The organism is Pseudomonas sp. B2M1-30, from assembly GCF_025447575.1.
GTDB lineage: Bacteria > Pseudomonadota > Gammaproteobacteria > Pseudomonadales > Pseudomonadaceae > Aquipseudomonas > Aquipseudomonas botevensis.
The window spans coordinates 1-54596 of the sequence record NZ_JAOEJT010000023.1 but is presented as its reverse complement, the minus strand read 5'-3'; the positions used below and the strand labels follow the sequence as shown (position 1 = coordinate 54596).

Genomic DNA, 54596 nt, shown 5'->3' with positions numbered 1-54596 from the left:
AAGCTTTTTCAGGATTACGGCAATTCGCGACTGGCGTAGAACGCGCTCAGCACTTTGACCAGATGCTTGAGGTCATGGCTGCCGCACAGTTCGCGGATCGAGTGCATGGCGAAGGTCGGCAGGCCGATGTCCACCGTGCGCACGCCCAGGTGGCTGGCGGTGATCGGGCCGATGGTCGAGCCGCAGCCCATGTCGCTGCGCACCACGAAACTTTGCACCGGCACTTCTTCGGCCATGCACAGGTGGCGGAAGAATCCGGCGGTTTCGCTGTTGGTGGCGTAGCGCTGGTTGCTGTTGACCTTGATCACCGGGCCGGCGTTGAGTTTCGGGCCGTGGTTGCCGTCGTGTTTCTCCGCGTAGTTCGGGTGTACGCCGTGGGCGTTGTCGGCCGAAACCAGCAGGGATTTCTGGATGGTGCGCACGAACTCGTCGCCTTCCGGCAGCACGCGGCGCAGGGTCTGTTCGAGCATCGGGCCGTCGGCGCCACAGGCCGAGCAGGAGCCGACCTCTTCGTGGTCGTTGCACACCAGCACGCAGGTTTCTTCGGTGTCGGCGGTCAGCAGGGCTTGCAGGCCGGCGTAGCACGACAGCAGGTTGTCGAGGCGCGCCCCGGCGATGAAATCACCGTTCATGCCCACGACTGCCGCGCTCTGGGTGTCGTAGAAACTCAGCTCGTAATCGAGCACCACATCGGCGTTGAGGCCGTGTTCGCGGGCCAGTTGATCGGTCAGGACCGCGCGGAAGTCGACACGCTCGTCACCGGCGAACTGCGCGAGAATCGGCGGCAGTTCGGTCTGGGCATTGATCGCCCAGCCCATGTTGGCTTCGCGGTTGAGGTGGATCGCCAGGTTCGGAATGATCGCGATGGGGGCCTTGAAATCGATCAACTGACTCTCGACCTTGCCGTCGCGGCGGAACGTGACGCGGCCGGCCAGCGACAGGTCGCGGTCGAACCACGGGGCCAGCAGTGCGCCGCCGTAGACTTCGACGCCGAGCTGCCAGAAGCCCTGGCGTTGCAGTTCCGGCTGCGGTTTGACCCGCAGGCACGGGCTGTCGGTGTGGGCGCCGACCAGACGGATGCCATCGTGCAACGGTGAGCTGCGGCCCATTTTGATCGCGACGATCGAGGAGTCGTTGCGGGTGACGTAGTAACGGCCGTTGGCTTCGATGTTCCACGGCTCGCGCTCGTCGAGGCGCACGAAACCGGCGGCCTCCAGACGTTGAACAAGGCTGGCGGTGGCGTGGAACGGGGTAGGGGAGGCCTTGAGGAAGTCGATCAGGCCTTGGTTCAACTCTTCGCGCATAAGAAGCTCCAGACAGCGATGGGCGGGAGTTTAACGCATCGGCCAGGGAATTGAATCTGAACCCCGAACCTTGTGGGAGCACGCTCGCTCCCACCTGTTTAATCCGGATTGAATGTCAGAACGGCGCCGGGCACTCGAAACGCAGGCGTTCGCCCGTTTGCGGATGGGTGAAGCTGAGCATGCTGGCGTGCAGGCACAGACGCGGCCACGCCGCCAGGGCCTGTTCGTGGGCATAGAGCCCGTCGCCGAGCAGCGGATGCCCGATGGACAGCATGTGTACGCGCAACTGGTGCGAGCGGCCGGTGATCGGCGTCAGCTCGACGCGACACCAGTCGCCACAGCGCTCCAGCACGCGCCAGAAAGTCAGGGCGTGTTTGCCGAATTCGTGGTCAACCACATGCCGGGGTTTGGTCGGCGGGTCGTAGCGCAGGGGCAGGTCGATGCTGCCGCTGTCCAGTTCCGGCTGGCCCCAGCACAGGGCGGTGTAGGCCTTTTCGGTTTCGCGGTCGTGAAACTGCCGCGACAGTTCGCGGTGTGTGTCGGCGTCGCGCGCCAGAAGGATGATGCCGGAGGTTTCCCAGTCCAGGCGATGGACGATTCGCGCTTCCGGGTAGCCGTTTTCCTGCAAACGGGTGATCAGGCAGTCCTTGTTGTCATCAGCCCGGCCGGGCACCGAGAGCAGCAGGGTCGGTTTGTCCACCACCAGTACGGCGGCGTCCTGATGGATGATGCGGATGTTGGACAACGGCATTAAAACAGCCTCGTAACAAATGCCAACGGCGGCTCAGGGCACTTCCGGTATCGGAAGGCCCTGAGCCGCCGTCGTTCCTGCCGGATCGACTCAGCGATCAGGCAGGGTGATGTTGAGTTCCAGAATCGAGCAGCTGCCCTGGCTTTCCAGCGCCACATGCACGTCGTCGTTGCCGATGTTGACGTATTTGCGGATCACTTCCACCAGTTCCTTTTGCAGGGACGGCAGGTAGTCAGGGGTGCTGCGTTGGCCGCGTTCGTGCGCCACGATGATCTGTAGACGCTCTTTCGCTACCGAGGCGGTACTTGGCTTTTTGTTGGCACGAAAGAAGTCAAAAAGGTTCATTACCTACCTCCAAACAGACGCTCGAAGAATCCCTTCTTCTCGACGCTCAGGAACCGGTGTTCTTTTTCCTTGCCCAGCAGGCGATCAACGGTATCGCTGTAGGCCTGGCCGGCGTCGCTCTGGTCATCGAGGATGACCGGTACGCCCTGGTTGGAGGCCTTGAGGACGGCCTGGGATTCCGGGATGACGCCCAGCAGTCGAACGGCGAGGATTTCCTTGACGTCTTCGACGCCGAGCATTTCGCCCTTCTCGACACGCTCCGGGTGGTAGCGGGTGATCAGCAGGTGTTCCTGGATCGGCTCTTCGCCTTTTTCGGCGCGGCGGGACTTGCTCGCCAGCAGACCGAGCATGCGGTCGGAGTCACGTACCGAGGACACTTCCGGGTTGGTCACGACGATCGCTTCGTCAGCGAAGTACATGGCCAGGTGGGCGCCTTTCTCGATGCCCGCCGGGGAGTCGCAAACCACGAATTCGAATTGGTCCTTGAGTTCCATCAGGACTTTTTCCACGCCTTCCTGGGTCAGCGCGTCTTTGTCGCGGGTTTGGCTGGCGGCCAGCACGTAGAGGTTTTCCAGGCGCTTGTCTTTGATCAGGGCCTGTTGCAGGTTGGCTTCGCCGTTGACCACGTTGACGAAGTCATACACCACGCGGCGCTCGCAACCCATGATCAGGTCGAGGTTACGCAAGCCCACGTCGAAGTCGACAATGACAGTTTTGTGGCCGCGCAGCGCGAGACCGGTACCGATAGCGGCGCTGGTGGTGGTCTTACCCACACCACCCTTGCCGGATGTAACCACGAGAATCTTGGCCAAGGTGTTTCACCCCTAAGGAAAAAGGACCGTTGAGTCCCTGAAAAACATCTCTTGAAAACTACTGCAGTCGGACAGCTTTGGCTGGAATCTGGCTTTTGGCCTTTTTCCTACGTCGTTTGAGCCGTTTTCGCTACGTTTTAGAGATGCTTGGAAAATGCGGCAGTATCCGTTAAAGCCGAATGATGTTCAACACGTCGCCCGACAGGCTGACCTGTACGCCCGAGCCCCACATCGGATCACGACGCAAGTCCTCGGAAACCTTGTAGTGGCCTGCGATGGAGATCAGTTCAGCGCTCAATTGCTGACAGAAAATCCGTGCCTTGGTGTCGCCTTTGACGCCCGCCAGGGCGCGACCGCGCATCGGGCCGTATACATGGATGTTGCCATCGGCGAGAAGTTCCGCCCCCGGGCTGACCGAGGAAACCACCACCAGATCGCCACCCTGGGCATATATCTGTTGGCCACCACGTACTGGCGTGGTGATGACGCGGGTCGGTTTGACGGTCGGCTCGGGCGGTTTTTCCGGCTTCTTCACCTGCGCCGGTTCCGGGGCTTCCAGCGGCCGCTCACGGGCGCCGGAGGGCGGCAGCACCGGGATGTCGATGGCGATGGCCGCGGCGATGTCTTCGATGCGGCTGGCGCGGATCGCCAGGGTGCGCAGGCCGTGCTGGCGGCAGACACGCATCAGCCCCGGCAGATCGACGGCGCCTTCGCTCGGCGGCAGTTTGTCCAGAGCCAGGACCAACGGCGCATTGCTGAAGAAGTTCGGTGCCTGGGCGACTTTGGCGGCCAGTTGCCGATCGAGGCTGTCGAGGTCGTTGCGCGACAGCTCCAGCACCGTAATGGCAAGCATGCTGCCCTTCAGCTGGAACACGGGATCTTGGTCTAGCGGTTCGGTTTGGCTCATGTCTGGCTACAACGGCTTGTCACTAAAAGTGCCGAGACTTATAACGAGAACGCCCGCCAGCCGCAAGCCGGGTCGAACGTTGTAGAATGCGCGGCCACTGTATTTACGGAAGCTTTAATGGATCGCCCGCGTTTTCGAAGAGCATTTCTTTCTCCACGCTTCTGGCCGCTCTGGTGCGGCCTGGGGCTGTTGTGGCTGATCGTGCAGCTGCCGTATCCGGCATTGCTGGCCATCGGTCGTTTTCTCGGTGCCTTGATGTATCGTCTGGCCGGCGATCGGCGGCGCATCGCCAAGCGCAATCTGGAGCTGTGTTTCCCGGAGAAATCCGCCGCCGAGCGTAAGCGCCTGCTCAAGGAAAACTTCGCGTCCACCGGCATCGCCTTCTTTGAAATGGCGATGAGCTGGTGGTGGTCACGCCAGCGCCTGGCGAAACTCGCCCACGTCGAAGGGCTGGAGCATCTGCAAAAAGCCCAGCGCGAAGGCAAGGGCGTGATTCTGATGGCGGTGCATTTCACCACTTTGGAAGTCGGTGCGGCGCTGCTCGGTCAGCAACACACCATCGACGGCATGTACCGCGAGCACAAGAATCCGTTGTTCGACTTCGTCCAGCGTCAGGGTCGCGAGCGGCATAACCTCGATTCGTTGGCGGTGGAGCGTGACGACGTGCGCGGCATGCTCAAACTGCTGCGCAACGGCCGGGCGATCTGGTACGCGCCGGATCAGGACTACGGCGCCAAGCAGAGCATTTTCGTGCCGCTGTTCGGCATTCAGGCGGCGACCGTCACGGCCACCACCAAGTTTGCGCGGCTGGGCAAGGCGCTGGTGGTGCCGTTCACCCAGGAGCGCCTGGCCGACGGCAGCGGTTACCGTTTGGTGATCCATCCGCCGCTGGAGGATTTCCCCGGCGAAACCGAAGAGGCCGATTGCATCCGCATCAACCAGTGGGTCGAAAGCGTGTTGCGTGAATGCCCCGAGCAATACCTGTGGGCGCACCGGCGCTTCAAGAGCCGTCCGCCCGGCGAGCCGAAGCTGTACGCCAAACGCGGTTGACTGACCCTTTCCCATAAGCACCACGGAGCGTTGCGATGAGCCCAGCTGAACCGGTTACAGGTTTGATTCTTTCCGGCGGCGGGGCTCGGGCGGCGTATCAGGTGGGGGTGCTGGCGGCGATTGCCGAATTGCTGCCATTGGGCGCGGACAATCCGTTTCCGGTGATCGTCGGCACCTCGGCCGGGGCGATCAACGCGGTCAGCCTGGCCAGCGGCGCCACCGACTTTCGCGCCGCCATCGAACGCCTGACGCACTTCTGGCAGGGCTTTCGCAGCCATCGTGTGCTGCGCAGCGACTGGCCGGGGGTGATCCGTCAGGCCAGCCGCTTTGTCAGCCACAGCCTGCTCGGTCTGGGCCGGCACATGCCGGTGGCGCTGCTCAACAGCTCGCCATTGCGTGAGTTGCTCAATGAAAAACTGCACATGCCGGGGATTGCCGAATCCATCGCGCGCAAGCAATTGCATGCGGTGGCGGTGACCGCGTTCGGCTACGAGTCCGGTCAGGCCGTGACGTTCTATCAGGGCGGCGGCAGCATCGATGCCTGGTTGCGTCATCGGCGCATCGGCGTGCCGACGGATCTGTCGGTGGAGCATCTGCTCGCCAGTTCGGCGATCCCGTTGCTGTTCGCGCCGGTGAAGATCGGTGAGGAGTACTTTGGCGATGGCGCGGTGCGGCAGTCGGCGCCGATCAGTCCGGCGCTGCACCTGGGCGCCAGTCGGGTGCTGGTGGTGGGTGTGAGTGGCAACCCGCGCGGGGTCGATCCGCAGCAGCCGCTGGAGCGCGCCTACACCGGGCAGCAACCGACTCTGGCGCAGATCGGCGGGCACATGCTCAACAGCACCTTCATTGACAGCCTGGAAAGCGACATCGAGCTGCTCCAGCGTCTGAATCAGTTCAGCCGCCTGATGCCCGACGGAACGCCGGTACGCGCCATGGGGGTGGCGCCGGTGGACGTGCTGGTGATTTCTCCGAGTCAACCGATCGACGAGATCGCGGCGCGGCATCGTCAGGAACTGCCGGCGGCGTTGCGCCTGTTCTTGCGCGGGCCGGGGGCGACCAAGACCAGCGGGGCAGGGGTGTTGAGCTATCTGCTGTTCGAGGCGGGGTATTGCAGCGAACTGATCGACCTGGGACGGCGCGATGCATTGGCCAAGCGCGAGGAGCTGTGCCGGTTTCTCGGGTTGCCCGAGCCTTTGGATGCCGTCTGAGGTCGGCGGCGCGGCCATTCGCGGGCAGGCCCGCTCCCACGGGGTCATGAGGGCGGGCCTGCTTGCGACGCTGCTACATCAGAAGTGGAACTTCACCAGGAAGCTGGTCACGTTCTGATTGGTGGTGAAGGCACGGGAGTCTTCGATCGCGTACTTGTCTTTCCAGTAGTCGTACTCGACACCGACGTACAACTGCTTCTCGCCGAAATTCAGCGCCTTGCCGAGGTCATATTTGATCTGAGGGTTGAAGTGCAGGTTGGCGTGGTAGGTGCCTTTGTTGTTGGTGTCGTTGTCGACCACCCAGTCCATGAAGCCGTCGATCAGGATGTTCGAGTCGCCGACCGGGATGGTGTAGGACCAGACCGGGGTGATCTGCCAGACGTTGTCACCCGGGCGCGAGCCTTCGGTGTGACGCTGGTAGAAGTTCAACTGGAAGTAGTCGAAGCCCGGGATCGCCAGGTCGAAGCCTGGACCGATCAGGTACGACTCGACGTCGCCTTCACCGAATTCGTACGTCATCGCCAGCAGCACGTCCTTGACCGGGCCGAACTCGATCTTCTGGTCGAGGATCTTGCCCAGCGACAGGCGCGGGCTGAACTCGCCGTAGTAGGTGTTGTTGCCGACACCGGCATCAGGCTTGCCGTTGTAGAAGATCTTGTCGACGAACAGGAAGTTATCCCCGTATTTCCAGGCGTCGGCGTGTTCGAAGGTCACGGTTTGCTGAATGGCCGGGTTGACCTTGAAGTCCTTGCCGTAGAGGTAGGTCAGGCTGTTGTTCTGCCACTGCAGCAGGCCTTCGGCCATGGCCTGGCCGCCACCCAACAAGGTTCCGGCAAGCATCAGGCTGGTGCACATACGTTTCATTCGGTTGCTCCCAAAGTAGGTTCCACGTTTATTTTTTTAAGGTCGGCGCTCTGGTGTGGCGCCTTTTTTCGTAACCGCAAAAAGTCATCCGATCGGTCAGCTCTCGTGCGTTGTCTGCAAGCGCTGAGCCAAGGCTTTCGAAAAGCAAAAAAATGCCCGTCCGGCTGCTGAAAAAACAGTCGAATGAGCGTGTTTTCGGGATGCCTCGGTACTGACCGTGGCCGGGATAAGTTGGCTCGACGGTCAGGAATTAAATCCGGGCTTTTTTTTAGACCGAATTCAGAAGGCCGCGGAGAATACTGACTCAACGGCCAGGCCTCAAGTGCCCCGCAACAGAGCACCGACGACAGGTAAGGGGCGCGGTTGCGGGCCATCTTAGAAGTGCACCTTCACCAGCAGGCTGGCGGTGTTCTGATGGGTGTCGAAATTGTGGCTGCTTTCGACACCGTATTTGTTTTTCCAGTAGCTGTATTCGGTGCCGACATACACCTGCTTTTCGCCCCAGCCCAGCGCTTTGCCCAGGTCGTATTTGATCTGTGGGTTGACGTGCAGGTTGGCGTGGTAGGTGCCGCGCGAGTTCTGGTCGTTGTCGACGACCCAGTCCAGGTAGCCGTCGATCAGCAGGTCGGAATTGCCCACGGGAATGCTGTACGACCAGCCGGGGGTGATCTGCCACACGCCGTCGCCGGGGCGCGGGCCTTCGGTCTGGCGGCGATAGAAGTTCAGGGTGAAGTAGTTGAAGCCCGGCACCTTCAGGTCGAAACCGGGCCCGATCAGATAGGCCTCGCTGTCGCCTTCGCCGTATTCGTAGGTCATCGCCAGCAGCACGTCCTTGATCGGGCCGAACTCCAGGCGCTTGTCGAAAATCTTGCCGAACGACAGACGCGGGCTGAACTCGCCGTAGAACGCATGCGGGCCTTTGTTACGGTCTTCCTGGCCGTTGTAGAAGATCTTGTCGACGAACAGGAAATTGTCGCCGTACTTCCACTTGTCGGCGTGCTCGAACGTCACCGTCTGCTGGATCGACGGGTTGATCGCGAAGTTCTTGCCGTACAGGTAGCTCAGGCTGTTGGTCTGCCAGAGCAATAAATCACCGGCCATGGCTTGGGACGCGGCGAGCAGGCCACCGCTCAACAACACGTTGGTTTGAGTCCGGATCATCTGTTGCTTCCTCTTGTTTTTATTGTTTGAGGCAAAGCTGTCGCGAGGGGGCAGGCTTGGGCGAGCCCCCTTTTTTACTCTTCGGATCAGTGCGGGTGTGCGTGGCAGTCGTTGATCGCGGCGCGTTCGGCGCCACCGAGGATGTTGAACAACAGGTTCAGCGTCAGCGCGCTGAGGGTCGCCATGGCGATGCCGCTGTGGGTGATCGGGCTCATCCACAGCGGCAGGTGGGCGAAGAACTCCGGACGCACCACCGGGATCAGGCCCATGCCGATGCTCACCGCCACCAGCAATTGATTGCGCCGGTCACCGATGTCGGCCTCTTGCAGGATCTTGATCCCGGTGGCCGCGACCATGCCGAACATCGCGATCGCCGCGCCACCGAGTACCGCCGGGGGAATCGATGCCACCAGAAACGCCGCTTTCGGCAACAGGCTCAGGACGATCAGCAGGCCACCGGCAACGATGGTCACCGAGCGGCAGCGCACGCCGGTCATCTGCACCAGGCCGATGTTCTGCGCGAAGGAGGAGTGGGTGAAGGTGTTGAAGAACCCGGCGAAAAACGACGCGCCGGCATCGCACAGCAGGCCGCGACGCAGCCGGCGCGGGCAGACTTCCTCACCGGTGATCTTGCCCAGCGCCAGGAACATCCCGGTGGACTCGACGAAAATGATTACCACCACCAGACACATCGACAGGATCGGCGCCAGTTCGAATTTCGGCATGCCAAAGTGCAGCGGCGTGACGAACTGCACCCATGGCGCGTTGGCCATGCCGCTCAGGTCGACCATGCCGATGGCGCCGCAGAGCACGTAGCCCAGGCACATGCCGATCAGTACGGAAATGTTGACCCAGAAACCGCGCATGAAGCGGTGGATCAGCAGAATGGTCGCCAGTACCAGTGCGGCGATGGCGAGGTAAATCGGCGAACCGAATTGGGTGGCGGCAGCGCCACCACCGGCCCAGTTCACGGCCACGGGGAACAGCGACAAGCCGATCGAGGTGATGACCGTGCCGGTCACCAGCGGCGGGAAGAAGCGCACGACCTTGGACATGAACGGTGCGATGAGCATGCCGAAGAACCCGGCGGCGATGGTCGCGCCGAAGATCCCTTGCAGGCCGATGCCCGGCATCCCGGCCATGGCGACCATGCTGCCGACAGCGGCAAAACTGGCGCCCATCATCACCGGCATGCGGATACCCATCGGACCTATCCCCAAGGATTGCACGATGGTGGCGATGCCGGCGACCAGCAGGTCGGCGTTGATCAGGAAGGCGATTTCTTCACGACTCAGGCCAGCGGCCTGTCCGATGATCAGCGGCACCGCGATGGCACCGCCGTACATCAGCAGAACATGTTGCAAACCGACCAGGATCAGTTGCAAAAGGGGCAAACGCTGAATGGCGGGTGCGTCGGGGATGCGCGCTTTGGACAGCTCGGACATGCAACACCTCGGATCTTTTTTATTCTTGTGATTGAACAGCTGTCGGGTTGCTGACAGCTGTTGCTTTGCATCAGGTAAACCGTGTTGCGGCTAATCGCAGGCAAGCCGACTCCCACAGGTCGTGTATCGACCTCTGTGGGAGCGGAGCTGCCCGCGACGCTTTTATGGCTTAGTTGGTCTGCGCTCCCTGGGCGATCCAGGCACCGATCAGGTCACGCTCCTGCTGGGTCATCTGCGTGATGTTGCCCAGTGGCATGATCTGCGTGGTGATGGCTTGCGCCTGGATTCGCGGGGCGTTCTGGCGGATCTGCTCGGGGGTGTCGAACATCACACCGGCCGGGGCCGCGCTGAACAGCGGGCTGGTCGGTTTCGCCGAGTGGCAGACCGCGCAACGCTCCTGGATCACGCTGTGCACCTTGTCGAAGCCGGGGCCGGCGTTGGACGCCTGAGCCGGTGCGGCCGCCGGTGCTGCGGGGGCTGCCGGTTGTGCGGCTTCAGCCGGTTTCGCACCACCACCCAGGGCCGTTTCCGGCAGCGGCTGGTACTCGATTTTCGCTGGAGCCTTGGCCACTTCAGGGGCGGTCGACATCGGCGCGGGGCCGGTGACGTAAGCCAGGCTGATCATGCCCACCGCTGCCACCGGCAGGGTCCAGGCAAACTTGTGGCTGTCATGACGGGTGTTGAAGTAGTGACGCACCAATACCGCCAGTACCGCGATCCCGGCCAGGATCAGCCAGTTGTACTGGCTGCCGTAAGTGCTCGGGAAGTGGTTGCTGATCATGATGAACAGCACCGGCAGGGTGAAGTAGTTGTTGTGACGCGAACGCAGCAGGCCCTTGGCCGGCAGCGCCGGGTCTGGCGTGCGGTTTTCGGCGATGGCCGCCACCAGTGCGCGCTGGGCGGGCATGATGATGCGGAACACGTTGCCGACCATGATGGTGCCGATGATCGCGCCGACGTGCAGGTACGCGCCACGGCCGCTGAACACTTTGCTGAAGCCGAACGCGGCAGCAATGATCAGCACGAACAGGATGAAGCCGAGCAGGGCGGGTTTCTTGCCCAGTGGCGAATCGCAGAGGAAGTCGTAGATGAACCAGCCGGCGATCAGCGAACCGATGCCGATGGCCACGCCCTCAGGGCCGGTCAGGCCGCTGCCGGGCGCCACGAGGTAGAGCACGGGGTTGGAGTAGAACACCACGCACAGCAGCGCGATCCCCGACATCCAGGTGAAGTAGGCTTCCCACTTGAACCAGTGCAGGTTCTCCGGCATCGCCGGCGGAGCCAGTTTGTATTTCTCCAGGTGATAGATACCGCCGCCGTGGATCGCCCACAGGTCACCGGCCAGGCCGGTTTTCGGGTTGACGCGGTTGAGGTTGTTCTCCAGCCAGACGAAGTAGAACGACGCGCCGATCCAGGCCACGCCAGTAATCATGTGAACCCAGCGCACGCTCAGGTTCAGCCATTCCAACAGATGTGCTTCCACAGTCTTTACCTCTCGCCTGTCACCCTTGTTGTCGGGTGATCAGACCTTCTCTTATTGGTGGGGGGCGAGGATCAAACGCTCATCCTCTTTGAAAAAATGCTCATCGCAGTTATTGCCTGTGCCACTGCGATCAACCACCAGGAAGTCATCCCGCTTTTCGATCGTCAGCACCGGGTGGTGCCAGACGCCGCGATGGTAATTGATGCCCTGCCTGCCGTTGGTGACGAAGGCGCGGACCAAGCCTGATACAGGTGCATCGCCAAGTGGCGCGACCACGATCAGAAAGGGGTTGCCGAGCAGCGGAATGAAAGCCTGGCTGCCCAGCGGATGGCGTTCCAGCATGCTGACGGTCAGCGGCATGTCCTGCGCGTCGGCGCGGAAGATGCTGATGATCGCGTTGTCCTCAGGCGTAGCGGTTTCGACCGTCGCCAGTTTGTGGAAGCGCATGGTCGAACCGTTGTTGATCATGAAGTGATCGCTGCCGTCGGTTTCGATCACGTCACCGAAAGGGGCGAAGGCTTCTTTGGTCAGCGGTTCAATCGTCAGTGTGCGCATGCTGTTCTTCTTTTCGTTGAGTTCGATGTAGTTGATTCTGGCGCCTTCGCGGGCAAGCCCGCTCCCACATTCGACTGCATTCCCATGTGGGGAGCGGGTTTGCCCGCGAAGGGCGCGCCGCTTATTTAGCGACCTTGCCCAGCACGCGCAGGCGGCTCACGCCACCGTCCGGGAACACGTTGAGGCGGATGTGGGTGATCGGGCCGAGTGCCTTGATCTGCTCGACGAAGGTGTGTTCGGCGTGCATTTCCAGCTTCTGGCTCGGCAGCAGTTCGCGCCAGAACAGCGATTGGGTTTCGATCTGGCTGTCGGTGCCGCCCTTCACGAAAGCGCCCTGGATCGAGCAGGTGTCCGGGTAGTTGCCCTTGAAGTGCAGGGTGTCGACGATGATCTTCTCGATCTCGCCCGGATGCCCCAGGGCGACGATCACCCAGTCATTGCCCGGCGTGCGACGACGCGCGGTTTCCCAGCCGTCGCCCATGTTGATGCCACGGCCCGGGTTGAGGATGTTGCTCATGCGGCCGAAGTGTTCATCGGAGCAAGCGAGGGCGCGACCACCGTTGAGAGCAGCGGCCAGGTCAACCTGTTCGTTGTCGCCAACCGCCGACCAGTCGCGGAACGGAATGCCGTACACGCGCAGACGGGCCACGCCGCCATCCGGGTAGATGTTGAAGCGCAGGTGGCTGAAGGCTTTGTCGTTGCTGATTTCGTGGTAGTGGTGGCTGTTGCCTTGCAGCTCGACGGCCGACAGCACTTCAGTCCACTGGGTATTTTCGTCCGGCTCGCCGGAGGCCAGGAAGCACGCTTCCAGAGAGGCCGAAGGCGGGAAGTTGCCGGTGAAGAATGAGGTGTCGATGTCCACGCCCTTGATCGAGCCCGGTACGCCCAGGCGGATCACCGCGCTGTCATAGCCTTCGAAGCGTTTGCGGCGCGATTCCCAGCCGTCCATCCACTTGCCGTTGTCATCGAACACGCCCTCTTTCCAGACGGCCGGGGTCGGTTGGAACAGACGATTGGCGTCTGCGAACCAGTCATCGGTGACCGAGATGATTTTGGTGCCCAGGCGGGCGTCGGCCAGGTTGACGAACTTCTCGAAAGGTACGGCGTAAGCTTTCATTCTTCTTGTCTGCCTTTAAATAGTTGGCTGGGGATGCTTGCAAGACCCTGGGTATTCTCCGCGTTTGACGTACTCGGGTCAGGCTTGCTTAAAGAGTCAGTAAACGGAACAGGGCAATCTTGTTGATCTGCGCCAGCGCGCATTTGAATTCGGTTTCCACCGAGTTGTGAATGCGCGTTTCGAACGCCGCGAGGATCTGATGCCGGTTGCTGCCTTTTACCGCCATGATGAAGGGAAACTTGAACTTGGCTTTATAGGCGTCGTTCAGCTCGGTGAAGCGCTGGAACTCTTCGGCCGTGCATTGGTGAATACCGGCGCCAGCCTGTTCATTGGTGCTGGCTTCGGTCAACTGGCCCTGAACGGCGGCTTTGCCGGCCAGGTCCGGGTGAGCGTTGATCAGCGCCAGTTGACTGGCGTGATCGGCGCTCAACAGGATGTCGCTCATGCGCTGGTGCAGGGTTTCGATCTCGTCGATCGACGCGTCCTGGCCCAGGTCGAAGGCCTTTTCGGCCACCCATGGCGAATGTTCGTAGATGTCGGCAAAGGCTTTGACGAAGGCGTCGCGGCTCAGGGTTGACGGTGTCAGGGTTTGAAAGGTGCTCATTTGGCAGCCCCTTGGTACGGGTGGGTTTCGTGCCAGTGGCGCGCGATGTCGACGCGACGGCTGAACCACACCTGTTCATGACTTTTAGCGTATTCGATAAAGCGCTTGAGCGAAGCCAGGCGTGCCGGACGGCCAACCAGGCGGCAGTGCAGGCCGATCGAGAGCATTTTCGGCGCTTCGGCACCTTCGGCGTAGAGCACGTCGAACGCGTCTTTCAGGTATTCAAAGAAGTCGTCGCCCTTGTTGAAACCCTGCACCTGGGTGAAACGCATGTCGTTGGTGTCGAGGGTGTAGGGAATCACCAGATGCGGCTTGCCGGTCGGGTTGTTCGGTTCCCAGTAGGGCAGGTCGTCGTCGTAGGTGTCGCAGTCGTAGAGGAAACCGCCTTCTTCCATCACCAGTCGGCGGGTGTTCGGACCGGTGCGGCCGGTGTACCAGCCCAGCGGACGTTCGCCGGTGATTTCGGTGAGGATGCGGATCGCTTCGAGCATGTGCTCGCGTTCCTGGGCTTCGTCCATGTATTGATAGTCGATCCAGCGATAGCCGTGGCTGCAGATTTCGTGGCCGGCGTCGACCATCGCGCGGATCACGTCCGGGTGGCGCTGGGCGGCCATGGCGACGGCGAAGATGGTCAGCGGGATGTCGAATTCCTTGAACAGTTTCAGAATCCGCCAGACGCCGGCGCGGCTGCCATACTCGTAGAGCGATTCCATGCTCATGTTGCGCGCGCCTTGCAGCGGCTGGGCGGCGACCATTTCCGAAAGGAAGGCTTCCGACTCTTTGTCGCCGTGCAGGATGTTGCGTTCGCCACCTTCTTCGTAATTGAGCACGAAGGACAGGGCGATCCGGGCATTGCCCGGCCAGTGTGGGTGAGGAGGGTTACTGCCGTAACCGATCAGGTCGCGTGGGTAGTCAGCGCTCACTGCAGTCTTCCTTCTTATTCGTTGACAGTTTGTGTGGCGCCCTGAGGTGAGGTGGCAGGCTGGCGTCACAGCGATGGGCTGATTGTATACAACTTTATTCGCACTTTGTAAGCCTGAATTTTCGCATTTTTCACCGGCTGTCATCTTTTCCTGTTAATCGCGTAAGCCTGCAAGAAATCTGCCTGAGCGGTCAGCTAATGGATTAAGGGTTCAATGAATGCATGGTTCGGCGGCAGATCAGCGGGAAATCGACGGATGACGGGGATGGCGGGAAAAATGTCGTTTTTATTGTGTACAATTTTTTTGAAAAGTGTCTTAATCAGTCGCTCGCCGCAGCTTTTCGTGCTCCGAAACGGTGCGGTCTCCTTTTTAACTGACTTCGGGAGGCGCGAGGTCTGACTGCTCCACGCAGGCAGGCGCGCAGAATCAATGGGACGTTTGACAACACACGTTTTGGACGCTGCACACGGTTGCCCGGGCAGCTCGATCAAGGTCGAGCTGTACCGCGTCGAGGGTTCGCACCTGGAATTGGTCGCCAGTGCGCTCACCAACAGCGATGGCCGCGTCGATGCGCCGCTGCTGCAAGGCGATGACTACCGGACCGGGGTCTATCAGGTCCAGTTCCACGCCGGCGATTACTACCGCGCCCGTGGCGTGCAGTTGCCGGAGCCGGCATTTCTGGACGTGGTCGTGCTGCGTTTCGGCATTTCCGCCGAGCAGGATCACTACCACGTACCCCTGCTGATCTCGCCTTACAGCTATTCCACCTACCGGGGCAGCTGACCCCCAAGCAGCAGCCCCCACCGGGAAGCGACTGCGCATATAGCTTCTTTGGTCTTTCGCCCGCCCACACTGCGGGCTTTTTTTCGTCCGCAGATCGGTGAAACGTCAGAACCTGGGGACGTTGTCGCGGATGATCACGAACGTATCGGGTTCGGTGGCGAGGGTTTGCGGGCCACCCCGAAGCCAGATGACCTTGCCGGCAGCATGGGCACTTTCAACCGCCTCGGCGGCCTGAAGCCCCACCTGGTCGCTGAGGCTGTAGTGCGAGCTTCTCGGGTCGTGTCTCGGCTCGAAGCGGATCTTGTTGCCTTTGATTCGCCGCAGGCTGAGGAAAAACAGGACGTCATGTTCCGGCCGCCTGAACACCACGGCGGCGAAGCGTTTGCCGGGGACCGGGTGAAAAACCCGATAGCCATGGCGCGTCAGCAGGGCCGACGTGAAGCGCTTCATTTCCAGGGCGGTATGGCTGGCCATGAACTCGCGCCATTCCCGTGGAAACAGCGCCGGGTCGAAATCCAGACGGCGCAGGGCGCCCTCGCTGCCCGGCACGGGCAAATCGATCAGGCGGTGACCTTCGCTGCTGGCCGGTTCCAGGGAACGCAGCATCAGCAGCGGATCGACCAGTTCCGGACGCGGGTTGCGGGTGCCGTTTCTCCAGTCGTTGAAGGCCTGGCGCAGCAGCGTCAAACCGGTGCCGGTGGCTTGATCTTCACCGTTGGCGAGGATGAATTGCTGGCGGGCAACATGCTGCCGTGTGTCGTATGACAGATCGGGAAAGTAACGGGCGAGCGTATCGGCCAGCCCTGCTTCGAACGGCAGCGACGGATCGATCTGCCAGTGATTGGCGGGAGGCACCCGAATCGCGCCGCGCGGTTGTTGCAGCATGTCGGTGCGCAGAACCCGCTCGAACAACGCGAAATCGTAGATCAGGTGCGTGGGGTTCTTGATGTAGACAATCGGATGATCCGGCGCGGGGCCTCGGGGGAGGGTCTTGTAGCGAACGCCTTCGATGTTCAGGTCGCCGGTTGACGCATGCTGCGGCAGGAGGTGCCAGCTGTTCCAGGGATCGCGTAACGAGTTTAGGGGATTGCGCTCGTGTTTTCCGTCATCCGTGATATGCCGGCGCTTTGGCGGTGGCGGCCGGGGATCGTCGTCGACCATAGGGTGGCGACTGACCAGCAGCTGCGAATCCTGCGGACTGTGTTGGCCGGGAGCAACCTGCCGCCACTGCAGGGTGCCCTCCACCCGTCGAAGCGGTGGACCGGAAGGCGTGAGTTCATTGGGTGACCTGGCGCGATAATGTTGCTGCGCATCTTTGCCGATCAGGACAGTGCCGCCGTCGACCAGATCGACATAGGTATGCGCGCCCGATGAACGCAGACCGGTCAGCAGGTCGGGTTGGGGCAGCCTGTCCGCCAGTCTGGGCGCGAGAAAGTAATGGCCGATCGGTTGTTCGGCGGCGGAATGGCTGAGGTGCGTATCAGCGGGAAGGTCGATGATTTCGATCATCGGTGGCGGCGATTCGAGGGGCGGTGTGCCTTGACCCGAAGAGGTGTCGGAAGCCTCGTCTCCGCTCACGCGGGCAATGTAGACACGCTGAGTGGCAGGTGTTTCAGGCGTGGTATCGCGAACCGTCGGGACGCCTTCTGCTGACGGCCTTGTAACGTTCGGGCGGGTGGGTTTTTTCGGACTCATGGATCGTCTGGCTCACTGAATACGGGCTACAGAAAGCTCGATCTTCGTTAAGCCGGCATGCTGGCGTGCGGTACATATATATATACCGGGGCGTGCGGTTTGATGCGGGGTGTGTCCGGAAATGCAATCGCCGCCACTTTCCTTGATTGGAAAGGGCGGCGATGTCAGCTCGAAATAAAATCGAATATCAATGGCTGCTCAGCAATGAGGCGGCCCCCGCGCCGCCGAACAACCCGGCGCTGATCCGGTTGAACCAGCTCTGACCCTTGCCGCTGCGCAGATAGCGCGCCGCGCCGTGGGCGCCGAGGCCGTAAGTGACTTTGCACAGTAGATCGAGCAGCGTCCAGGTCGCGATCATCACCAGTAGCTGCGGCAGGAACGGCTGTTCAGCGCTGAGAAACTGCGGCAGGAACGCGGCGAAAAACAGAATGTCCTTCGGGTTGCTGGCACCCAGCACAAACGCACGGCCGAACAATGCACGGAAGCGCGGCGTCGGCGCGGCCTGCGGCACTTCGGCTCCGACCGAAGGCTGGCGCGATTGCTGCCAGCTCTGCCAGGCGAGATAGAACAGATAGAGGGCGCCGACGATTTTCAGGGCGCTGAACAGTTTTTCCGACGCCAGCAGCAAAGCGCCAAGCCCCAGCGCCGAAGCGCTGAGCAGGCAGATCGAGGCGATCACGCCACCCAGAAACGCCGGGTACGAGCGGCGCAGGCCGTAGTTCAGGCTGTTGCTGATCATCAGCAACGACAGCGGTCCCGGAATAAGGATCACCACCAGTGCCGCGCCGCTGAACAGCAGCCAGGTTTCCAGACTCATCACTTTGCTCCTTTTGTTGTTATTCACGAATGTGCAAAAGCCCCACCCGTGAGGGTGAGGCTGGTTTGAAGCGCGTACCGCGTGCCGCTTACAAGAAGATGAACTTGGCGATGAAGATCGCGCAGAGCACCCACAGGCTGACGGAAATTTCCTTGTACTTGCCGGTGCCGGCCTTCAGCGCCACGTAGGTGATGAAGCCCAGCGCGATGCCGTCGGCGACCGAGAAGGTCAGCGGCATCATGATCGCGGTGACGATTGCCGGAATGCTGTCGGTGGCTTCGTCCCATTCGATGTGCGCCATGCCGCCCATCATCAGCATCGCTACGTAAATCAGTGCACCCGCGGTGGCATAGGCGGGAATCATGCCGGCCAGCGGGGCAAAAAACATCGCGGCTATAAATAGCACACCCACGGTCACTGCGGTAAGACCAGTCCGACCACCAGCGGCTACGCCAGAGGCACTTTCCACGTAACTGGTCACCGGCGGCACACCGACCACCGCGCCGAATACGCTGGAGGCGCTGTCGGCTTTCATTGCGCGGGAGAGGTTTTCGATCCGCCCGTCAGCCCCCACCAGATTGGCGCGCTGGGCGACGCCCATCAGGGTGCCGGCGGTGTCGAACATGTGGACGAAGAGGAACGCGAGCACCACGCTGATCATGCTGACGTTGAACACGCCAGCGACGTTCATGGCCATCCAGGTCGGTGCCAGGCTCGGTGGGGCCGACATGATTCCTTCGTAATGCACCAGGCCCAGACCCCAGCCCGCGAGGGTCACGGTGATGATGCTGATAAGAATGGCGCCGAAGACTTTGTGGTAGCTGAGGATCGCGATCATCAGGAAGCAAACGGCGGCGAGCAGCGGGCCGGGTTCGCGCAGGGAGCCGAGTTTGATCAGGGTGGCCGGGCTGTCGACGACGATGCCGGCGGTTTTCAGGCCGATCAGCCCGAGAAACAGACCGACACCCGCGCCCATGGCGAAGCGCAGGCTGACCGGGATGCTGTTGAGCAGCCATTCGCGGATCCGCGAGAAGGTCAGGATCATGAACAACACACCGGACACGAACACTGCACCGAGGGCGGTTTCCCAGTTGTAGCCCATGGTGCCGACCACGGTGTAGGTGAAAAACGCGTTGAGGCCCATGCCCGGCGCCAGGCCCACCGGCCAGTTGGCGTACAGGCCCATCAGCAGGCAGCCCAGCGCGGCGGCGATGCAGGTGGCGACGAACGCGGCGCCGTGGTCGATCCCGGCATCGGCCATGATGTTCGGGTTGACGAAGATGATGTAAGCCATGGTGATGAAGGTTGTCAGACCGGCAATCAGCTCGGTCTTCACCGTGGTGCCATGCAAGCTGAGTTTGAAGATGCGCTCAAGCAGACCATTGCGTAACGGCGGCGAGAGTTCCAGCGTCGATGCTTCGGATTTGCGGCTTTCCACAGCGAGTACTCCTCAAGAGTTTTATTGTTATTTCCAGGGCCGGACCCATTGAGGGGTGGCAGCGGCCCTTTGAGGCTTACGCGAATTTGTTGACCGATAGGTCAGGAACTCGCACGCAGTGGATTATGCTTTTGTGTACAAAGAAAGCAAATATTGTTTTTGATTTTGTCGACGAATGTTTTGGTGATAGGGGTATATGGGGGTGTGAGGGGGGGGCAGGGTTTCTTTGGTTTTGGGTGAATATCCGTTGTTTCGGGTGCGGCGGCTGGCGGTTTCGCCCTTACGGCGAGTCACCTTTTTCAGACGCCGGAATGCCGGCCCAGCAAAAAGGTAACCCAAAAGGCTTTGCCCCGGCGTACGGCCCCTCGCTTAGGCTCGGCGTCCCTTCGTTCCGGGATTCATCCGGGGGCATCGCCTACGGTTTGCTGCGCTGCACCTCCTCTCGATGTGTTTGGCTGCGCCAAACGGTCGCTACGCTCCCCCCCCGGATAAATCCCTCCACTCAGCCTGCCGAAGGGGCCGGCACGGCAAGATCAAAAGCGGTACTCAAGCTAGCGCTCATTGTGTTGAGTGGTGAAAGGCGGAGGTGGACGGCTTTTGCTTTTGTGGGAGTGGGCTTGCCCGCGAAGGCGGCCTGACAGCCGGCCTGAATCTGTCTGGCAACAACCACCTCGGTCAGTCCTTTCTCCCTCTGGGCGGTCCGGCGTTTCGGGAGGGGCAGGGTGAGGGCAAAAATCTAAAGTCTGCTAAAAAACCGCCTGAACCGACGAAGCCAACCAATCCCCATCAGGCTCACCACCACGCGCCACAACTATCAGTCAACACCTCCCTGATTGCCACCCAGCGCCAGATTCACCGCCAGCCAGCCATTCACCGCAGTCTCACCGGCCTCGGAAAACACCCGCTCCAGCAGTTTTACCTGCTCACGCCGCAAGGCCTGTTCGAGTTTCGCTCCCTCCGCCGTCAGCTCCAGCAAGCGTTTACGCTTGTCGGTTTGCGAGGCCACGCTGTCCACCAGATGCATCTCCTGCAACTGGCGCAATGGAATGTTCAGCGCCTGTTTGCTCACTCCCAGCAGCGTCAGCAATTCCTTGACGCTCAGGTTCGGGTAGCGGGCGATGAAGAACACGATGCGTTGGTGCACCCGGGACAGGCCTCGGCGCTCAAGCATTTCGTCAGCCTTGGCGGTGAACGCCTGATAACCGAAGAAAAACGCTTCCATGGCCTGTTGCTGGCTGTTGGGGTTTTTAAGGTCAAGCATATTGACGTATCCGTAACGGTTGTCGTAATTTCAGTCAATAAGTTTGACTCATTTCCCACATGCCTCGCTACCGGTGATCCCTATGGCTTTTTCCGAACGTGTCTCGCGCCTTAAAAGTTCTCTGATCCGTGAAATCCTCGCCGCTGCCCAGCGTCCGGAAGTGATGTCGTTCGCTGGCGGTCTGCCGGCCGAGGCCATGTTGCCGAAAGTCGAATGGGCCGAGATGCCGTTGTCCCTCGGCCAATACGGCATGAGCGAAGGCGAGCCGGCGTTGCGCGAAGCGCTGGCGGCGGAGGCGAGGGCGTTGGGGTTGGCCTGCGAGGCCAGTCAGGTGCTGGTGGTCAGCGGTTCGCAACAGACCCTTGATCTGGCGGCCAAGCTGTACATCGACAGGGGCACCGAAATCCTTCTCGAAGCACCGACCTATCTGGCGGCATTGCAGATTTTCCAGCTGTTCGGCGCCGACTGCCTGACCGTACCGCTGGAGGCCGATGGCCCGGATCTGACGCAACTGCGCCAGCGCCTGAAACTACATCGCCCGGCGTTCATCTACCTGATCCCGACTTTCCAGAACCCGTCGGCGGTGCGCTACAGCGAAGCCAAGCGCGAGGCTGTGGCGGCATTGCTGGACGAGTTCGGCGTGACCCTGATCGAAGACGAACCGTACCGCGAGCTGACCTTTGATGGTGGCAGCGCCAAACCGATTGCCGGGCGCCTGAAGAAATCCAGCTGGATCTACACCGGCACCGTGTCGAAAACCCTGCTGCCCGGTTTGCGTGTCGGCTACCTGATCGCCAGCCCGGACCTGTTTCCGCATCTGCTCAAGCTCAAGCAATCGGCGGATCTGCACACCAATCGCATCGGCCAGTGGCAGGCATTGCAGTGGATCGGCAGTGAGAAATATCAGCAGCATTTGTGTGAATTGCGCGACTTCTACCGTCAGCGTCGCGATGGCTTTCAAGCGGCGCTGGAAACGCACTTTGCCGATCTGGCCGACTGGAACGTGCCACAGGGAGGGCTGTTTTTCTGGCTGACGTTGAAGCAGCCGCTGGACACCCGGACCTTGCTCAACACCGCATTGGCCAACGATGTGGCGTTCATGCCGGGTGAGCCGTTCTTCCCGGATCCGGACAACAATCCCGGGCATTTGCGGTTGAACTTCAGCCACATCGACCCGGCGCGGCTGGACGAAGGGCTCAAGCGATTGGCGGCGGTGGTGCGTCAGGCGCAGGCGGCCAAGGCAGCCTGAGGGAGGGTAGAAACAAATAAACCGGCGCGGACGCCGGTTTATTTTTGTCTGGAGCCATTCGATCAGACGGCCGCGAAGCGCTTGTCCAGATAATCGATGATCACCTTGGATTCGTACATCCAGGTGGTCTGGCCGTTCTCTTCGATGCGCAGGCACGGCACCTTGATCTTGCCGCCCTGTTCCAGCAGGGTCTGACGATCCTGTTCGTTGTTCTTCGCATCGCGCAGCGCCACCGGCACATTCAGGCGACGCAGGGTGCGGCGGGTTTTCACGCAGAACGGGCAGGCGTGGAACTGATACAGGGTCAGGTCCCTGGCGGCGTTATCCACCTGGGCCTGGGCAGCGGCGGGGCGCTGTTTCTTGCCCGGACGGGTGAGGAAGTCGATGAAGATGATCAGTTGGCCGAGGCCGACACGAAGCGCTTTGACGAACACGTTACAAGCCTCACAGGGACATTGAAGAAGGCGCGCAGCTTACCCGATTTTTCACGGACGAAAAAAAACCGGCGATCAACGCCGGTTTTTTTGTGTGACGAATCACTTGATCAGGCTGAGAAACTCGCTGCGGGTCGCCGCGTTTTCGCGGAACTCACCGAGCATCACCGAAGTGATCATCGATGAATTCTGTTTCTCCACACCGCGCATCATCATGCACATGTGCTTGGCCTCGATCACCACCGCCACGCCCAGGGCGCCGGTGACTTGTTGCACCGCATCGGCGATCTGGCGGCTGAGGTTTTCCTGAATCTGCAGGCGGCGTGCGTACATGTCGACGATCCGCGCGACCTTCGACAGGCCCAGCACCTTGCCGCTCGGGATGTAGGCGACGTGCGCCTTGCCGATGAACGGCAGCAAGTGGTGTTCGCACAACGAGTAGAGCTCGATGTCCTTGACCAGCACCATTTCGCTGTTGTCGGAGCTGAACAGGGCACCGTTGGTGACCTCTTCGAGCGTCTGTTCGTAACCGCGGCAGAGGTACTGCATGGCTTTGGCCGCACGCTTTGGCGTGTCGAGCAGGCCCTCGCGGGAGACGTCCTCGCCCAGTTGGCCGAGAATCGCGGTGTAATTCTGTTCCAGGGACATGAAACTACCTGTGGGGATTTTCGCAAAGGGCAAGGGTACGGTGGCGGACACGACCCTGCAAGTTCGGTGTAACGCGATTATTCGTCGCGGCCATCCATCATGGTGCGTTTGAGCATCACATACACGGCGCCGGCGCCACCATGTCTGGCCTGGCAGGAGGCGAAGCCGAGCACTTGCGGATGCTGGCGCAGCCAGGTGTTGACGTGGCTTTTGATCATCGGCCGCTTGCCGTCCAGGCGCACGGCCTTGCCGTGGGTGACGCGCACGCAGCGGATTTCGAACTTGGTCGCTTCGGCGAGAAACGCCCAGAGGGTTTCCCGGGCCTTTTCGACGCTCATGCCGTGCAGGTCGAGGCTGCCTTCGAACGGAATCTGGCCGATCTTCAGCTTGCGCATCTGGCTTTCCTGAACCCCGTCGCGCGACCACATCAGCTCGTCTTCCGGGCCGACATCGATGACGAACTGATCTGACAGGCCATCAACGGTGGTGGCATCGGTGCGCACGGTGGCGGACTGGCGCAGCTTGGCGATCTGCGCGCGGTCAGCCTTGGGTTTGCCGGTGTCGGCGCGGTCGTGCTTGATCGGCTTGACGCCTTGGATCGCACTTTTGAACAGGGAAAAATCGTCGTCTTGCATGTCAGCCTCCGCGAAGGGCGGCCAGTTTACCCAAGTCGAAACAAAACGGCCCGGCAAAAAGCCAGGCCGTCGATTCAGTCGTGTTTTTTCATCAGGTGCGGGGACATGTTCAGTTCCCGCGATTGCCGTGCGCGACGTCGGCAACGACGCCACAGGGCCACGCCGAAATACAGGAACAACAGGCCGACCGCGAGAATGATCGCCGAGCCGAGGGGTGTTGCGTTCAAATCGCCGAGGGCCGGCGGGTGCCCCAGCAGGCTGGCGGCCCCGGCCATCGCCAGCAGCACGCCGAACGTCGCCAGAATGGCAGCGATCGCCGCGCCGAATCGAAATCGCCAGTTGCTTTGGCCTTTGGGCCGCAAGCGGCGAGCGTCAAATCCATCGGATAACTTCATTCCGACCTTCCTCAATGGGTATCGGCCCTTCGACCGGGAGTTGACCGGGTTGTTCCTGAGGCTAGGGTAATTGAAGCAAATGCGAGCTTTTTGCGGATGAGCGGCGGCATGGGCCGCTCATCGAGCGCTGATTCAGGCGAAATCCTGGGTTTTGGCGAGCGTGGCGAAGTTGTCGGCCATGATCGCCATTTCCGCTTCCTGCACCTGCTCGGCACTGAGCACGCGGCCCTTGAACGGCAGGTCGCGAGTGGCGCAGGCATCTTCGACGAGGGTGCAACGGAAGCCCAGGTTCTTCGCCGCACGCACGGTGGTGCTGACGCTGGAATGACTCATGAAGCCGCAGACGATCAGATCCAGCGAGCCGATGGTTTGCAGGTGATCGTAGAGTTCGGTGCCGTGGAACGCGCTCGGCAGCAGTTTGCCGATGACGGTTTCATCGCTCAGGGGTTCCAGCCCGGCGATGAACTCGCCGCGCTCGCCCTGCGGGTCGAACAGGCCGCCGACGGTGCCGAGGTGACGCACATGCACGATCGGTCGACCGGCCGCGCGGGCGGCGGTCACCAGTTGTTTGATGTTCGCGACAGCTGCGTCCATGCCGCTCAGGGCCAGCGGGCCACTGAGATATTCTTTCTGGGCATCGATGATGACCAGGGTGGCATGGCTCAACGTGGCCGCTGCGTAACCGCGACCGCTGAGTTGAAACATCGTTTTTGGAACGGACATTCTGGGGCTCCTTGGGGTGGGGCTTTTGCGACATTGTCCTCTGGCTGAGCGCTTCTGTGAATCGCTACCATCGTAGGCACCGTCGTTACTGGCCTGCAGCCTTGTCAAGTTACACGTTCTGTTCAATAGCTGAATAGAAAATCGGAAAAGTCCTACTGGTGACCCAGAGTTTTTCCTGCGTCGTCGTGGCGCGTTTTGGCTGCTAGAATCGCCAGTCGTTTTTTCTGGAGTTCTGCGCCGTGATCACTTCCCGCCTTCGTACCCTGCGTGACCATATCCGTTGGGCCGTCAGCCGCTTCCATGGGGAGGATCTGTTTTTCGGCCATGGCACCGACAACGCCTGGGACGAAGCCCGGCAACTGGTGCTGGGCGCGCTGCACCTGCCATGGGAAATCGCCGACGCCTACCTTGACTGCGCGCTGGAAGACGATGAACTGGTCAACCTGCAACGCTTGCTCAAGCGCCGCATCGAAGAGCGCATTCCGACCGCGTACCTGTTGGGTGAAGCCTGGTTCTGCGGCATGTCGTTCATCGTCGACGAGCGCGTGCTGATCCCGCGTTCGCCGATTGGCGAGCTGATCGAAAACCGCTTTGCGCCGTGGATCGGCACTGAGCCGGCGCGGATTCTCGACCTGTGCACCGGCTCCGGCTGCATCGGCATCGCCTGTGCCTACGAGTTCCAGGACGCCGAAGTGGTGCTGGCGGATCTGTCGTTCGAAGCGCTGGAAGTGGCCAATCAGAACATCGAGCGCCATGGCGTCGACGAGCGCGTGTTCACCGTTCAGGGCGATGGCTTCGATGGGTTGCCGGGGCAGCGTTTCGACTTGATCGTGTCGAACCCGCCTTATGTCGATGCGGAAGATTTCGCCGACATGCCGGGCGAGTACCAGCACGAACCGGAACTGGGCCTGGCCTGCGGTGACGACGGTCTGAACCTGGTGCGCCGGATGCTCGCCGAAGCGGCGGATCACCTGACCGAGAAAGGCTTGCTGATTGTTGAAGTCGGCAACAGCCAGGTGCATGTCGAAGCGTTGTACCCGGAAGTCGATTTCGCCTGGCTGGAGTTCCAGCGCGGCGGGCATGGCGTGTTCATGCTGACCGCCGAGCAGTGCCGCGACCATCAGGCGTTGTTCGCCTCGCGCATCTGACCGTTAAAAGCTTCGCGGGCAAGCCCGCTCCCACGGGTTCATGGCGATCCTTGTGGGAGCGGGCTTGTCCGCGAATGCGTTGCCTGGGTCTTGAATCTTACCGATGGGTAGCAATCCAGATCAGCAACCCGGCCTGAAACACCGCAAACGCCACCAGGCACGTAATGGTGAAGCGCAATCCGGCGTCTTCGCGCTTGAACTTGCTGACTTTCTCTTCCTGCTTTTTCAGCTTCACTTCCTGCTCGGCCAGGTTCTGCTCGGCCTGTTGCAGCATCTGCGCCGCTTCGAGAATCTCGACGATCTGCAGTTTTTCGCTGTTCCAGTCTGCGAGCAGGTCACCAACCTGAACCTCTTTGACACTGCCTTTGAGGTGCTGGGCGTCGGCGTAAGCGACGTCAAAACCGTGCACCCGCAGGAAATGATCGCGGCGCAGGCGGGTGTCTTCGTTCAGCGCGTCCTTGTTGTTCAAGTCCATGCCGTCGACGGTGTAGCCGGGCCAGCGCTTTTTCGCCCAGGTGATGCCCTGAGCCGCCATGAAACGGCCGATGCCGCGATTCAGCGGTTCGATCTGCAAACCGCTGTCCGGGCCGAAATGCACGCGTTTGGTCTTGTGGTCGACCCACACGTCGAGCTGGTTCTGTTCTTTACGCACGCGCTGAGCGGGTAGCTTGATCGCCATGCGCATCAGGCTGTGTTCCTTGCTGTTGCGCTCGGCGTAACCGAATTCGACAAAGCGCAGCGGCCGCCCGCCGGTGTTGCGATCGGTCTGCAACGGCGCCAGGCGGAGCATCTTGTGGTGCTCGACGTGGACATCCGCCCAAGGCAGCTCGACCGCTGGCGGTGCGTCTTTTTCAGCGGTGGTGTCGGGTGAAGTCTGGGTATCAGTCATAACGGCGAGATCCTGTCCAAGCTGCTTGTCGCCAGCCGGTACGCTGGCGACAAAGGCTTATCGGCCGCTTTTTGCAAGACTGGAGGGCAACGGCGCTTATCGGGTACGAAGTCCGTCAATAAACTCGAGGATCCGGCTGCCCAGTTCCGCCGCCAGCGGCAGATTCGGATCTTTATAGGACGCCAACTGGCGTTTGACGTCGTTGGGTACGATGCGCAAAACGTGGTTCATCCCTTCGATCAAGGCCAGTTGTGCGTCCGGTTTGGCAGCCTTGAGCCGCTTCGCGTCGTCGACCTGAACCTGAATGTCGTTGCTGCCCTGAACGATCAGCGCCGGCATTGTCAGTTTCGCGAAGGCTTTCGCCGGCTCCTGACGAAACAGCGAGATCAGGTACGGCTGCACGCTCGGACGGAAAATCACCTGCAACGGCGCCGGCACATTGTCGTCGGTGTGCCCGGCCTTGAGGCTGTCGAGCAATTGGTTGCTGCGCAGCATCAGCGGTGGCGGCAGGCGTTGGGCCAATTGCTGGCGCAGCACCTGATCGATCGGCCGGGCGCTGCCGGACAGGGAAATCACCCCGGCGGCATCCAGCTGTGGCGCGGCGAGTGTGGCAATCAGCGCGCCTTCGCTGTGGCCGAGCAGGATCAACGGGCCGAAGCGCGGATCGGCCTTGAGCTTGTTGCCCCAGGCCACCGCATCCGCCACGTAGGCATCGACCGTCAGATTACGCTCGTCCGGGGTCGCGGCCAGGCTCGCGGCGACGCCGCGCTTGTCGAAGCGCACGCTGGCGACATTGTGTTTGGCCAGCACCCAGGCCAGGCGCTTGAGGCTGTCGTTGCGTCCGCCGTCGGGGTTGTTTCCGTCACGATCTGTAGGACCCGAGCCTGAAAGAATCAGGACAACCGGCACCGGTTTGTCGGATTTGGGCAGCAACAGCGAGCCGAAAAGTTCGCCGCGACCGGTGTCCAAAGTCACCGGACGTTGCAGGACAGTCGCCTGGACGAAGCCAGTAAACAGGGTAAGGCTCAAGATCAAAACTCGCAGCATCATCACGCCATCATTTGCCAAGGTGCCGGTTGGACTCGCCAACACCACTAAGGTTCGAGGATGAACTAGTCGGTTAGGCTGCGTATACTGGCGCACATCACGAATTTGGGTTTGATTTCACGGAGCGTTCTGCATGTCCGGCAATACCTACGGCAAGTTGTTCACTGTCACCACCGCAGGCGAAAGCCATGGTCCGGCGTTGGTCGCCATTGTCGACGGCTGCCCGCCGGGCCTGGAGATTTCCCTAGAAGACCTGCAGCGCGACCTCGATCGCCGCAAGCCGGGCACCAGCCGCCACACCACCCAGCGCCAGGAAGCCGATGAAGTCGAAATCCTCTCCGGCGTGTTCGAGGGCCGCACCACCGGTTGCGCCATCGGCCTGCTGATCCGTAACACCGACCAGAAGTCCAAGGACTACTCGGCGATCAAGGATCTGTTCCGCCCGGCCCATGCCGACTACACCTACCACCACAAATACGGCGAGCGCGACTATCGCGGCGGCGGTCGCAGTTCGGCGCGGGAAACCGCCATGCGCGTGGCCGCTGGCGCTATCGCCAAGAAGTACCTGGCGACCCAGGGCATCGTCATTCGTGGCTACATGAGCCAGCTCGGGCCGATTGAAATCCCGTTCAAGACCTGGGATTCGGTAGAACAGAACGCGTTCTTCAGCCCGGACCCGGACAAGGTGCCGGAGCTGGAAGCCTACATGGACCAGTTGCGCCGCGACCAGGACTCGGTCGGGGCGAAGATCACCGTGGTGGCCGAAGGCGTGATGCCGGGCCTCGGCGAGCCGATCTTCGACCGTCTCGACGCCGAACTGGCGCACGCGCTGATGAGCATCAATGCCGTCAAAGGTGTGGAAATCGGCGCCGGTTTCGCCTCGGTCGCCCAGCGTGGCACCGAACACCGCGATGAACTGACCCCGGAAGGTTTCCTCAGCAACAACGCTGGCGGCATCCTCGGCGGTATCTCGTCCGGTCAGCCGATCGTTGCCCATCTGGCCTTGAAGCCGACATCGAGCATCACCACGCCGGGCCGTTCGATCGACATCCATGGCAACCCGGTCGAGGTCATCACCAAAGGTCGTCATGACCCCTGCGTCGGCATCCGCGCCACGCCGATTGCCGAAGCGATGATGGCGATCGTGCTGATGGACCACCTGCTGCGTCATCGCGGGCAGAACGCCGATGTGCGCGTGAGTACGCCGATCCTGGGTCAGCTTTGATGGGTGACTCTGTAGCCGCTGCGGTCTGACGGGCGTGGCGGCGCTCCCGTACTGGCGGCTGTCCAGTTTCTATCTGTTCTATTTCGCCTTGCTCGGCTCGACGGCGCCGTTTCTGGCGCTGTACTTCGATCACCTCGGATTCAGCGCCGCGCGCATCGGTGAGCTGGTGGCGATCCCGATGCTGATGCGCTGCGTCGCGCCGAACATCTGGGGCTGGCTCGGTGACTACACCGGCCGACGCCTGGCCATCGTGCGCTTTGGCGCGGTGTGTACGCTGCTGACCTTTTCGCTGATCTTCGTCAGCAAGAGCTACGCCTGGCTGGCGATGGTTATGGCCCTGCACGCCTTCTTCTGGCACGCGGTACTGCCGCAGTTCGAAGTCATCACCCTGGCGCATTTGCAGGGCCAGACCTCGCGCTACAGCCAGATTCGTCTCTGGGGTTCGATCGGCTTCATCATCACCGTGGTCGCGCTGGGCCGGTTGTTCGAATGGCTCAGCCTCGACATCTATCCGGCGGCGCTGGTGCTGATCATGGCCGGAATCGTGCTCAGCAGCCTGTGGGTGCCGAATGCGCAACCGGCCCAGGGCAACCGGCCGACCGGCGAGGGCTTTCTCAAGCAGTTGCGCAGTCCTGGCGTGCTGGCGTTTTATGGCTGCGTTGCGCTGATGCAGATGAGCCACGGGCCGTATTACACGTTTCTGACGTTGCACCTTGAGCGACTGGGCTACAGCCGCGGCGTGATCGGCATGCTCTGGGCGGTCGGCGTGGTCGCCGAAGTGCTGATGTTCATGGCGATGAGCCGGATCCTCGCGCGTTTTTCGTTGCGCCGGGTGTTGATGGCGAGTTTCCTGCTGGCGGCACTGCGCTGGGTGCTGCTCGGAGCGTTCGCCGAATTCCTCGGGGTACTGCTGTTCGCGCAGGTGCTGCACGCGGCGACCTTCGGCAGCTTTCACGCCGCTGCCATCCAGTTCGTGCAACGTAGTTTCGGCGCACGTCAGCAAGGCCAGGGCCAAGCGTTGTACGCCGCGCTGGCCGGCACCGGTGGTGCGCTCGGCGCGCTGTATGCCGGTTACAGCTGGAATGCCCTGGGCGCCACATTGACCTTTAGTATTGCCAGTCTCGCGGCGCTCGCTGCTGCCGTTATCATTGCCACACGTATGCAAGAGGACAGGCCATGAGCCTTACGCGTGAACAGCTCGCCCAGCAAATCATCGATGCCGGGCAGTTTCTTTATGGTCGCGGCTGGTCGCCGGCTACCAGCAGCAATTACTCGACACGGCTGTCGCCGAGCGAAGCGCTGCTGACCGTCTCCGGCAAACACAAGGGCCAACTGGGCCTGGACGACGTGCTGGCAACGGACCTTGACGGCAACAGCCTGGAGCCGGGCAAGAAACCGTCCGCCGAAACTCTGCTGCACACCCAGCTCTATCGCTGGCGCGAGGAAATCGGTGCGGTATTGCACACCCATTCGGTGAACGCCACCGTGCTGTCGCGCCTGACCCCGGAAGACTTCATCGAGTTCGAAGACTACGAACTGCAAAAAGCCTTCAGCGGCATTTCCACCCACGAATCCCGGGTGCGCGTGCCGATCTTCGACAACGATCAGGACATTGCGCGCCTCGCCGCCAAGGTGCAGCCTTGGCTCGACGCCCATCCCGATTGCGTGGGTTATCTGATCCGTGGCCACGGCCTCTACACCTGGGGTGCGCGCATGAGCGACGCACTGCGGCAGATCGAGGCTTTCGAATTCCTGTTTGAATGCGAGTTGAAAACCCGCAGCGTACTCAACCGTTAACGGCCAGACTGCGCCACAGTCGCCGACCGCCTGATGCAGCGCCACGCCTGACCGGTGTCCACAAACCGGACGGCGTCGCCGATACCGAGGAATTGCCCCATGAGCAGCCTGTCTGTCTACCACGTTTCCAGCCCCGAGATTCCCAACAAGGTGCTGACCCATTTCGAAGACATCGCGTCGACCCTGGCCGAGCAGGGCGTGCGTTTCGACCGCTGGCAAGCTGTCGCGAAGATCCAGCCCGGCGCCAGCCAGGAAGAGGTGATCGGCGCCTACCGGGAGCAGATCGACAAACTGATGACCGAGCGCGGTTACATCACCGTCGATGTGGTCAGCCTCAACAGCGATCATCCGCAAAAAGCCGAACTGCGCGCCAAGTTCCTCGAAGAACACCGCCATGGCGAGGACGAAGTACGATTTTTCGTTGCCGGTCGTGGCCTGTTTACTCTGCACATCGACGATTACGTCTACGCCGTGCTCTGCGAAAAGAACGATCTGATTTCGGTGCCGGCCGGCACCAAACACTGGTTCGACATGGGCGAGCATCCACATTTCGTGGCGATCCGCCTGTTCAACAACCCGGAAGGCTGGGTCGCCAACTTCACCGGCGAAGACATCGCCGGCCGTTTCCCGCGTCTGGAGGATTGAGCCGATGTCGATCAAGGTCATCCTCACCGACATCGAAGGCACCACCAGCGCGGTGAGCTTCGTGTTCGACGTGCTGTTCCCGTATGCGGCCAGACATCTGCCGGATTTTGTCCGCCAGAATGCCGAGCGGGCGGATGTCGCCGGGCAACTGAACGCCGTGCGCCGTGACAGCAATGAACCGCAGGCTGACGTCGAGCGTGTGGTCGAGATTCTGCTGGGCTGGATCGCCGAAGACCGCAAGGCCACGCCGCTCAAGGCGTTGCAAGGCATGGTCTGGGAGCAGGGCTATCAGGCCGGGCAATTGAAGGGGCACGTCTACCCGGATGCGGTCGAAGCGCTGAAGCGTTGGCATCAGGCCGGTTATCAACTGTTTGTGTATTCGTCCGGTTCGATCCAGGCGCAGAAGCTGATTTTCGGCTGTTCCGAGGCCGGGGATCTGACGCCGCTGTTCAGCGGCTACTTCGACACTACGTCGGGGCCGAAGCGTGAAGTGCAGTCCTACCGCACGATTCAACAGGCGACCGGCGTCGAGGCGGAGCAGATTCTGTTTCTGTCGGACATCGTCGAAGAACTCGACGCGGCTCAGGCTGCCGGCCTGCAGACCTGCGGCCTGGCCCGTGAGGGCGGTGAGCTGGCGGGGCATGTGACCGTTGACAGCTTTACCGGGATCGAGCCGGAAGCGTTCTGAGTCCAATCGATTCGTGCATAAACAAAACAGGCCGTGAAGCCATGCTTCACGGCCTGTTTTGTTTAAAGGGGTCCGTTACGCCGAGTGATAGGTCGGCAGGGCAAAGCGCTGCTGGCTCTGCAGCATCGTAATCTGCGGCAGCTCGCTGGCCTGTTCGGCCAGGTCACGACGGATGGCGCTGATCGCCCACGACAATTGATCGCCGGCATGCAGTTGCTGATAGGACAGCGCACGTTTGAACACCTTGCCGTCGCTGCTGCGCAATGTCAGCAGGATCCCGCCATCGGGGCGCGGGGCGGTGGTGACGTCGAAGTTGGAGAACAGGGAGGTAAATTTTTCCTGGATCAGGTTCATGTCTTTCAGCTCCGTATGCACATGAATGGCAAGCATGTGCAGGGAGTTGCAGCGATTGTGCCAGCAGCGAATATTTTAAAATTCTATATAAATCAATGATTTATAAATTTTGATAGTTCGGGCTGTCGTGCAATCTGCATGAATGGCCATCGTGCATCCTGCATTTTGCGGGATCGTTGTCGCGCCGGTGGAACCAAATCGCCCCGTAGCGTTCGCCATCGCCAGGCCTGTTGTGGCGGATACAAAACATTGCAAAAACCGCGTGTACATCCTCGAAAGCGCTGACGTATTTTCGGCCTCGACCCTCGCCCGAAAGCGCCGGTTGCCGCACTTGATTGCCCGACAATAAAAAACCGGCCTGCACGCCAGGGCCGAACGGGAGCTGCCATGAGCCACGCGTCAAGCGACACGATTACCTGGAGCATGATGCTCCGCAAACTGCCGACCATCGCCAAAGCCATCCCCCGGGTGGTGAAAGGCATGAAAGTGGCGAACGTCAAGGATCCGACCCAAACCTGTGGCCTGGGCTGGACGTTCGAGCAGGCAACCCTGCACAACCCCCATGGCCCGGCGTTGCTGCACGGCGATGTGGTGCTGACGTATACCGAGGTCAACCAGTGGGCCAACCGCATCGCTCACTACCTGAGCGGGCAGGGCGTCGGCAAGGGCGATGTGGTCGCGGTGTTCATCGAAAACCGCCCGGAACTGCTGGTGACGATTCTGGCTCTGGCCAAGGTTGGCGCCGTCAGCGCGCTGCTCAATACCTCGCAGACCCGCGACACCCTGATCCACAGCATCAACCTGGTGGCCCCGGTGGCGATCGTGGTGGGCGAGGAATTGCTCCCGGCCTTCGCGGCGGTGCGCGAACAAGTGTCGATCCCGGCGCTGCGCACCTGGTATGTCGCCGATCGCGACACCTTCAGCCATCCGGGCAGCGCGCCCGAGGGTTTTATCAACCTGATCGGGGCCAGTGCCGATGCCTCGGTGGATAACCCGGCCAGCAGCCGGCAGATCTTCTTCGATGACCCGTGTTTCTACATCTACACCTCCGGCACCACCGGTCTGCCCAAGGCCGGGGTGTTCAAGCATGGCCGCTGGATGCGCAGCTCGGCCAGCTTCGGCATGATCGCCCTGAACATGCAGCCGGACGATGTCGTCTATTGCACTTTGCCGCTGTATCACGCCACCGGCCTGTGCGTGTGCTGGGGGGCGGCGATCAACGGCGCTTCGGGCTTTGCCATTCGCCGCAAGTTCAGCGCCAGCCAGTTCTGGAGTGACGTGCGCCGCTATCGGGCGACGACCCTCGGTTACGTCGGCGAGTTGTGCCGTTATCTGGTGGATCAGCCGGCCAGCGCCGATGACAGCCGCCACGACGTGCGCAAGATGATCGGTAACGGTCTGCGCCCCGGCGCGTGGGCCGAGTTCAAGACGCGCTTCGCGGTCGACCATATCTGTGAGCTGTATGCTGCCAGCGACGGCAATATCGGTTTCACCAACATCCTCAATTTCGACAACACCATCGGTTTTTCGCTGATGGCCTGGGAGCTGGTGGCCTACGATCACGACAGCGGCGAACCGCTGCGTGGCGACAATGGTTTCATGCGCAAGGTCGGCAAGGGCGAACAGGGCCTGCTGCTGGCGCGGATCGACGACAAGGCGCCGCTCGACGGCTACACCGATCCGCAGAAAACCGCCAAGGTCGTGTTGCAGGATGTGTTCACCAAGGGCGACCGCTTTTTCAACACCGGCGACCTGCTGCGCAACATCGGTTTTGGCCACGCGCAGTTTGTCGACCGCCTGGGCGACACCTATCGCTGGAAGGGCGAAAACGTCTCGACCACCGAAGTCGAGAACCTGTTGCTGCAACATCCGATGATTTCCGAAGCCGTGGCCTATGGCGTGGAAATCCCCAATACCAACGGCCGCGCGGGCATGGCGGCAATCACCCCGGCCGAATCCCTGGCGACCCTGGATTTCGCCGAACTGCTGGCGTTCGCCCGTCAGCGCATGCCGGCCTATGCGGTGCCGCTGTTCCTGCGGGTCAAGGTGAAAATGGAAACCACCGGCACCTTCAAGTACCAGAAAACCCGGCTGAAGAACGAAGGTTTCGATCCCGGCCAGACGGGCGATGATCCGATCTACGCCTGGTTGCCCGGCAGCCAGACCTACGTGCAGGTCACCGAGCAAGTATTGGCCGACATCCGTCAGGGCAGATACCGTTATTGAAATTGGCTATGGGCGGGCTTGGAAAAAAGGGGGTGACAGCTATCGTCGCGCTCGGGAAACTGTCGGCTTTCCGATTGACCGAAAATGGAGTTGCCCCATGTCCGACCAAAGCCGCCAGATGACCCCTGAAGAAGCTGCCGAATTCACCGAGCAGGTATTCAACAAGGCGCGCGACGGCGACGCGGTGATGCTGGATCGCCTGATCAGCGCCGGTTTGCCGGTGAACCTGAAAAACGGCAAGGGTGACACCCTGCTGATGCTGGCCAGCTACTACGGCCATGTCGACGCGGTGTTGGTGCTGCTCAAGCACAAGGCAGACCCGGAACAGCGCAACGGCAACGGCCAGAGTCCGATCGCCGGCGCGGCGTTCAAGGGTGACCTGGCGGTGGTCAGGGCTCTGGTCGAGGGTGGGGCGCAGATCGAAGGTGCGTCCTTCGACGGGCGTACCGCGCTGATGATGGCGGCGATGTTCAACCGGGTCGAAATCGTCGACTACCTGATCAGCCAGGGCGCCGACCCGCGAGCCAAGGACGCCAACGGCGTGACCGCGCTGGACGCGGCCCGCACCATGGGCGCGGTCGACACCACGAAGCAGCTGGAAAAACTGCTGGGCTAAAGCCGACGACGATCCTGTGGCGAAGCCGCCTGAGGGCGACGGAATGCGGTATCCTTCGCGCCCTCGAATTTCCCCTTCTTCACAGGATCCGCCCCATGAAAGCCGCACTGGTCGAACTCATCAGCAAAATCAGCTCCGGTTGCATGGGCGAGGACGAGATCCTGAAGGTCGCCGATGAAGCGGCGCAGGCCTACGCCGATACCGACGCTTTTCTGACCGCCAATCCGGACATCAACTACGACGACAGCTTCCCGATCCCGCTGGGCGAGTGGGTGGTGGTCGGCAGCCTGCCGGACACCGTGCTGTTCCAGGCCGACACCTACGCCGATCTGTTCGCGCAGATCGTTGCCTCGTTCGGTCCGGGCGTGGATTTCAACCTCAAGCCAAAACAACTGGCCAAGACCGAAGCGTTGACCGCGCTCAACCGCATTCAGGTGCAGATGAGCAGCCTGAACAAGGAAAACGGCGGCTACACGCTGATGAATTTCAGCCAGTTGCTCGACGACGAACTGCAAGTGGTGCTGGTCTACGGCAACGATGTGGCGCGGGTGCAGGCGCTGTGCGCCGAGGTCGGCATTGCCGCCGCACCGTCGCTGGAAGCCTTGAAGGTCGCTGTGCACGTCTGAGCAATAAAAGGGAACCCTGCGCCCGTCGGTCTATCCTAAAAGTGCATGCCACTATTCTGGAGTGACACCATGGGTTCCACGTTCAATGGTCTGATCGGCCTGATCATTCTCGCGCTCGACATCTGGGCGATCATCAACGTATTGAAAAGCAGCGCCGAGACCGGGATGAAAATCCTCTGGGTGCTGCTGATCATCCTCCTGCCGGTGCTGGGCCTGATTATCTGGGCGATTGCCGGGCCACGGGGGAATGTGCGGATCTGACAGCTTTTCCAGGAACCTGAAATCCACCTGCGGGAGCAAGCCTGCTCCCGCAACGGGCGATTGTGGTCAGCCGATCAACAGAGGTTCGACCTGTCATCTTCGGCAACGTAGAATGCGCGCCTTTCCCGGGCAATCGTCCCCACGACCGCGCCCGCGCATTTCATCGGAGCACTTGACCATGACCGTCACCAAGACCAGCGAATACCTGGAAACCCTCTACGAAGGCTACGGCCAGCGTTTCCGCATGGAAAAACTGCTGCACGAAGTGCGCACCGAACACCAGCATCTGGTGATTTTCCAGAACCCGCGCATGGGCCGGGTGATGGCGCTGGACGGCGTGATCCAGACCACCGAAGCCGACGAGTTCATCTACCACGAGATGCTCACTCACGTACCGATCCTGGCCCACGGCACCGCCAAGCGCGTGCTGATCATCGGCGGCGGCGACGGCGGCATGCTGCGCGAAGTGACCAAACACGCCAGCGTCGAGCACATCACCATGGTCGAGATCGACGGCACCGTGGTCGACATGTGCAAGGAGTTCCTGCCGGAGCATTCCAAGGGCGCCTATGACGACCCACGCCTGAATCTGGTGATCGACGACGGCATGCGTTTCGTCGCCACCACCACTGAAAAGTTCGACGTGATCATTTCCGACTCCACCGACCCGATCGGTCCGGGTGAAGTGCTGTTCTCGGAGAACTTCTACCAGGCCTGCCACCGTTGCCTGAACGAGGGCGGCATCCTCGTGACCCAGAACGGCACGCCGTTCATGCAGATCGACGAAGTCAAAACCACCGCCGGCCGCCTGCGCAGCCTGTTTCCGGACTGGCACTTCTATCAAGCGGCGGTTCCGACCTACATCGGCGGTTCGATGACCTTCGCCTGGGGCTCGACCAATCCGGCCTACCGCAAGCTGAGCCGCGAAACCCTGCAACAGCGCTTCATCGGCAGCGGCATCGTGACCCGTTACTACAACCCGGAAATCCACATCGGCGCCTTCGCCTTGCCGCAATACGTGCTGCAAGCGGTGAACAAGCCAAGCAACGACTGAACATCCGTTTCAGTCTGTTCTTCCTGCGGGAGCGAGCAAGTTCGCTCCCGCAGGTGCATTGATCGGAATTAATTTTTTTTCATGTGGGTCGCCGCGATCCGTTGGAACGATCATTCCTGAGACAAGTCGAGATAGGTGTAAGCCCATTCGCGGGTTTTATCCAGGAGGCTCCGATGTCAAAGTGGAACGTCACTTTCGTGGATGATCACGGGGAATTGATCAACGAAGTCTTTGAGTGTGAGGAATGCCCGAACCACGAGCAGGCCGCCAGACTCATCAAGGAACGCTACCTTCCTGTCGCCGCCGAGCTGGATCTGAACGATCTGGAAGGGCGCACCGCCGACGCCGGCGTCAAAAGCCTGAAAACCCAGCACAGCATTGAAATCCGCAGCATCACGCCGATCTGAAACCTTCCTGTCACATACGAAACCAGGCCTTGGCAGCGCCTCTGTCTTGGGGCTACTCTGCAAGCGAGATCAGCGAACGGATCGCTAAGGTCTGGTCTTGTCAGCTACATGCTTGTTTCCCGCCGGCAACGCGGTTGCCGAATCGCCCGGTCGACAGACCCGGTGCGGGAATACGGAAAGTCTATCCATCTATGCGAGGGGGACGATTCATGAGCACAGCCTATCAAGAAGACATCAGCAGCAGCGTGCTGCGCCGCATGAAAGAAGGCGGTTTCGACTTTTCACGATTCCATCCCATCGAGTTCTACGCCATTTTCCCGGACGAGGAGCGGGCGCGCAGGGCGGCAGGCAAGTTTCGCGGTGAATCCATCAATGCCCAGGTCAGCGTGCGCGACGACGGCGCGTGGTCTCTGGAATTGAGCAAGGTGATGCACGCCACCTACGACGACATTGGCGATTTCGAGCAGGGCTTCTCGGCGGTGGTCGAACCCTTGGGTGGCATCATCGAGGGATGGGGCGTCAAACAGGAGGTGCGCAGCCGCCATCGGTTGAATTGATCAGTGACTGGCACATCGAACAACGGCTGACCCTCGGGTCGGCCGTTGTCGTTTCTGGGGCACCTTTTGCTTTCAAAACGTTTCAGGCAGGCAAAAAAAAGCCACCTGAAAAGGTGGCTAAAGGGAAGACCGATAAGGAGAGGGAACCGGTCAGGGCTACGGCCTGGCGGACTGCGACGTCAATCCGGATCCATTGAGCTGAACACTTCACCGGGGGCAAGTCTTGCAGCGGATGCGCGGATTATCCGCAGCCCGCGCCGGGCGGTGAAATCAACTCTGACTATGCTGGTGATAGCGACGCCATTGCGTCGCAATGAGGCGGGGGCAATCCGGATGGGGCATTTGTTGCACAGGAATGGTGCGACGCTTGTGGCGTGAATATCCAACCGATTGAAATCAAAGCGTTTATGCCGATGGCACGGGCCTTGCGATGGTCCGTATGTCCGGGTGACAAGGAGTACGGCATGATCCGCACCTATTTTGATGAAATGTACGATGCCGGCGGCGCTGTCCGTCCGCATTACCGGGAGTTTGCCCGTTGGCTGGCCGACACGCCTGATGAGCTGCTGGCGCAACGCCGACGTGAGGCCGATCTGCTGTTTCACCGGGCCGGGATCACCTTCACGCTCTATGGGGACGAGCAGGGCACCGAACGCCTGATTCCTTTCGACACCATCCCGCGCAGCATTCCCGCCAGCGAGTGGCGGGTCGTCGAACGCGGCTGTATCCAGCGGGTCAAGGCGTTGAACATGTTTCTCGCCGACCTTTACCACGAGCAACGGATCATCAAGGCCGGGATCATTCCCGCCGAACAGGTGCTCGCCAACGAGCAGTACCAGTTGGCGATGCAGGGCCTGGATCTGCACCGCGACATCTATTCGCACATCTCCGGTGTCGATCTGGTTCGCGATGGCGACGGCACCTATTACGTCCTCGAGGACAACCTGCGCACTCCCAGCGGCGTGAGCTACATGCTCGAAGACCGCAAGATGATGATGCGGCTGTTTCCCGAACTGTTCGCCGCCCAGCGCATCGCGCCGATCGATCATTACCCGAACCTGCTGCTCGACACTCTGAAAAGCTCCAGCCCCATCGACGACCCGAGCGTGGTGGTGCTGACGCCGGGGCGTTTCAACAGCGCATTTTTCGAGCACGCGTTCCTGGCGCGGGAAATGGGCGTCGAGCTGGTGGAGGGGGCCGATCTGTTCGTGCGCGATGACAAGGTATACATGCGCACCACCGACGGTCCGAAAGCGGTGGATGTGATCTACCGCCGTCTCGACGACGCGTTCCTCGATCCGCTGGCGTTCCGTCCGGATTCGATGCTGGGCGTGCCGGGGCTGTTGTCGGCCTACCGCTCGGGCAACGTGGTGCTGGCCAATGCCATCGGCACCGGCGTGGCCGATGACAAGTCGGTGTACCCGTTTGTCACCGAGATGATCCGTTTCTACCTCGACGAAGAACCGATCCTGAAGAACGTGCCGACCTGGCAGTGCCGCAATCCGTCCGAGCTGTCCCACGTGCTGGCCAATCTGCCGGACCTGGTGGTCAAGGAAACCCAGGGCTCCGGCGGCTACGGAATGCTGGTGGGACCGGCGGCGACCACGGCGGAAATCGATGCGTTCCGCGAACGGATCAAGGCCAAGCCACACGCGTACATCGCCCAACCGACGCTGTCGCTGTCGACCTGTCCGACCTTTGTCGAAAACGGCATCGCGCCGCGCCACATCGACCTGCGTCCGTTTGTCCTGTCCGGTCGCGAAACCCGGGTGGTGCCCGGCGGCCTGACCCGTGTCGCCCTGCGCGAAGGCTCTCTGGTGGTGAATTCCTCCCAGGGCGGCGGAACCAAGGACACTTGGGTGGTCGAGGATTGAAGGAAGCTTGCCATGTTAAGTAGAACTGCCTCGGATCTGTATTGGATGTCGCGTTACCTGGAGCGGGCGGAAAACCTCGCACGGATGCTCGACATCAGTTATTCGCTGTCGCTGATGCCGCAGGACGGCCGTGGCGATGGCCTGCACGAACTCGCCATGCCGCTGCTGATCACCGGCACCCTGGACGATTACCTGGAGCGCCACGGCGAGTTGCATGCCGAACGGCTGCTGCATTTCTTTGCCCTCGATGCGGCCAACCCGGCGAGCATCTACAGCTGCCTCGGCGCGGCGCGGGCCAGTGCCCATGCGGTGCGCGGGCGGATCACCGCCGATATGTGGGAAAACATCAACGCCACCTGGCTGGAGATTCGCGGAATCGCCGAGCAGGGCCTCGGACGTTATGGCATGAGCCGTTTCTGTGAGTGGATCAAGGAGCGCTCGCACCTGTTCCGGGGCGCGTCCTACGGCACCATCATGCGTAACGATGCGTTTCGTTTCATCCGCCTGGGGACGTTCATCGAGCGGGCGGACAACACTTTGCGCCTGCTCGATGCACGCTACGAAATGGCCGGCGATCAGGCCGAAGCGGTCAGCGACGGCACCGCCCACGCCTACTACCAGTGGAGTGCATTGTTGCGCGCCTTGTCCTCGTTCGAGGCTTACACCGAGATCTACCGCGACGCGCCCGGCGCCCGGCATGTTGCCGAACTGCTGCTGTTGCGCGCCGACGTGCCGCGCTCGCTGCGGGCGTGTACCGAGGAGATCGACCAGATCCTCGCGCAGCTGCCCGGCGCCAACGGCCGTCCGGCGCAGCGCTTGGCAGCGGAAATGGACGCGCGCCTGCGCTACACCGGCATCAGCGAAATCCTCGAAGAAGGCCTGCACGCCTGGCTCAACGAATTCATCCCGCTGGTGCGCCAGTTGGGCAACGCCATTCACAGTTCCTACCTGGAGGCTGCATGAGACTTTCCATTAGCCACGAGACCACCTATCACTACGAAGATCAGGTGCGGGCGAGCATCCAGTATCTGCGACTGACACCTCATGACAGCGAGCGCCAGCATGTGCTGAGCTGGCAGCTCGACCTGCCGCGTCCGGTGCGCGCGCAGCTCGATCCGTTCGGCAACATCCTGCATGTGCTGACCATGGACGAGCCTCACGAGGCAATCATCATCGGCGCCCGTGGGCAGGTCGATATCGATGAGTTGCGCGAGGCGGAACATGAGAGCCAGTCGGCGCTGCCGTTTCTGCGTTTCACCCGTCTGACCGAAGCGGATGAAGCGCTGCGGGCGTTCGCGGAAAACGCCTGCAAGCAACGTCGTGATCGCACCGCACTGATCGACTTGATGCACGGCCTGAATCAACACATGACGTACACGCCGGGCTCCACCGAAGTCGACACCAGCGCCGCCCAGGCTTTCGCCGGGCGCGCGGGCGTTTGCCAGGACCATACCCACGCGTTTCTAGCCTGCGCGCGCAGTCTCGGGGTGCCGTCGCGTTATGTGTCGGGTTATTTGTACAGCGAGGATTGCGAGCATCTGGCCAGCCACGCCTGGGCTGAAGCCTGGCTGGATGACGCCTGGTACAGCTTCGACGTGACCAATCAACTGGCGCGGCCGGAGCGACACCTGAAACTGGCGGTGGGCCTGGATTACCTCGACGCCTGTCCGGTGCGCGGCATGCGTCGCGGCGGCGGGGGCGAGCAGATGCATGCCAAGGTGCTGGTGGCGTCGACGCCGGTGATCTCGGTTCAGCAGCAGTAGGAGCCGGAATACCGCTTCGCGAGCAGGCCCGCTCCCACATTGGAACTGTTAATACCCAGTCAATGTGGGAGCCGGGCTTGCCCGCGAAGAGACCGGCAAGCACACCCCCGCAATCAAGGCTTAACCTTGCGCCCCGCCATATGCTTCAAATACTCCACCAGCATCTGCAAATCCCCATCCGGCAATACCTGCGCCGAAAACCCCGGCATCTTCGCCTGCGGCCATTGGCGCAAACTCTGTGGATCGCGGATATAGCGCTTGAGGAAATCCCCGCCGAAGTACTCGGTCGGGTTGTAGGGGATGTTCAGGTCCGGCCCGAACTGCGCATCGCCCGCGCCATTTAGCCGATGGCACGCCAGACAATTCTTCTGGAACAGCGCAAACCCCTGATTCACCGGATCATCGGCCTTGAGCGCGGGATCCGGCAGCAGGGCAGGGAAGCGTTCGGCCACCGGGGCCATGCGCTTGATGCTGGCGACCTCGAACGGCCACTGCTCCGGGCTGATGTTGCCGGCCTGCGGATCGGTCCACACCAGATAGAACGGCCCGGCGCTGTGCTTGCCCTCCGATAGCGGCGGCCAGGGTTGCGCCGGATCTTCGATCGCCAGCCAGGCCTTGGCGCCCTTTGTATTGAGCAAGGGCGCGGCCGCCAGTTCAGCGGCAAAACCGTCCAGGGCCACCGCTTGCAGGTGATCGGCCGGTTTGATGCCGGTCAGCAGCGCCGCCATGGGCACGGCGCGATAGGTCATGTCCTTCTTGTAGGAGACATCGTTCTTGATGGTCAGGGTTTGTACCTGAGGATGCTTGAGCAATTCCTCGGTCTGCCAGGTGCGGCTGTCCGCGCCCAGCTCGAGATTCAGTTGTGCGGCGTACACGGGCATGCCCAATAACAAGGCCCCGGACAATATGAGTGCTTTCAACGGATCGCCATCCATGTCGTGGAAATGCGCAGAGCTTGGCACAGCCACGCTGGCCCGGGTAGCGGGCCAGTTATGGAGTGTGTGGCATGAGAGATACCTGCCGCTTGATCAGCCCAGCACCTTGGTCAGGTTCGGCAAGATCAACAACAGCGTCGTGGCGAAAAGAATGAGTCCTGCTTGACGGAACTTCGGTTTTTTGAACATGGCTTGACCGCCTTTTTTGTTATTTCCTGAGGCCTGCCGGCATATCCATGATGGCAAGCGATGCACTTCCTGTAGCGAACGTGAGCCTCGGCAAAACCCGACGACAACGACGTACCCCTTCACATTAGGGCCGGCGTCACACTTGGCTTAGATCCATTTCATATGTGTCTGTAGTGATTTGCGATTAAAAAGGCATGAGGCCCATTGCCAGCTTCTTTGCCGCCCTTTTGCTAGACAGCTCGCTGACCTGAACCGGTTAATCAGCCTGCCGATGACCGTCCGTCTGAGCGTCGCCGTCAACCTCATTGAGCACTGCGGTCATTGAATCCACGACCGCCCGGGCTAACAGTGAGAGTACGAAAATAACGCACCGCACAGGTTCGAGGACGTCATGACCCAAGCTTTGATTTTCGACGCGTTACGCACCCCTCGTGGCAAAGGCAAGGCCGACGGCGCGCTGCACAGCGTCAAACCGGTCAATCTGGTGGCCGGTCTGCTGACTGCCCTGCACGCGCGCACGTCGCTCGACACCAGCCAGGTCGATGACGTGGTGCTCGGCTGCGTCACGCCGATTGGCGACCAAGGCTCGGACATCGCCAAGACCGCCGTGCAGGTCGCCGATTGGGATGTCAGCGTGGCCGGCGTGCAGATCAACCGCTTCTGCGCCTCGGGGCTGGAAGCGGTGAACCTCGGCGCGATGAAAGTGCGCTCCGGTTTCGAAGACCTGGTGGTGGTCGGTGGTGTCGAGTCCATGTCGCGGGTGCCGATGGGCAGCGACGGCGGAGCCTGGGCGCTGGATCCGCAAACCAACCTGCACAGCCATTTCACCCCGCAAGGCGTGGGCGCCGACCTGATTGCCACGCTTGAAGGCTTCAGCCGCGAGGACGTCGATGCCTACGCGCTGCACTCGCAACAGAAAGCCGCGCGGGCCCGGGCCGACGGTTCGTTCAACAAATCGCTGGTGCCGGTGCAGGACCAGAACGGCATTATCCTGCTCGATCACGATGAGTTCATCCGCGCCGAATCGACCCTGGAAGGCCTGGGCAAACTCAAGCCGAGTTTCGAAATGATCGGCCAGATGGGTTTCGATGCCACGGCGCTGCGGGTCTACAGCCACGTCGAACGGATCAACCATGTCCACACACCGGGCAACAGCTCCGGCATCGTCGACGGTGCGGCGCTCATGCTGATCGGCTCCGAGGCCAAGGGCCGCGCGCTCGGCCTGCAACCCCGGGCGCGGATCGTCGCCACGGCGGTCACCAGCACCGACCCGACCATCATGCTCACCGGCCCGGCGCCGGCCACGCGCAAGGCGTTGGCGAAGGCCGGGCTGCGGGTCGAGGACATCGACCTCTTCGAGGTCAACGAAGCGTTTGCTTCGGTGGTTCTCAAATTCATCAAGGACATGGCTGTCGATCCGGGGAAGGTCAACGTCAACGGCGGCTCGATCGCCATGGGCCATCCGCTGGGCGCCACTGGCTGCGCAATCCTCGGCACCTTGCTCGATGAACTGGAAGCCCGCCGTCTGCGCTATGGACTGGCGACGTTGTGTGTCGGCGGCGGCATGGGCATCGCCACCATCATCGAACGCCTCTGAGCAGCGGACTTTAAGGAAAACTGACATGACCCAAGCCATTCGTTACGAAAAAGGCCAGGACGGCATCGTCCTTCTGACCATCGACATGCCGGGCCAGAGCGCCAACACCATGAACGCGGTGTACCGCGAAGCCATGGCCGCCTGCGTCGCACGTTTGCAGGCGGACAAGGAGGCGATTGCCGGCGTCATCATTACCTCGGCGAAAAAAACCTTCTTTGCCGGCGGTGACCTCAATGAGCTGATCAAGGTCGGCAAACCCGAAGCCAAAGCCTTCTACGACAGGGTACTGATCCTCAAGGGTCAATTGCGCACCCTGGAAACCCTCGGCAAACCGGTGGTCGCCGCGATCAATGGCGCGGCGCTCGGCGGTGGTTGGGAAATCTGCCTGGCCTGCCACCATCGCGTGGCGCTGGACGATGCCTCGGTGCAACTTGGCTTGCCGGAAGTGACCCTCGGCCTGCTGCCGGGCGGCGGCGGAGTGGTGCGCATGGTGCGCATGCTGGGTATTGAAAAGGCCTTGCCGTACTTGCTCGAAGGCAAGAAAGTCCGCCCGCAACAGGCGTTGCAGGCCGGTTTGATCGATGAACTGGCAGTGGATCGTGACGAGTTGCTGGCGAAGGCGCGAGCCTGGATTCTCGCCAATTCCGGCGCCGTGCAGCGTTGGGACGTGAAGGGCTATCAGATTCCCGGTGGTACGCCGTCCCATCCAAAAGTCGCGCAGATGCTGGCGATTGCCCCGTCGATCCTGCGCAGCAAGACTCAGGGCACTCTGCCTGCGCCGGAGAAAATCCTCTGCGCGGCGGTGGAAGGGGCGCAGGTGGATTTCGACACCGCGCACCTGATCGAAACCCGCTATTTCACTGAACTGACCACCGGTCAAGTCTCGAAAAACATGATCGGCACTTTCTGGTTCCAGCTCAACGAGATCAATGCCGGCGGATCGCGGCCGCAAGGTTTTGCCCCTTATGTGACGCGGCGGGTGGGCGTGCTCGGAGCCGGGATGATGGGCGCCGGCATCGCTTATGTCAGCGCCTCGGCCGGGATCGACGTGGTGCTCAAGGACATCAACCTCGCGGCGGCCGAGAAGGGCAAGGCGCACTCGGCGGCGTTGCTCGACAAGAAAGTCGCTCGCGGCCAGTTATCCCCGCAACAGCGGGATGCGGTGCTGGCGCGAATCCACGCAAGTGAAAGTGATGCCGATCTGGCGGGTTGCGACCTGATTATCGAAGCGGTGTTCGAAGACCGCGAACTCAAGGCCAAAGTCTCGGCGGCGGCCCGGCAAGTCGTCGGCGCCGATGCGGTGATTGCCTCCAATACCTCGACGTTGCCGATCACCGGACTGGCCACCGCCGTGCCGGATCCGAGCAAATTCATCGGCCTGCATTTCTTCAGTCCGGTGGAAAAAATGCCGCTGGTGGAGATCATCAAAGGCGCGCAGACCAGCGACGAAACCCTGGCCCGTGGCTTTGATTTCGTCCTGCAAATCAAGAAGACCCCGATTGTCGTCAACGACAGTCGCGGCTTCTTTACCTCGCGGGTGTTCGGCACCTTCACCAATGAAGGCATCGCCATGCTCGGCGAGGGCATCAGTGCGCCAATGATCGAAACCGAAGCGCGCAAGGCCGGGATGCCCATCGGACCACTGGCGATCTCTGACGAAGTTTCCCTCAGCCTGATGAGCCATATCCGTCAGCAAACGGCCAAAGACCTGCAAGCGGAAGGGAAACCGCTGATAGATCACCCGGCATTTGCCGTGATTGACTTGCTGCTCAACGAATTCAAGCGTCCGGGCAAGGCGGCGGGCGGCGGTTTCTACGATTACCCGGCGGGAGGGCAGAAACACCTGTGGCCGGAGTTGAAAAGCCGTTTCGAGAAGGCTGACGGGCAGATTTCGCCCAAGGATGTGCGGGATCGATTGCTGTTCGTGCAGGCCATTGAAACCGTGCGGTGCGTGGAGGAGGGCGTGCTGACGTCGACGGCGGATGCCAACGTCGGTTCGATCTTCGGCATCGGGTTCGCGGCCTGGACCGGCGGCGCGCTGCAATTCATCAATCAGTACGGGGTGAAGGATTTTGTCGCCCGTGCCCAGTACCTGGCCGAGCAGTACGGCGAACGATTCACACCGCCGGCCCTGTTGCTGGAAAAGGCTGCGAAGGGCGAGTTGTTCTAACGGGTCGGGGAGCATCTCGGGGCTTGCCTTGCCGGGGTATTTCGAGGCAGGCTCTGGGGTGTTCATTATTCCCATCATGTGTCAGGTATTTTTTATGTCGCTACGCATCTGCATTCTGGAAACCGACATCCTGCGTCCGGAACTGGTCGATCAATATCAGGGTTACGGGCAGATGTTCCAGCGCCTGTTCTCGCAACAGCCGATCGCCGCCGAGTTCACGGTGTACAACGTGATGCAGGGTGAATACCCGAGCGATGACCTGACTTTCGATGCGTATCTGATCACCGGCAGCAAGGCCGACTCGTTCGGCACCGATCCGTGGATCCAGACTCTCAAGCAATACCTGCTGACCCGCTATGAGCGTGGCGACAAACTGCTGGGCGTGTGCTTCGGCCATCAGTTGCTGGCGCTGCTGCTGGGCGGCAAGAGCGAGCGTGCGACCCAGGGCTGGGGCGTCGGCACCCACAATTACAAGCTCGCGGCGAAGGCGCCGTGGATGAGTCCGGTGCGGGAAGAACTGACGTTGCTCATCAGTCACCAGGATCAGGTCACTGCGCTGCCGGAAAACGCCACGGTGATTGCCTCCAGCGATTTCTGCCCGTTTGCGGCGTACCACATCAACGACCAGGTGCTGTGCTTCCAGGGGCATCCAGAGTTCATCCACGATTACTCGCGGGCGCTGCTGGACTTGCGTCAGGAAGCGTTGGGCGCACAGATCTACAGCAAAGGCGTGGCCAGCCTGGAGCAAGAGCACCATGGCGCGACCGTCGCGGAATGGATGATGCGGTTTGTGGCGCACAAGCCGGAAACGGTTTGACGCTTTGCGAGCAGGCTGATTTCCCTGGAGGATTGGCCTGCTCGCGACTTCTGCGGACGTCTCGGCGTGGAACTACAACCACCCCGATTTCTTGAAACTCGCCCACAACCCCGTACAGCCCACCGCGATAAATCCCAGCACGGCAAAATAGCCGTAGTGCCAGCTCAGTTCCGGCATGTTCTGGAAGTTCATCCCGTAGATCCCCGCCACCGCCGTGGGAAACGCCAGAATCGCCGCCCACGCAGCAAACTTGCGTTGCACCACGCTTTGGCGTGACGCCTCCAGCAATACACCGACTTCGATGGTCTGGCTGGCGATTTCCGCCAGCGTCGTCAGGTCTTCCATCTGCCGCGTCACGTGGATCTGCACATCGCGAAAGTACGGACGCATGTTCTTGTCGATGAAGGGGAAGTTGAGTTTTTGCAGCTCCTCGCCGATTTCCACCATCGGTGCCGCGTACCGGCGCAGGCGCACAACGTCCCGGCGCAGACCGTGCAGTTTCTGAATGTCATGTTCATTCAGGGCGCTGCACAATACGTTGCGTTCCAGTTCATCGATTTCGGCATGAATCGCTTCGCCCACCGGTTGGTAGTTTTCGATCACGAAATCCAGCAGGGCATACAGTACGAAGTCTTCCCCGTGTTCCAGCAACAGCGGACGCGCCTCACAGCGTTGACGGACATGGGCGTAGGACGCCGAGTGCCCGTTGCGCGCGGTGATGATGTAGCCCTTGCCGGCGAAAATATGGGTTTCGATAAACTGCAGGACGCCGTGCTCGCGCACGGGTGAGTAAGTGACGATGAACAAGGCGTCGCCGAAGGTTTCCAGCTTCGGGCGACTGTGTTTTTCCAGGGCGTCCTCAATCGCCAGTTCATGCAGGTTGAACTGACGTTGCAGGTTGTTCAGTTCCTGGGCATTCGGCTCTTCCAGGCCGATCCAGACGAAATGGCCGGTCTTGGCGGCCCAGGCGGCGCCTTCGTCGAGGGAAATATTGGTGACCTTTTTACCGGCGCTGTAAACCGCAGCAGCAACAACTCGACCCATGGTGGTGATTCACTTCTTCTTGGCAGATGGCAGGGGATACAAGGCTTCAGCTTAGCCGTGTCGCTGCTTGAGAGTCAGTGAAATCTGCGCAGTTCACCCGGTAAAAGAAAACCCGCACAAGGCGGGTTTGATTTTCATGCAGCCTGTAGCTGCTGATCCATCGCGGCGATGCATTCGCGCATCTGCTCGCGGCATTGAGTGATGAGCATGGGCATGTCGTCCATGGTCAATCCGGCGGTAGGAATCGCCGGCAGCGAACGTATGAGAATTTTCCCGCTGCGCCAGCGGTTCAGACGCATGTGCTTGATGTAGCTGCTGACACACACCGGTACGATCGGCACACCAGCGGCGATGGCCATCTGGAACGCTCCTTTCTTGAACGGCAGCAGTTCTTCGCCAAGGTTGCGTGTGCCTTCCGGGAACACCCAGATCGAGGTGTCTTCGTGTTGCAAGGTCTGCGTGGTGGTGAGCATCGACTGGCGCGCCTTGTGTGCGTTCCCACGATCGATCAACACATTGCCGGCCAGCCAGAACAACTGGCCGAACAACGGCACCCACTTCAGGCTCTTCTTGCCGATGCACACGGTACGGCGGGGCACGACGTTGCCGAACACGAACAGATCGTAGTTGGACTGATGGTTGGCGATGATCACGCAGCTATCGGGCTTGTTCATCAGCGGACCGACATCGGCTTTCACGCGCAAACGCAGGATGCACATGGCCGGCAACGCATACAGACGCGCGCACAGTCGGCTGTTGTCCGGATTGAAGGGGCGGCAGATTCCGAGGATCACGCCCAGCACGCCAGCCAGAATAAAGTGCAGGCCCATCAACAACATACGAAACACGAACAGCATTTTTTCAGGCCCACCGGGACAAAAGGTGGCGCAGTGTACGGATGTGCACTGTTTTCGGCAATTGGCACTATAGAGCCGGGAGATGGCCGATGTTTAAGCACATGTTTCCGACTGGATGGTCAGACGCAGCCTAGAGCTGTTGCGGAGTTTTAAACCACACACGCGCAAGAAAAAGCCCGACGCGAGGGTCGGGCTTTTCTTTAGCTGAGGTGGGCAATGGTTAACCCAGATGCTCCTGATCCTGGACGATGGCATTGTCCAGGGTTTCCAGCAGTGCTTTGCGCACTTTCAGCTTGGTGTTCTTGTGGGCGGTCATGTTGATCTTTTTCAACTGACGCGCCATGGCGAGAGCGGCGCCTTGCAGCTCTTCGGCAGCGACCACTTTGTCGAGGAAGCCTGCATCCACCGCGCTTTGTGGATCGAACATCTCGCCGTTGATTACCGAACGGTGAAACGCCGAGCGACGCAGGCGATCACGGGCCAGCTCGATGCCGGCATGGTGCATGGTCATGCCGATCTGCACTTCATTCAGACCGATGCTGAACGGGCCATCGACACCGATGCGATAGTCAGCGGACAACAGAATGAAGGCACCTTTGGCCACGGCATGCCCCGGGCACGCCACAATCACCGGGAACGGGTGCGACAGCAGGCGGCGGGCAAGGGTCGAACCGGCAGTTACCAGGGACACGGCTTCTTTAGGGCCGGCAGTCATCACCTTCAAGTCATAACCGCCCGAGAGAATGCCCGGCTGGCCGGTGATGATCACAATGGCACGATCCGCCACCGCCTGATCCAGCGCCGAGTTGAATGCCGCAATCACATCCGGGGAAATGGCATTGACCTTGCCGTTGCTCAGAGTCAGGGTCGCGATACCGTCTTCGAGGTGGTAGGAAATCAACTCGCTCATGACGCTATTCCTTGTAAGAAAGATGGAGCAGACGTTACCCATCGACGCAGGTCAGGTAAAGCGCCATGACTGACCCACCAGTCACCCTTTACCGGCCTCTCCAGCGCAGCGCTCCACGGGGCTGACACTTTCCCTTCTATAGTGAAGGCTCGCGCCTACCGAAGATTGGCCGGTTTGCCATGGCCGAGCCTCAGAGAAACCTTTTTGCTTTAACCGCATGAAAATTCTGAAAAAAAGTTTGCCATCGGAAAAGCTTTCGACTACATTAGCGCGCCTCGACAGACAGAACATGTTTGAAGAGATACGGTGAAGTGTCCGAGTGGCTTAAGGAGCACGCCTGGAAAGTGTGTATACAGGAAACTGTATCGAGAGTTCGAATCTCTCCTTCACCGCCAAATTTGATTACCAGAAACCCCTGATTTCGAGAGAATCAGGGGTTTTTGCGTTTAAGGCAGGATTTTTTCAGATCGGTATCACTGATCCGCGCTAAAGGCTTGTGCCTTACAATCGCGGCTTTTCTGCCTCTATAAAGGAATGCGTCCATGATTATCTCGACCACTCATGCCATCGAAGGCCGGCAGATTACGGCTTATCTGGATATTGTAAGTGCTGAATCGGTGCAGGGCGTCAACGTGATCCGTGACATGTTTGCTGGTATGCGCGACTTTTTCGGTGGGCGGTCGCAGACGTTGGAGCGGGCGCTGAAGGAAGCGCGGGTCCAGGCGACGGATGAGATCAAGGAAAGAGCCCGCGCGTTGCAGGCGGATGCAGTCGTTGGAGTCGATTTCGAGATCAGCATGCCTGCCGGCAAGGGCGGCATGGTTGTGGTGTTTGCGACCGGCACCGCAGTCAAATTGCGTTGAAGGCGTGTGAGCCCGCTCAGGTGAGTGGGCTCAGTACTGTCGATCAGCCTTGCGGTTTAAGCAGGACAGTGCCTCTCGAGTCGTAGGTCAAAGGCGTGTCTATGGCAACCAGAGGGGGCGTATCGCTGGGTTGGTCCGGTTGGGCGGGCTGGCTCGGATGGTAGATGACGCCCGGTTGCAGCACGGGTTTGTCCGGGTAGGTGATGGTGATTTCACCTGAAGCGATCTTTTCCTTGAATTTTTCCGCTGCGGCTTTGCCGGCAGCGATTTGTTCGTCCGTGAGCTTTACAACGGGCATGTTCGGAAATCCTTTGAGTTCCATGTTCTCTCCTTGAGATTCATTGCGCTGGAAGAAGGGCAACGGCCATTCGCCGGAAATCTTTAACCGCGCTCGATCAACGGCGCCATCATCGCGTTTATTTTGCGTAGGCCATTCGTCGGGCATCCGGCAATCTGAATCACGAGTCCAGGAATGACCAACTAGTCTGAAAATTCTTGGAGGTCGATATTTTTTCAGGCAAAAAGGCTTGCCGGTGTCGACCCGCTTTTGAAAGGGGCGAAGAGATGACTGATCCGTATATCGAAGACGACGGCGCTGAGTTTTCATTCAACAACTGCGTGCGCTGCGGCCAGACCGAGTATCAGGCGGGGTTTGGCGAGGATCCGGTTCAGACCGGCAAGATCAAGTCGACGGCACCCAAAGGCCCGAAGGCAAAATTTCTGCCCAAGGTGACGACGCGCTCCAGAAAGTGATTTGAGTGGCAAGAGGAACCCCGTCCTGAGGCGGGGTTTTTTATTGGGCTCAGGTCGGGATTTTTTCCTACGGATGAAGACGACGGGTCTGTTTTTTTTCACAAACTTTTCACACCGGCCGACGTAGGGTGAAGCCATCCGTTAGAAAGCAAGTCTCCAGCCCGTCTCCCCAGCGGGCTTTTTTTTGCCCGGGATAAAACCTTTTCAATAATCGCTGTCAAATCGGCGCCGATTGCGCTGTGGCGCCGGATATTGTCTGGACTTTGTCGCTGCACTGGCATTCAATCTGCGCCCTTTTTGTCATCCCTATTTGTTGAGGTTTTCGTCATGCGTTTAACTCTGCCTGCTCTGGTTCTGGGCCTCCTGGTTGCTCAAGGTGCGATGGCTGCCGGTGATGGTACTGCTGCACTCGGTGGTGGCCTGGGTGGTGCGCTGGGTAATGTGGTTGGCCAGAAAATGGGTGGCAGCACCGGTGCGGCGATTGGTGCCGGTGTAGCGGGCGCGGCCGGTAGTGCGATGGCCGCGAAGAAGGGCGCCCGTACCAAGGCTGCCATCGGCGGCGGTGTCGGCGCGGCAGGTGGTTCGGTGATCGGTAACAGCCTGGGCGGCAAGACTGGCGCCACCATCGGTGCTGGCCTGGGCGGCGCAGCCGGTGGCGCGGTGGGCAGCAATCTGTCCAAGGGTCACAAGCGTCACTGATCCTTGTTGCGCGTCTGAAGAGGCCCGGCTTATGCCGGGCCTTTTCGTTGGTGAACGTTTTGCGTGATTGCGCCTCCAAACTGCATAGCGCCCGGTGGGCGTACTGTCCCGTTTCGGGAACTGTGAGGTTCATATGCGATTGACATTATCCGCACTGGTTCTTGGATTACTGATGGCCCAAGGCGCCATGGCCGCCGGCGATGGTTCGGCTGCGGTCGGTGGTGGACTTGGCGGCGTACTCGGCAATGTCGTGGGTGGACAGCTTGGCGGCAGCACTGGCGCGGCGGTGGGTGCCGGGGTCGGCGGCGCGGCGGGCGGCGCGGTCGGCGCGAATAAACATAATCGCACCGAAGCTGCGATTGGTGGCGGGCTTGGCGCGGCCGGAGGTTCGGTGGTCGGCAACAGCCTGGGTGGCTCGACCGGCTCCGCCATCGGAGCAGGCCTCGGCGGCGCAGCAGGTGGGGCTGTAGGCAACAATCTGGGTGATGATGGCGGCAAGTCGCACTCGGGTGGTGGTCACAAACACAAACATAAGAATCGGCATCGGTGACGGGATGTCGAGTTATCGGAAACCCGGCCTGGTGCCGGGTTTTTTGTGGCTGATCAGAAGGCATTGGAACGATTGAGGGCTAGGCTTTTCGAACGATATGCCGTTTTGAAGAGATCGAGGTGTGTCATGAAATCTGAAGCTGATGACAAGGAAGAGCTGGAGTCGGAAGAACTCAACGACCCGGGAAATGAGGATCCGGGGTCGTTGATGGATGATGCTACCGTACCGTTGATTGAAGATGAGACACCGGAGTATCCGTTGCCTTCGCCGACTGATTCGTTGGGGCGGGATCAGGTTCCATCAGATGAAGATGTAGGCTGAGAGTTAATCAGCATTTTGCTCTGTATTCCTTGATCCCTAGCACCCCATGCTAGTGCGCTAGTTCATACGAACGATACGTTGATTCGATCTGCTATGACTTTCACGTAGCGTTCATTCAGGCTTGGATAGTCGTAATGAATTTCTTGCTCAGGAAAGTCAACGAATGACTGAAGGTTATCTCCGTTGAGATATCCGTAAATAGCACAGGAGAAGCCTTCGCCTATTGGATCTATACCTATCCGTTCATCATTTGAAATCTCTGCGTATCCTGCATCAGGAAGCACTATTTCTAGCTCCACCTTGTACGTTTTTCCAACTTCAATTTGATGCGGGCAATAACTAGTGAAGCACCTGACTTTGATGCCGCTGATAAGCAACACGACAAGCTCGTCTACGAGGCTGTCAATTTCGATTAAGGTCGCCGAGTACTCTTTAGTCATGAGTAGAGGTGACCTCCTTATTTTTCGCATCTCTGTTTATGGTTCTCCAGAAATCCTTTCCGCTTTTGGTATGCAAGGTGGTTATTTCCTGCTTGTCGTTTGTCCCAACAAAAGCAAATTTTGACTCACCTTTTTTGTTATTTCCCATCAGCATAAAAAAGCCAGATCGCTGGTGCTCCTTGTACTCATAACGTACATGCGTGCCCAGATTGACCACATCACGCGCGATAAGCAGGTAGTCATCTTTACTCAAAGCCTTGAACTCCGCTCCGTGTTTTTCATAGTGTTCAATTAGCTTTCCTTCACTGCCAAAGTTGTAAGGACGATTTTTTGGCTGTGGGGCCGCCGGTTCTCCCCTATCTGTAACCGAACTGTCAACCGTATCCGGCACCGCACAACCCGTCTTTCCCGGCGGAGGACAGTTGGCGTTCAATCCCAACGGATCCACCCAACCCGTCGGATTCGGTACGTACCGGTACTGATTCAACCCGCCCGCCAGCTTCACCGGGTCCGGCGTCAGATAGCGTCCGGTGTCCGGGTCGTAGTAGCGATGCCGGTTGTAGTGCAGGCCGCTTTCAGCGTCGAAGTATTGGCCCTGGAAGCGCAGCGGCTGGTCGAGGTAGTCGTGGGCGGCCAGTTCGAGTGCGGCGATTTTGCCGTAGGCGTC

60 protein-coding genes and 1 tRNA gene are annotated in these 54596 nt (G+C 60.6%); 29 read left to right on the top strand and 32 right to left on the bottom strand.

Annotated elements, in window-relative coordinates:
• Positions 1–14 precede the first annotated feature (14 nt).
• The 5 genes from N8H74_RS28255 to minC form a co-directional block, all read right to left on the bottom strand.
• Entirely contained in the window at positions 15–1304 is a 1290-nt protein-coding gene (locus N8H74_RS28255; RefSeq protein WP_262151950.1) for a M18 family aminopeptidase, read from the bottom strand.
• Positions 1305–1419: 115 nt separating this feature from the next.
• On the bottom strand, positions 1420–2055 hold the full coding sequence (locus N8H74_RS28250; RefSeq protein WP_027613350.1) for an RluA family pseudouridine synthase: 636 nt from the start codon (positions 2053–2055) through the stop codon (positions 1420–1422).
• Positions 2056–2145: 90 nt separating this feature from the next.
• Positions 2146–2400 (bottom strand): cell division topological specificity factor MinE, encoded by a 255-nt coding sequence (gene minE / locus N8H74_RS28245; RefSeq protein ID WP_007960071.1) that lies wholly within the window; start codon positions 2398–2400, stop codon positions 2146–2148.
• A complete protein-coding gene (gene minD / locus N8H74_RS28240; RefSeq protein WP_217834584.1) occupies positions 2400–3212 on the bottom strand; it encodes a septum site-determining protein MinD in 813 nt (270 codons plus the stop codon). The genes minE and minD overlap by 1 nt, the downstream gene beginning before the upstream one ends.
• A gap of 169 nt (positions 3213–3381) precedes the next feature.
• The gene (minC, locus tag N8H74_RS28235) at positions 3382–4119 is read right to left on the bottom strand and encodes a septum site-determining protein MinC (protein WP_262151947.1); all 738 of its coding nucleotides are present in this window, start codon (positions 4117–4119) and stop codon (positions 3382–3384) included.
• 117 nt (positions 4120–4236) lie between these two features.
• On the opposite strand from minC, the gene N8H74_RS28230 reads away from it, so the two are divergent.
• Complete coding sequence (locus N8H74_RS28230; protein WP_217834586.1) at positions 4237–5169, top strand: lipid A biosynthesis lauroyl acyltransferase; 933 nt, start codon at positions 4237–4239, stop codon at positions 5167–5169.
• A 35-nt stretch (positions 5170–5204) separates the two neighbouring features.
• Positions 5205–6377 (top strand): patatin-like phospholipase family protein, encoded by a 1173-nt coding sequence (locus tag N8H74_RS28225; protein ID WP_262151945.1) that lies wholly within the window; start codon positions 5205–5207, stop codon positions 6375–6377.
• Between the two features lie 78 nt (positions 6378–6455).
• On the opposite strand, the gene N8H74_RS28220 is transcribed toward N8H74_RS28225, so the two are convergent.
• The 8 genes from N8H74_RS28220 to puuE all read right to left on the bottom strand — a co-directional run bounded on the left by N8H74_RS28220 (position 6456) and on the right by puuE (position 14529).
• The gene (locus N8H74_RS28220; protein ID WP_262151943.1) at positions 6456–7241 is read right to left on the bottom strand and encodes an outer membrane protein OmpK; all 786 of its coding nucleotides are present in this window, start codon (positions 7239–7241) and stop codon (positions 6456–6458) included.
• Between the two features lie 375 nt (positions 7242–7616).
• Positions 7617–8402 (bottom strand): outer membrane protein OmpK, encoded by a 786-nt coding sequence (locus tag N8H74_RS28215; RefSeq protein WP_262151941.1) that lies wholly within the window; start codon positions 8400–8402, stop codon positions 7617–7619.
• Between the two features lie 86 nt (positions 8403–8488).
• Positions 8489–9847: a nucleobase:cation symporter-2 family protein gene (locus N8H74_RS28210; protein ID WP_217834590.1), complete on the bottom strand. Its 1359-nt coding sequence runs from the start codon at positions 9845–9847 to the stop codon at positions 8489–8491.
• Positions 9848–10016: 169 nt separating this feature from the next.
• Positions 10017–11330: a urate hydroxylase PuuD gene (locus N8H74_RS28205; protein ID WP_217834591.1), complete on the bottom strand. Its 1314-nt coding sequence runs from the start codon at positions 11328–11330 to the stop codon at positions 10017–10019.
• Positions 11331–11381: 51 nt separating this feature from the next.
• On the bottom strand, positions 11382–11885 hold the full coding sequence (locus N8H74_RS28200; protein ID WP_217834592.1) for an ureidoglycolate lyase: 504 nt from the start codon (positions 11883–11885) through the stop codon (positions 11382–11384).
• Between the two features lie 121 nt (positions 11886–12006).
• Entirely contained in the window at positions 12007–13002 is a 996-nt protein-coding gene (alc, locus tag N8H74_RS28195; protein ID WP_007960036.1) for an allantoicase, read from the bottom strand.
• Positions 13003–13090: 88 nt separating this feature from the next.
• Positions 13091–13606 carry a 2-oxo-4-hydroxy-4-carboxy-5-ureidoimidazoline decarboxylase gene (gene uraD / locus N8H74_RS28190; protein ID WP_217834593.1) on the bottom strand — a complete coding sequence of 172 codons (516 nt, stop codon included), beginning with the start codon at positions 13604–13606 and terminating at the stop codon, positions 13091–13093.
• Positions 13603–14529 (bottom strand): allantoinase PuuE, encoded by a 927-nt coding sequence (puuE, locus tag N8H74_RS28185; protein WP_217834594.1) that lies wholly within the window; start codon positions 14527–14529, stop codon positions 13603–13605. Before puuE ends, uraD begins: the two co-directional genes overlap by 4 nt.
• A 429-nt stretch (positions 14530–14958) precedes the next feature.
• On the opposite strand from puuE, the gene uraH reads away from it, so the two are divergent.
• Complete coding sequence (uraH, locus tag N8H74_RS28180) at positions 14959–15312, top strand: hydroxyisourate hydrolase (protein ID WP_011333195.1); 354 nt, start codon at positions 14959–14961, stop codon at positions 15310–15312.
• Positions 15313–15417: 105 nt separating this feature from the next.
• On the opposite strand, the gene N8H74_RS28175 is transcribed toward uraH, so the two are convergent.
• From N8H74_RS28175 to N8H74_RS28160, 4 genes are all read right to left on the bottom strand, one after another.
• Positions 15418–16821: a hypothetical protein gene (locus N8H74_RS28175; protein WP_262151937.1), complete on the bottom strand. Its 1404-nt coding sequence runs from the start codon at positions 16819–16821 to the stop codon at positions 15418–15420.
• A 373-nt stretch (positions 16822–17194) separates the two neighbouring features.
• Complete coding sequence (locus N8H74_RS28170; protein ID WP_262151935.1) at positions 17195–17824, bottom strand: LysE family translocator; 630 nt, start codon at positions 17822–17824, stop codon at positions 17195–17197.
• A gap of 88 nt (positions 17825–17912) precedes the next feature.
• Complete coding sequence (locus tag N8H74_RS28165; RefSeq protein ID WP_262151933.1) at positions 17913–19262, bottom strand: NCS2 family permease; 1350 nt, start codon at positions 19260–19262, stop codon at positions 17913–17915.
• An 814-nt stretch (positions 19263–20076) separates the two neighbouring features.
• A complete protein-coding gene (locus tag N8H74_RS28160; protein WP_217834635.1) occupies positions 20077–20523 on the bottom strand; it encodes a MarR family transcriptional regulator in 447 nt (148 codons plus the stop codon).
• An 82-nt stretch (positions 20524–20605) separates the two neighbouring features.
• Here N8H74_RS28160 and N8H74_RS28155 point away from each other — a divergent pair, with 82 nt between their 5' ends.
• The gene (locus N8H74_RS28155) at positions 20606–21772 is read left to right on the top strand and encodes a PLP-dependent aminotransferase family protein (RefSeq protein WP_262151931.1); all 1167 of its coding nucleotides are present in this window, start codon (positions 20606–20608) and stop codon (positions 21770–21772) included.
• A gap of 62 nt (positions 21773–21834) precedes the next feature.
• Here N8H74_RS28155 and N8H74_RS28150 read toward each other — a convergent pair whose 3' ends face one another.
• The 5 genes from N8H74_RS28150 to N8H74_RS28130 all read right to left on the bottom strand — a co-directional run bounded on the left by N8H74_RS28150 (position 21835) and on the right by N8H74_RS28130 (position 24607).
• Positions 21835–22206: a glutathione S-transferase N-terminal domain-containing protein gene (locus tag N8H74_RS28150; RefSeq protein ID WP_217834633.1), complete on the bottom strand. Its 372-nt coding sequence runs from the start codon at positions 22204–22206 to the stop codon at positions 21835–21837.
• Positions 22207–22308: 102 nt separating this feature from the next.
• On the bottom strand, positions 22309–22854 hold the full coding sequence (gene folE / locus N8H74_RS28145; protein ID WP_003204506.1) for a GTP cyclohydrolase I FolE: 546 nt from the start codon (positions 22852–22854) through the stop codon (positions 22309–22311).
• Positions 22855–22931: 77 nt separating this feature from the next.
• Positions 22932–23489, bottom strand: coding sequence for a Smr/MutS family protein (locus N8H74_RS28140; protein WP_262151929.1), 558 nt, complete (start codon positions 23487–23489; stop codon positions 22932–22934).
• Between the two features lie 74 nt (positions 23490–23563).
• Positions 23564–23884, bottom strand: a complete 321-nt coding sequence (locus N8H74_RS28135) for a hypothetical protein (protein WP_217834631.1) — start codon at positions 23882–23884, stop codon at positions 23564–23566.
• 132 nt (positions 23885–24016) lie between these two features.
• On the bottom strand, positions 24017–24607 hold the full coding sequence (locus N8H74_RS28130) for a cysteine hydrolase family protein (RefSeq protein ID WP_217834630.1): 591 nt from the start codon (positions 24605–24607) through the stop codon (positions 24017–24019).
• Between the two features lie 239 nt (positions 24608–24846).
• Here N8H74_RS28130 and prmB point away from each other — a divergent pair, with 239 nt between their 5' ends.
• Entirely contained in the window at positions 24847–25755 is a 909-nt protein-coding gene (prmB, locus tag N8H74_RS28125) for a 50S ribosomal protein L3 N(5)-glutamine methyltransferase (protein ID WP_262151927.1), read from the top strand.
• Positions 25756–25852: 97 nt separating this feature from the next.
• On the opposite strand, the gene N8H74_RS28120 is transcribed toward prmB, so the two are convergent.
• Entirely contained in the window at positions 25853–26644 is a 792-nt protein-coding gene (locus tag N8H74_RS28120) for a hypothetical protein (protein WP_217834628.1), read from the bottom strand.
• A 96-nt stretch (positions 26645–26740) separates the two neighbouring features.
• Complete coding sequence (locus N8H74_RS28115; RefSeq protein WP_262151925.1) at positions 26741–27694, bottom strand: lysophospholipase; 954 nt, start codon at positions 27692–27694, stop codon at positions 26741–26743.
• Between the two features lie 130 nt (positions 27695–27824).
• Here N8H74_RS28115 and aroC point away from each other — a divergent pair, with 130 nt between their 5' ends.
• The 5 genes from aroC (at position 27825) to mtnC (ending at position 32046) form a co-directional block, all read left to right on the top strand.
• Positions 27825–28916 carry a chorismate synthase gene (gene aroC, locus N8H74_RS28110; RefSeq protein ID WP_262151923.1) on the top strand — a complete coding sequence of 364 codons (1092 nt, stop codon included), beginning with the start codon at positions 27825–27827 and terminating at the stop codon, positions 28914–28916.
• 34 nt (positions 28917–28950) lie between these two features.
• Positions 28951–30096 (top strand): MFS transporter, encoded by a 1146-nt coding sequence (locus N8H74_RS28105; RefSeq protein ID WP_217834625.1) that lies wholly within the window; start codon positions 28951–28953, stop codon positions 30094–30096.
• Positions 30093–30713 (top strand): methylthioribulose 1-phosphate dehydratase, encoded by a 621-nt coding sequence (locus tag N8H74_RS28100; RefSeq protein ID WP_262151921.1) that lies wholly within the window; start codon positions 30093–30095, stop codon positions 30711–30713. Before N8H74_RS28105 ends, N8H74_RS28100 begins: the two co-directional genes overlap by 4 nt.
• A 99-nt stretch (positions 30714–30812) precedes the next feature.
• Entirely contained in the window at positions 30813–31358 is a 546-nt protein-coding gene (locus tag N8H74_RS28095; protein WP_262151919.1) for an acireductone dioxygenase, read from the top strand.
• Between the two features lie 4 nt (positions 31359–31362).
• Entirely contained in the window at positions 31363–32046 is a 684-nt protein-coding gene (gene mtnC / locus N8H74_RS28090) for an acireductone synthase (RefSeq protein ID WP_262151917.1), read from the top strand.
• A 75-nt stretch (positions 32047–32121) separates the two neighbouring features.
• Here mtnC and N8H74_RS28085 read toward each other — a convergent pair whose 3' ends face one another.
• Positions 32122–32400: a DUF3509 domain-containing protein gene (locus tag N8H74_RS28085; RefSeq protein WP_217834621.1), complete on the bottom strand. Its 279-nt coding sequence runs from the start codon at positions 32398–32400 to the stop codon at positions 32122–32124.
• Positions 32401–32787: 387 nt separating this feature from the next.
• On the opposite strand from N8H74_RS28085, the gene N8H74_RS28080 reads away from it, so the two are divergent.
• From N8H74_RS28080 to N8H74_RS28035, 10 genes are all read left to right on the top strand, one after another.
• Positions 32788–34626 carry a long-chain-acyl-CoA synthetase gene (locus tag N8H74_RS28080; protein ID WP_262151915.1) on the top strand — a complete coding sequence of 613 codons (1839 nt, stop codon included), beginning with the start codon at positions 32788–32790 and terminating at the stop codon, positions 34624–34626.
• Between the two features lie 97 nt (positions 34627–34723).
• Positions 34724–35242 carry an ankyrin repeat domain-containing protein gene (locus tag N8H74_RS28075; protein WP_262151913.1) on the top strand — a complete coding sequence of 173 codons (519 nt, stop codon included), beginning with the start codon at positions 34724–34726 and terminating at the stop codon, positions 35240–35242.
• A gap of 95 nt (positions 35243–35337) precedes the next feature.
• The gene (locus N8H74_RS28070) at positions 35338–35868 is read left to right on the top strand and encodes a hypothetical protein (protein ID WP_262151911.1); all 531 of its coding nucleotides are present in this window, start codon (positions 35338–35340) and stop codon (positions 35866–35868) included.
• A 69-nt stretch (positions 35869–35937) separates the two neighbouring features.
• On the top strand, positions 35938–36129 hold the full coding sequence (locus N8H74_RS28065; RefSeq protein ID WP_217834617.1) for a PLDc N-terminal domain-containing protein: 192 nt from the start codon (positions 35938–35940) through the stop codon (positions 36127–36129).
• 178 nt (positions 36130–36307) lie between these two features.
• Complete coding sequence (speE, locus tag N8H74_RS28060) at positions 36308–37183, top strand: polyamine aminopropyltransferase (protein WP_217834616.1); 876 nt, start codon at positions 36308–36310, stop codon at positions 37181–37183.
• Between the two features lie 173 nt (positions 37184–37356).
• Entirely contained in the window at positions 37357–37590 is a 234-nt protein-coding gene (locus N8H74_RS28055; RefSeq protein WP_217834615.1) for a hypothetical protein, read from the top strand.
• 209 nt (positions 37591–37799) lie between these two features.
• Positions 37800–38147, top strand: a complete 348-nt coding sequence (locus N8H74_RS28050; protein ID WP_217834614.1) for a ribonuclease E inhibitor RraB — start codon at positions 37800–37802, stop codon at positions 38145–38147.
• A gap of 464 nt (positions 38148–38611) precedes the next feature.
• The gene (locus N8H74_RS28045) at positions 38612–40021 is read left to right on the top strand and encodes a circularly permuted type 2 ATP-grasp protein (protein WP_217834613.1); all 1410 of its coding nucleotides are present in this window, start codon (positions 38612–38614) and stop codon (positions 40019–40021) included.
• 12 nt (positions 40022–40033) lie between these two features.
• Positions 40034–40984 carry an alpha-E domain-containing protein gene (locus N8H74_RS28040; protein WP_262151907.1) on the top strand — a complete coding sequence of 317 codons (951 nt, stop codon included), beginning with the start codon at positions 40034–40036 and terminating at the stop codon, positions 40982–40984.
• Positions 40981–41784 (top strand): transglutaminase family protein, encoded by an 804-nt coding sequence (locus N8H74_RS28035; protein WP_262151905.1) that lies wholly within the window; start codon positions 40981–40983, stop codon positions 41782–41784. Before N8H74_RS28040 ends, N8H74_RS28035 begins: the two co-directional genes overlap by 4 nt.
• Positions 41785–41897: 113 nt before the next feature.
• On the opposite strand, the gene N8H74_RS28030 is transcribed toward N8H74_RS28035, so the two are convergent.
• Entirely contained in the window at positions 41898–42719 is an 822-nt protein-coding gene (locus N8H74_RS28030; RefSeq protein ID WP_262151962.1) for a cytochrome c, read from the bottom strand.
• A gap of 580 nt (positions 42720–43299) precedes the next feature.
• Here N8H74_RS28030 and N8H74_RS28025 point away from each other — a divergent pair.
• The 3 genes from N8H74_RS28025 (at position 43300) to N8H74_RS28015 (ending at position 47492) form a co-directional block, all read left to right on the top strand.
• Entirely contained in the window at positions 43300–44505 is a 1206-nt protein-coding gene (locus N8H74_RS28025) for an acetyl-CoA C-acetyltransferase (RefSeq protein ID WP_262151903.1), read from the top strand.
• 25 nt (positions 44506–44530) lie between these two features.
• The gene (locus tag N8H74_RS28020; protein WP_262151901.1) at positions 44531–46675 is read left to right on the top strand and encodes a 3-hydroxyacyl-CoA dehydrogenase NAD-binding domain-containing protein; all 2145 of its coding nucleotides are present in this window, start codon (positions 44531–44533) and stop codon (positions 46673–46675) included.
• A gap of 94 nt (positions 46676–46769) precedes the next feature.
• Positions 46770–47492 (top strand): amidotransferase, encoded by a 723-nt coding sequence (locus tag N8H74_RS28015; RefSeq protein WP_217834608.1) that lies wholly within the window; start codon positions 46770–46772, stop codon positions 47490–47492.
• A 72-nt stretch (positions 47493–47564) separates the two neighbouring features.
• Here the strand turns inward: N8H74_RS28015 and N8H74_RS28010 are convergent, their stop codons facing one another.
• The 3 genes from N8H74_RS28010 to N8H74_RS28000 form a co-directional block, all read right to left on the bottom strand.
• Entirely contained in the window at positions 47565–48536 is a 972-nt protein-coding gene (locus N8H74_RS28010) for a magnesium and cobalt transport protein CorA (protein ID WP_217834607.1), read from the bottom strand.
• 134 nt (positions 48537–48670) lie between these two features.
• Complete coding sequence (locus tag N8H74_RS28005; RefSeq protein ID WP_262151898.1) at positions 48671–49393, bottom strand: 1-acylglycerol-3-phosphate O-acyltransferase; 723 nt, start codon at positions 49391–49393, stop codon at positions 48671–48673.
• Between the two features lie 220 nt (positions 49394–49613).
• A complete protein-coding gene (locus N8H74_RS28000) occupies positions 49614–50303 on the bottom strand; it encodes a crotonase/enoyl-CoA hydratase family protein (protein WP_262151896.1) in 690 nt (229 codons plus the stop codon).
• Positions 50304–50608: 305 nt separating this feature from the next.
• Between N8H74_RS28000 and N8H74_RS27995 the strand changes: the two genes are divergently transcribed.
• Positions 50609–50698 (top strand) — tRNA-Ser (locus N8H74_RS27995).
• A 147-nt stretch (positions 50699–50845) separates the two neighbouring features.
• Entirely contained in the window at positions 50846–51166 is a 321-nt protein-coding gene (locus N8H74_RS27990) for a YbjQ family protein (RefSeq protein WP_262151894.1), read from the top strand.
• Positions 51167–51209: 43 nt separating this feature from the next.
• On the opposite strand, the gene N8H74_RS27985 is transcribed toward N8H74_RS27990, so the two are convergent.
• Positions 51210–51611, bottom strand: a complete 402-nt coding sequence (locus N8H74_RS27985) for a hypothetical protein (RefSeq protein ID WP_262151892.1) — start codon at positions 51609–51611, stop codon at positions 51210–51212.
• Between the two features lie 119 nt (positions 51612–51730).
• Here N8H74_RS27985 and N8H74_RS27980 point away from each other — a divergent pair, with 119 nt between their 5' ends.
• The 4 genes from N8H74_RS27980 (at position 51731) to N8H74_RS27965 (ending at position 53489) form a co-directional block, all read left to right on the top strand.
• Complete coding sequence (locus N8H74_RS27980; RefSeq protein ID WP_039769953.1) at positions 51731–51919, top strand: hypothetical protein; 189 nt, start codon at positions 51731–51733, stop codon at positions 51917–51919.
• A 327-nt stretch (positions 51920–52246) separates the two neighbouring features.
• Positions 52247–52618 carry a bacteriocin gene (locus N8H74_RS27975; protein WP_262151888.1) on the top strand — a complete coding sequence of 124 codons (372 nt, stop codon included), beginning with the start codon at positions 52247–52249 and terminating at the stop codon, positions 52616–52618.
• Between the two features lie 133 nt (positions 52619–52751).
• Positions 52752–53168, top strand: a complete 417-nt coding sequence (locus N8H74_RS27970; RefSeq protein ID WP_217834602.1) for a YMGG-like glycine zipper-containing protein — start codon at positions 52752–52754, stop codon at positions 53166–53168.
• A gap of 126 nt (positions 53169–53294) precedes the next feature.
• Positions 53295–53489 (top strand): hypothetical protein, encoded by a 195-nt coding sequence (locus tag N8H74_RS27965; protein ID WP_262151886.1) that lies wholly within the window; start codon positions 53295–53297, stop codon positions 53487–53489.
• Between the two features lie 62 nt (positions 53490–53551).
• Here the strand turns inward: N8H74_RS27965 and N8H74_RS27960 are convergent, their stop codons facing one another.
• Positions 53552–53929, bottom strand: coding sequence for a hypothetical protein (locus tag N8H74_RS27960; protein WP_262151884.1), 378 nt, complete (start codon positions 53927–53929; stop codon positions 53552–53554).
• Positions 53922–54596, bottom strand: a 675-nt coding sequence (locus N8H74_RS27955) for an RHS repeat-associated core domain-containing protein (RefSeq protein ID WP_262151882.1), incomplete at its 5' end; no start/stop codon positions are given. The genes N8H74_RS27955 and N8H74_RS27960, both read right to left, overlap by 8 nt.

Coding starts and splice junctions, on each gene's coding strand:
- N8H74_RS28025 (WP_262151903.1), top strand. CDS start 43,300: ATGACCCAAGCTTTGATTTTCGACGCGTTACGCACCCCTCGTGGCAAA.
- N8H74_RS28075 (WP_262151913.1), top strand. CDS start 34,724: ATGTCCGACCAAAGCCGCCAGATGACCCCTGAAGAAGCTGCCGAATTC.
- N8H74_RS28175 (WP_262151937.1), bottom strand. CDS start 16,821: ATGATCGAAATCATCGACCTTCCCGCTGATACGCACCTCAGCCATTCC.
- N8H74_RS28010 (WP_217834607.1), bottom strand. CDS start 48,536: ATGGGTCGAGTTGTTGCTGCTGCGGTTTACAGCGCCGGTAAAAAGGTC.
- N8H74_RS28000 (WP_262151896.1), bottom strand. CDS start 50,303: ATGAGCGAGTTGATTTCCTACCACCTCGAAGACGGTATCGCGACCCTG.
- N8H74_RS28045 (WP_217834613.1), top strand. CDS start 38,612: ATGATCCGCACCTATTTTGATGAAATGTACGATGCCGGCGGCGCTGTC.
- N8H74_RS28005 (WP_262151898.1), bottom strand. CDS start 49,393: ATGCTGTTCGTGTTTCGTATGTTGTTGATGGGCCTGCACTTTATTCTG.
- N8H74_RS27980 (WP_039769953.1), top strand. CDS start 51,731: ATGACTGATCCGTATATCGAAGACGACGGCGCTGAGTTTTCATTCAAC.
- N8H74_RS28120 (WP_217834628.1), bottom strand. CDS start 26,644: ATGACTGATACCCAGACTTCACCCGACACCACCGCTGAAAAAGACGCA.
- N8H74_RS27985 (WP_262151892.1), bottom strand. CDS start 51,611: ATGCCCGACGAATGGCCTACGCAAAATAAACGCGATGATGGCGCCGTT.
- N8H74_RS28255 (WP_262151950.1), bottom strand. CDS start 1,304: ATGCGCGAAGAGTTGAACCAAGGCCTGATCGACTTCCTCAAGGCCTCC.
- N8H74_RS28030 (WP_262151962.1), bottom strand. CDS start 42,719: ATGGATGGCGATCCGTTGAAAGCACTCATATTGTCCGGGGCCTTGTTA.
- N8H74_RS28225 (WP_262151945.1), top strand. CDS start 5,205: ATGAGCCCAGCTGAACCGGTTACAGGTTTGATTCTTTCCGGCGGCGGG.
- N8H74_RS28065 (WP_217834617.1), top strand. CDS start 35,938: ATGGGTTCCACGTTCAATGGTCTGATCGGCCTGATCATTCTCGCGCTC.
- uraD (WP_217834593.1), bottom strand. CDS start 13,606: ATGAGCACCTTTCAAACCCTGACACCGTCAACCCTGAGCCGCGACGCC.
- mtnC (WP_262151917.1), top strand. CDS start 31,363: ATGTCGATCAAGGTCATCCTCACCGACATCGAAGGCACCACCAGCGCG.
- N8H74_RS28055 (WP_217834615.1), top strand. CDS start 37,357: ATGTCAAAGTGGAACGTCACTTTCGTGGATGATCACGGGGAATTGATC.
- N8H74_RS28215 (WP_262151941.1), bottom strand. CDS start 8,402: ATGATCCGGACTCAAACCAACGTGTTGTTGAGCGGTGGCCTGCTCGCC.
- N8H74_RS28070 (WP_262151911.1), top strand. CDS start 35,338: ATGAAAGCCGCACTGGTCGAACTCATCAGCAAAATCAGCTCCGGTTGC.
- N8H74_RS28220 (WP_262151943.1), bottom strand. CDS start 7,241: ATGAAACGTATGTGCACCAGCCTGATGCTTGCCGGAACCTTGTTGGGT.
- N8H74_RS27965 (WP_262151886.1), top strand. CDS start 53,295: ATGAAATCTGAAGCTGATGACAAGGAAGAGCTGGAGTCGGAAGAACTC.
- N8H74_RS28040 (WP_262151907.1), top strand. CDS start 40,034: ATGTTAAGTAGAACTGCCTCGGATCTGTATTGGATGTCGCGTTACCTG.
- N8H74_RS27990 (WP_262151894.1), top strand. CDS start 50,846: ATGATTATCTCGACCACTCATGCCATCGAAGGCCGGCAGATTACGGCT.
- N8H74_RS28050 (WP_217834614.1), top strand. CDS start 37,800: ATGAGCACAGCCTATCAAGAAGACATCAGCAGCAGCGTGCTGCGCCGC.
- folE (WP_003204506.1), bottom strand. CDS start 22,854: ATGTCCCTGGAACAGAATTACACCGCGATTCTCGGCCAACTGGGCGAG.
- N8H74_RS28095 (WP_262151919.1), top strand. CDS start 30,813: ATGAGCAGCCTGTCTGTCTACCACGTTTCCAGCCCCGAGATTCCCAAC.
- uraH (WP_011333195.1), top strand. CDS start 14,959: ATGGGACGTTTGACAACACACGTTTTGGACGCTGCACACGGTTGCCCG.
- N8H74_RS28015 (WP_217834608.1), top strand. CDS start 46,770: ATGTCGCTACGCATCTGCATTCTGGAAACCGACATCCTGCGTCCGGAA.
- N8H74_RS27970 (WP_217834602.1), top strand. CDS start 52,752: ATGCGATTGACATTATCCGCACTGGTTCTTGGATTACTGATGGCCCAA.
- N8H74_RS28160 (WP_217834635.1), bottom strand. CDS start 20,523: ATGCTTGACCTTAAAAACCCCAACAGCCAGCAACAGGCCATGGAAGCG.
- aroC (WP_262151923.1), top strand. CDS start 27,825: ATGTCCGGCAATACCTACGGCAAGTTGTTCACTGTCACCACCGCAGGC.
- N8H74_RS28200 (WP_217834592.1), bottom strand. CDS start 11,885: ATGCGCACACTGACGATTGAACCGCTGACCAAAGAAGCCTTCGCCCCT.
- N8H74_RS28035 (WP_262151905.1), top strand. CDS start 40,981: ATGAGACTTTCCATTAGCCACGAGACCACCTATCACTACGAAGATCAG.
- N8H74_RS28140 (WP_262151929.1), bottom strand. CDS start 23,489: ATGCAAGACGACGATTTTTCCCTGTTCAAAAGTGCGATCCAAGGCGTC.
- N8H74_RS28210 (WP_217834590.1), bottom strand. CDS start 9,847: ATGTCCGAGCTGTCCAAAGCGCGCATCCCCGACGCACCCGCCATTCAG.
- N8H74_RS28115 (WP_262151925.1), bottom strand. CDS start 27,694: ATGATGCTGCGAGTTTTGATCTTGAGCCTTACCCTGTTTACTGGCTTC.
- N8H74_RS27975 (WP_262151888.1), top strand. CDS start 52,247: ATGCGTTTAACTCTGCCTGCTCTGGTTCTGGGCCTCCTGGTTGCTCAA.
- N8H74_RS28085 (WP_217834621.1), bottom strand. CDS start 32,400: ATGAACCTGATCCAGGAAAAATTTACCTCCCTGTTCTCCAACTTCGAC.
- N8H74_RS28155 (WP_262151931.1), top strand. CDS start 20,606: ATGGCTTTTTCCGAACGTGTCTCGCGCCTTAAAAGTTCTCTGATCCGT.
- N8H74_RS27960 (WP_262151884.1), bottom strand. CDS start 53,929: ATGACTAAAGAGTACTCGGCGACCTTAATCGAAATTGACAGCCTCGTA.
- N8H74_RS28230 (WP_217834586.1), top strand. CDS start 4,237: ATGGATCGCCCGCGTTTTCGAAGAGCATTTCTTTCTCCACGCTTCTGG.
- N8H74_RS28020 (WP_262151901.1), top strand. CDS start 44,531: ATGACCCAAGCCATTCGTTACGAAAAAGGCCAGGACGGCATCGTCCTT.
- N8H74_RS28170 (WP_262151935.1), bottom strand. CDS start 17,824: ATGAGTCTGGAAACCTGGCTGCTGTTCAGCGGCGCGGCACTGGTGGTG.
- N8H74_RS28135 (WP_217834631.1), bottom strand. CDS start 23,884: ATGAAGTTATCCGATGGATTTGACGCTCGCCGCTTGCGGCCCAAAGGC.
- N8H74_RS28100 (WP_262151921.1), top strand. CDS start 30,093: ATGAGCCTTACGCGTGAACAGCTCGCCCAGCAAATCATCGATGCCGGG.
- minC (WP_262151947.1), bottom strand. CDS start 4,119: ATGAGCCAAACCGAACCGCTAGACCAAGATCCCGTGTTCCAGCTGAAG.
- N8H74_RS28080 (WP_262151915.1), top strand. CDS start 32,788: ATGAGCCACGCGTCAAGCGACACGATTACCTGGAGCATGATGCTCCGC.
- minE (WP_007960071.1), bottom strand. CDS start 2,400: ATGAACCTTTTTGACTTCTTTCGTGCCAACAAAAAGCCAAGTACCGCC.
- alc (WP_007960036.1), bottom strand. CDS start 13,002: ATGAAAGCTTACGCCGTACCTTTCGAGAAGTTCGTCAACCTGGCCGAC.
- N8H74_RS28250 (WP_027613350.1), bottom strand. CDS start 2,055: ATGCCGTTGTCCAACATCCGCATCATCCATCAGGACGCCGCCGTACTG.
- speE (WP_217834616.1), top strand. CDS start 36,308: ATGACCGTCACCAAGACCAGCGAATACCTGGAAACCCTCTACGAAGGC.
- N8H74_RS28130 (WP_217834630.1), bottom strand. CDS start 24,607: ATGTCCGTTCCAAAAACGATGTTTCAACTCAGCGGTCGCGGTTACGCA.